This window comes from Acidocella aromatica (genome assembly GCF_014201825.1).
GTDB lineage: Bacteria > Pseudomonadota > Alphaproteobacteria > Acetobacterales > Acetobacteraceae > Acidocella > Acidocella aromatica.
The window spans coordinates 1-56,549 of sequence record NZ_JACHFJ010000005.1 but is presented as its reverse complement, the minus strand read 5'-3'; the positions used below and the strand labels follow the sequence as shown (position 1 = coordinate 56,549).

At 64.5% G+C, this 56,549-nt stretch carries 53 protein-coding genes and 1 tRNA gene; 35 read left to right on the top strand and 19 right to left on the bottom strand.

Features of this window, described 5'->3' with window-relative positions:
- Positions 1-3: 3 nt before the first annotated feature.
- Together HNP71_RS07340 and HNP71_RS07335 are read right to left on the bottom strand one after the other, a co-directional pair.
- Complete coding sequence (locus HNP71_RS07340) at positions 4-972, bottom strand: RluA family pseudouridine synthase (protein ID WP_183266238.1); 969 nt, start codon at positions 970-972, stop codon at positions 4-6.
- Complete coding sequence (locus HNP71_RS07335; RefSeq protein ID WP_183266324.1) at positions 969-2,285, bottom strand: replication-associated recombination protein A; 1,317 nt, start codon at positions 2,283-2,285, stop codon at positions 969-971. Before HNP71_RS07335 ends, HNP71_RS07340 begins: the two co-directional genes overlap by 4 nt.
- A gap of 227 nt (positions 2,286-2,512) precedes the next feature.
- Between HNP71_RS07335 and HNP71_RS07330 the strand changes: the two genes are divergently transcribed.
- Together HNP71_RS07330 and HNP71_RS07325 are read left to right on the top strand one after the other, a co-directional pair.
- Positions 2,513-3,319, top strand: a complete 807-nt coding sequence (locus HNP71_RS07330; protein ID WP_183266237.1) for a phosphotransferase — start codon at positions 2,513-2,515, stop codon at positions 3,317-3,319.
- A gap of 32 nt (positions 3,320-3,351) precedes the next feature.
- Positions 3,352-3,597, top strand: coding sequence for a hypothetical protein (locus HNP71_RS07325; protein ID WP_183266236.1), 246 nt, complete (start codon positions 3,352-3,354; stop codon positions 3,595-3,597).
- A gap of 29 nt (positions 3,598-3,626) precedes the next feature.
- Here the strand turns inward: HNP71_RS07325 and HNP71_RS07320 are convergent, their stop codons facing one another.
- Complete coding sequence (locus HNP71_RS07320) at positions 3,627-4,496, bottom strand: transglutaminase N-terminal domain-containing protein (RefSeq protein ID WP_183266235.1); 870 nt, start codon at positions 4,494-4,496, stop codon at positions 3,627-3,629.
- Complete coding sequence (locus HNP71_RS07315; protein WP_246344117.1) at positions 4,493-6,703, bottom strand: circularly permuted type 2 ATP-grasp protein; 2,211 nt, start codon at positions 6,701-6,703, stop codon at positions 4,493-4,495. Before HNP71_RS07315 ends, HNP71_RS07320 begins: the two co-directional genes overlap by 4 nt.
- Positions 6,704-7,020: 317 nt before the next feature.
- Between HNP71_RS07315 and HNP71_RS07310 the strand changes: the two genes are divergently transcribed.
- The 5 genes from HNP71_RS07310 (at position 7,021) to HNP71_RS07290 (ending at position 12,885) form a co-directional block, all read left to right on the top strand.
- Positions 7,021-8,496 carry a circularly permuted type 2 ATP-grasp protein gene (locus HNP71_RS07310; RefSeq protein WP_183266234.1) on the top strand — a complete coding sequence of 492 codons (1,476 nt, stop codon included), beginning with the start codon at positions 7,021-7,023 and terminating at the stop codon, positions 8,494-8,496.
- Positions 8,493-9,509, top strand: coding sequence for an alpha-E domain-containing protein (locus tag HNP71_RS07305; RefSeq protein WP_183266233.1), 1,017 nt, complete (start codon positions 8,493-8,495; stop codon positions 9,507-9,509). The genes HNP71_RS07310 and HNP71_RS07305 overlap by 4 nt, the downstream gene beginning before the upstream one ends.
- Positions 9,506-11,071, top strand: a complete 1,566-nt coding sequence (locus HNP71_RS07300) for a glycosyltransferase family 39 protein (protein ID WP_183266232.1) — start codon at positions 9,506-9,508, stop codon at positions 11,069-11,071. Before HNP71_RS07305 ends, HNP71_RS07300 begins: the two co-directional genes overlap by 4 nt.
- 21 nt (positions 11,072-11,092) lie before the next feature.
- Positions 11,093-12,562, top strand: coding sequence for a GH1 family beta-glucosidase (locus HNP71_RS07295; RefSeq protein ID WP_183266231.1), 1,470 nt, complete (start codon positions 11,093-11,095; stop codon positions 12,560-12,562).
- 119 nt (positions 12,563-12,681) lie between these two features.
- Positions 12,682-12,885 carry a hypothetical protein gene (locus tag HNP71_RS07290; RefSeq protein WP_183266230.1) on the top strand — a complete coding sequence of 68 codons (204 nt, stop codon included), beginning with the start codon at positions 12,682-12,684 and terminating at the stop codon, positions 12,883-12,885.
- Positions 12,886-12,952: 67 nt separating this feature from the next.
- On the opposite strand, the gene HNP71_RS07285 is transcribed toward HNP71_RS07290, so the two are convergent.
- The gene (locus HNP71_RS07285; RefSeq protein WP_183266229.1) at positions 12,953-14,950 is read right to left on the bottom strand and encodes a hypothetical protein; all 1,998 of its coding nucleotides are present in this window, start codon (positions 14,948-14,950) and stop codon (positions 12,953-12,955) included.
- 188 nt (positions 14,951-15,138) lie between these two features.
- Between HNP71_RS07285 and HNP71_RS07280 the strand changes: the two genes are divergently transcribed.
- The 13 genes from HNP71_RS07280 to HNP71_RS07220 all read left to right on the top strand — a co-directional run bounded on the left by HNP71_RS07280 (position 15,139) and on the right by HNP71_RS07220 (position 28,154).
- A complete protein-coding gene (locus tag HNP71_RS07280) occupies positions 15,139-15,477 on the top strand; it encodes a P-II family nitrogen regulator (RefSeq protein WP_183266228.1) in 339 nt (112 codons plus the stop codon).
- A gap of 255 nt (positions 15,478-15,732) precedes the next feature.
- Positions 15,733-16,497 carry a ferredoxin--NADP reductase gene (locus HNP71_RS07275; RefSeq protein ID WP_183266322.1) on the top strand — a complete coding sequence of 255 codons (765 nt, stop codon included), beginning with the start codon at positions 15,733-15,735 and terminating at the stop codon, positions 16,495-16,497.
- Between the two features lie 169 nt (positions 16,498-16,666).
- Entirely contained in the window at positions 16,667-17,458 is a 792-nt protein-coding gene (locus tag HNP71_RS07270; protein WP_183266227.1) for a ferredoxin--NADP reductase, read from the top strand.
- Positions 17,459-17,498: 40 nt separating this feature from the next.
- Positions 17,499-18,065 (top strand): cob(I)yrinic acid a,c-diamide adenosyltransferase, encoded by a 567-nt coding sequence (locus tag HNP71_RS07265; protein WP_183266226.1) that lies wholly within the window; start codon positions 17,499-17,501, stop codon positions 18,063-18,065.
- Positions 18,058-19,764 (top strand): bifunctional protein-serine/threonine kinase/phosphatase, encoded by a 1,707-nt coding sequence (locus HNP71_RS07260; protein WP_183266225.1) that lies wholly within the window; start codon positions 18,058-18,060, stop codon positions 19,762-19,764. The genes HNP71_RS07265 and HNP71_RS07260 overlap by 8 nt, the downstream gene beginning before the upstream one ends.
- Positions 19,761-20,618, top strand: coding sequence for a metallophosphoesterase (locus HNP71_RS07255; RefSeq protein ID WP_281376887.1), 858 nt, complete (start codon positions 19,761-19,763; stop codon positions 20,616-20,618). Before HNP71_RS07260 ends, HNP71_RS07255 begins: the two co-directional genes overlap by 4 nt.
- A gap of 55 nt (positions 20,619-20,673) precedes the next feature.
- Positions 20,674-21,924 (top strand): sarcosine oxidase subunit beta family protein, encoded by a 1,251-nt coding sequence (locus HNP71_RS07250; RefSeq protein WP_183266223.1) that lies wholly within the window; start codon positions 20,674-20,676, stop codon positions 21,922-21,924.
- Complete coding sequence (locus HNP71_RS07245) at positions 21,924-22,175, top strand: sarcosine oxidase subunit delta (protein ID WP_183266222.1); 252 nt, start codon at positions 21,924-21,926, stop codon at positions 22,173-22,175. The genes HNP71_RS07250 and HNP71_RS07245 overlap by 1 nt, the downstream gene beginning before the upstream one ends.
- Positions 22,172-24,961, top strand: a complete 2,790-nt coding sequence (locus HNP71_RS07240; RefSeq protein WP_183266221.1) for a 2Fe-2S iron-sulfur cluster-binding protein — start codon at positions 22,172-22,174, stop codon at positions 24,959-24,961. The genes HNP71_RS07245 and HNP71_RS07240 overlap by 4 nt, the downstream gene beginning before the upstream one ends.
- A complete protein-coding gene (locus tag HNP71_RS07235) occupies positions 24,954-25,424 on the top strand; it encodes an aminomethyltransferase family protein (RefSeq protein WP_183266220.1) in 471 nt (156 codons plus the stop codon). The genes HNP71_RS07240 and HNP71_RS07235 overlap by 8 nt, the downstream gene beginning before the upstream one ends.
- 59 nt (positions 25,425-25,483) lie before the next feature.
- Positions 25,484-26,344, top strand: a complete 861-nt coding sequence (purU, locus tag HNP71_RS07230) for a formyltetrahydrofolate deformylase (RefSeq protein WP_183266219.1) — start codon at positions 25,484-25,486, stop codon at positions 26,342-26,344.
- 104 nt (positions 26,345-26,448) lie between these two features.
- Positions 26,449-27,306 carry a bifunctional methylenetetrahydrofolate dehydrogenase/methenyltetrahydrofolate cyclohydrolase FolD gene (gene folD / locus HNP71_RS07225; RefSeq protein WP_221246682.1) on the top strand — a complete coding sequence of 286 codons (858 nt, stop codon included), beginning with the start codon at positions 26,449-26,451 and terminating at the stop codon, positions 27,304-27,306.
- A 113-nt stretch (positions 27,307-27,419) separates the two neighbouring features.
- Entirely contained in the window at positions 27,420-28,154 is a 735-nt protein-coding gene (locus tag HNP71_RS07220; protein ID WP_221246681.1) for a helix-turn-helix domain-containing protein, read from the top strand.
- A gap of 47 nt (positions 28,155-28,201) precedes the next feature.
- Here the strand turns inward: HNP71_RS07220 and mbfA are convergent, their stop codons facing one another.
- A complete protein-coding gene (gene mbfA / locus HNP71_RS07215; protein WP_183266218.1) occupies positions 28,202-29,158 on the bottom strand; it encodes an iron exporter MbfA in 957 nt (318 codons plus the stop codon).
- Positions 29,159-29,389: 231 nt separating this feature from the next.
- Here mbfA and HNP71_RS07210 point away from each other — a divergent pair, with 231 nt between their 5' ends.
- From HNP71_RS07210 to HNP71_RS07200, 3 genes are read left to right on the top strand one after another with little or no spacing between them, the layout of a single operon-like run.
- On the top strand, positions 29,390-29,734 hold the full coding sequence (locus tag HNP71_RS07210; RefSeq protein ID WP_183266217.1) for a hypothetical protein: 345 nt from the start codon (positions 29,390-29,392) through the stop codon (positions 29,732-29,734).
- Positions 29,683-31,119 carry a sulfotransferase gene (locus HNP71_RS07205; protein ID WP_183266216.1) on the top strand — a complete coding sequence of 479 codons (1,437 nt, stop codon included), beginning with the start codon at positions 29,683-29,685 and terminating at the stop codon, positions 31,117-31,119. Before HNP71_RS07210 ends, HNP71_RS07205 begins: the two co-directional genes overlap by 52 nt.
- Complete coding sequence (locus tag HNP71_RS07200; protein WP_183266215.1) at positions 31,116-32,489, top strand: tetratricopeptide repeat-containing glycosyltransferase family protein; 1,374 nt, start codon at positions 31,116-31,118, stop codon at positions 32,487-32,489. The genes HNP71_RS07205 and HNP71_RS07200 overlap by 4 nt, the downstream gene beginning before the upstream one ends.
- A gap of 80 nt (positions 32,490-32,569) precedes the next feature.
- Here HNP71_RS07200 and HNP71_RS07195 read toward each other — a convergent pair whose 3' ends face one another.
- From HNP71_RS07195 to HNP71_RS07185, 3 genes are all read right to left on the bottom strand, one after another.
- Positions 32,570-32,746: a Flp family type IVb pilin gene (locus HNP71_RS07195; protein ID WP_183266214.1), complete on the bottom strand. Its 177-nt coding sequence runs from the start codon at positions 32,744-32,746 to the stop codon at positions 32,570-32,572.
- A 243-nt stretch (positions 32,747-32,989) separates the two neighbouring features.
- A complete protein-coding gene (locus HNP71_RS07190; RefSeq protein WP_183266213.1) occupies positions 32,990-33,154 on the bottom strand; it encodes a Flp family type IVb pilin in 165 nt (54 codons plus the stop codon).
- Positions 33,155-33,467: 313 nt separating this feature from the next.
- Positions 33,468-33,541 (bottom strand) — tRNA-Cys (locus tag HNP71_RS07185).
- A 138-nt stretch (positions 33,542-33,679) separates the two neighbouring features.
- On the opposite strand from HNP71_RS07185, the gene HNP71_RS07180 reads away from it, so the two are divergent.
- The 8 genes from HNP71_RS07180 (at position 33,680) to HNP71_RS07145 (ending at position 41,684) form a co-directional block, all read left to right on the top strand.
- Positions 33,680-34,336, top strand: a complete 657-nt coding sequence (locus tag HNP71_RS07180) for a protein-L-isoaspartate O-methyltransferase family protein (protein ID WP_183266212.1) — start codon at positions 33,680-33,682, stop codon at positions 34,334-34,336.
- Positions 34,337-34,371: 35 nt separating this feature from the next.
- A complete protein-coding gene (locus tag HNP71_RS07175) occupies positions 34,372-35,853 on the top strand; it encodes a TolC family outer membrane protein (RefSeq protein WP_183266211.1) in 1,482 nt (493 codons plus the stop codon).
- A 117-nt stretch (positions 35,854-35,970) separates the two neighbouring features.
- On the top strand, positions 35,971-36,618 hold the full coding sequence (locus tag HNP71_RS07170; RefSeq protein ID WP_183266210.1) for a DUF2497 domain-containing protein: 648 nt from the start codon (positions 35,971-35,973) through the stop codon (positions 36,616-36,618).
- Between the two features lie 93 nt (positions 36,619-36,711).
- Entirely contained in the window at positions 36,712-39,348 is a 2,637-nt protein-coding gene (locus tag HNP71_RS07165; protein WP_183266319.1) for a valine--tRNA ligase, read from the top strand.
- A 7-nt stretch (positions 39,349-39,355) separates the two neighbouring features.
- Complete coding sequence (locus tag HNP71_RS07160) at positions 39,356-40,387, top strand: glycosyltransferase family 4 protein (RefSeq protein ID WP_183266209.1); 1,032 nt, start codon at positions 39,356-39,358, stop codon at positions 40,385-40,387.
- Between the two features lie 49 nt (positions 40,388-40,436).
- Positions 40,437-40,877: a GNAT family N-acetyltransferase gene (locus HNP71_RS07155; protein WP_183266208.1), complete on the top strand. Its 441-nt coding sequence runs from the start codon at positions 40,437-40,439 to the stop codon at positions 40,875-40,877.
- Between the two features lie 32 nt (positions 40,878-40,909).
- The gene (locus HNP71_RS07150) at positions 40,910-41,248 is read left to right on the top strand and encodes a hypothetical protein (protein WP_183266207.1); all 339 of its coding nucleotides are present in this window, start codon (positions 40,910-40,912) and stop codon (positions 41,246-41,248) included.
- Between the two features lie 73 nt (positions 41,249-41,321).
- Positions 41,322-41,684 (top strand): YidB family protein, encoded by a 363-nt coding sequence (locus HNP71_RS07145; RefSeq protein ID WP_183266206.1) that lies wholly within the window; start codon positions 41,322-41,324, stop codon positions 41,682-41,684.
- A 69-nt stretch (positions 41,685-41,753) separates the two neighbouring features.
- On the opposite strand, the gene HNP71_RS07140 is transcribed toward HNP71_RS07145, so the two are convergent.
- The 9 genes from HNP71_RS07140 to HNP71_RS07100 all read right to left on the bottom strand — a co-directional run bounded on the left by HNP71_RS07140 (position 41,754) and on the right by HNP71_RS07100 (position 51,171).
- Positions 41,754-42,116 (bottom strand): hypothetical protein, encoded by a 363-nt coding sequence (locus HNP71_RS07140; protein WP_183266205.1) that lies wholly within the window; start codon positions 42,114-42,116, stop codon positions 41,754-41,756.
- Positions 42,116-42,745, bottom strand: coding sequence for a cytochrome c oxidase subunit 3 (locus HNP71_RS07135; RefSeq protein WP_183266204.1), 630 nt, complete (start codon positions 42,743-42,745; stop codon positions 42,116-42,118). The genes HNP71_RS07140 and HNP71_RS07135 overlap by 1 nt, the downstream gene beginning before the upstream one ends.
- The gene (locus HNP71_RS07130; protein WP_221246685.1) at positions 42,745-44,778 is read right to left on the bottom strand and encodes a cbb3-type cytochrome c oxidase subunit I; all 2,034 of its coding nucleotides are present in this window, start codon (positions 44,776-44,778) and stop codon (positions 42,745-42,747) included. The genes HNP71_RS07135 and HNP71_RS07130 overlap by 1 nt, the downstream gene beginning before the upstream one ends.
- A 48-nt stretch (positions 44,779-44,826) precedes the next feature.
- Positions 44,827-45,705, bottom strand: coding sequence for a cytochrome c oxidase subunit II (locus tag HNP71_RS07125; RefSeq protein WP_221246679.1), 879 nt, complete (start codon positions 45,703-45,705; stop codon positions 44,827-44,829).
- 353 nt (positions 45,706-46,058) lie between these two features.
- Positions 46,059-46,871: a DUF2189 domain-containing protein gene (locus HNP71_RS07120; protein ID WP_183266201.1), complete on the bottom strand. Its 813-nt coding sequence runs from the start codon at positions 46,869-46,871 to the stop codon at positions 46,059-46,061.
- Positions 46,872-47,021: 150 nt separating this feature from the next.
- Positions 47,022-48,284, bottom strand: coding sequence for an MgtC/SapB family protein (locus HNP71_RS07115; protein ID WP_183266200.1), 1,263 nt, complete (start codon positions 48,282-48,284; stop codon positions 47,022-47,024).
- Positions 48,281-49,459, bottom strand: a complete 1,179-nt coding sequence (gene metC, locus HNP71_RS07110) for a cystathionine beta-lyase (protein WP_183266199.1) — start codon at positions 49,457-49,459, stop codon at positions 48,281-48,283. The genes HNP71_RS07115 and metC overlap by 4 nt, the downstream gene beginning before the upstream one ends.
- Positions 49,460-50,296: a 3-mercaptopyruvate sulfurtransferase gene (sseA, locus tag HNP71_RS07105; RefSeq protein ID WP_183266198.1), complete on the bottom strand. Its 837-nt coding sequence runs from the start codon at positions 50,294-50,296 to the stop codon at positions 49,460-49,462.
- Positions 50,293-51,171 carry a helix-turn-helix domain-containing protein gene (locus HNP71_RS07100; RefSeq protein WP_183266197.1) on the bottom strand — a complete coding sequence of 293 codons (879 nt, stop codon included), beginning with the start codon at positions 51,169-51,171 and terminating at the stop codon, positions 50,293-50,295. The genes sseA and HNP71_RS07100 overlap by 4 nt, the downstream gene beginning before the upstream one ends.
- Before the next feature lie 207 nt (positions 51,172-51,378).
- On the opposite strand from HNP71_RS07100, the gene HNP71_RS07095 reads away from it, so the two are divergent.
- Together HNP71_RS07095 and HNP71_RS07090 are read left to right on the top strand one after the other, a co-directional pair.
- The gene (locus tag HNP71_RS07095; RefSeq protein ID WP_183266196.1) at positions 51,379-52,419 is read left to right on the top strand and encodes an AI-2E family transporter; all 1,041 of its coding nucleotides are present in this window, start codon (positions 51,379-51,381) and stop codon (positions 52,417-52,419) included.
- Between the two features lie 45 nt (positions 52,420-52,464).
- On the top strand, positions 52,465-52,866 hold the full coding sequence (locus HNP71_RS07090) for a YraN family protein (RefSeq protein WP_183266195.1): 402 nt from the start codon (positions 52,465-52,467) through the stop codon (positions 52,864-52,866).
- Here HNP71_RS07090 and HNP71_RS07085 read toward each other — a convergent pair.
- A complete protein-coding gene (locus HNP71_RS07085) occupies positions 52,857-54,239 on the bottom strand; it encodes a dipeptidase (RefSeq protein WP_183266194.1) in 1,383 nt (460 codons plus the stop codon). The two genes, HNP71_RS07090 and HNP71_RS07085, sit on opposite strands and share 10 nt — an antisense overlap.
- Before the next feature lie 76 nt (positions 54,240-54,315).
- Between HNP71_RS07085 and cysS the strand changes: the two genes are divergently transcribed.
- Positions 54,316-55,662, top strand: coding sequence for a cysteine--tRNA ligase (cysS, locus tag HNP71_RS07080; protein ID WP_183266318.1), 1,347 nt, complete (start codon positions 54,316-54,318; stop codon positions 55,660-55,662).
- On the top strand, positions 55,662-56,429 hold the full coding sequence (locus tag HNP71_RS07075) for an RNA methyltransferase (protein ID WP_183266193.1): 768 nt from the start codon (positions 55,662-55,664) through the stop codon (positions 56,427-56,429). Before cysS ends, HNP71_RS07075 begins: the two co-directional genes overlap by 1 nt.
- The last annotated feature ends 120 nt before the right edge of the window (positions 56,430-56,549 follow it).

Sequence of the window (56,549 nt, the reverse complement as noted above, 5' to 3'; positions counted from 1 at the left end):
CCCTTACCGCGTGCGCTTCGGCTTTTCCGCCTCCGGCACGGTAAAGCCCAGATAAGCCAGGCCGTCGCGCATATGTTTCGGCAGCGGGGCCTCGACGATGAGGAGCCCGCCCTCGGGGTGCGGAATGGCCAGGCGGCGCGCGTGCAGGTGCAGTTGCTGGGCGAAATGTTCGGAAAAGACGCCGCCATAGACAGCATCGCCCAGAATCGGCGTGCCCAGCGCCAGGCAGTGCGCGCGGAGCTGGTGCATGCGGCCGGTTTGGGGGTTGAGCTGGACGAGGCAGAAGCGTTTGCCCGCGCGGTCCAGCACCCGGTAGTCGGTGACGGCTTTCTGCGCCTCTTTGTCCTTGCGGCTGGCGGGTTCGGCGCGGGAGGTGGTGCCGAGGTCGATGCGCTTCAGCGGCAGGTCAATGCGCCCTTCCAGTTGCTCCGGCACGCCGGCCAGCAGCGCCCAATAGGTTTTCTCGACATCGCGGCTGCGGAACGCGACGGAGAGCTTGTTCGCCACGCGCGCGTTGCGGGCGATGAGCAGGATGCCCGAGGTGTCGCGGTCCAGCCGGTGCACCAGTTTCGGGCGCTCATCGGCATCGCCTTGCAGGGCGTCCAGCATGCCGTCGATATGCACGGCGATGCCGGAGCCGCCCTGCACCGCGATCCCGGCCGGCTTGTTCAGCACGATCACGGAATCATCCTGGTAGAGGATCATGCCCTCCAGCTCCTTCAGCCGGGCCGGGTCCATCTTCACCACGTGGCGGGTGCGGGGCTTGCGCTCGGGCGGGGCGATCTCGGGCACGATCAGCGTGTCGCCGGGGGTCAGGCGCGTATTGGCCTCGGCCTTGGCGCCGTTCAGGCGGATCTTGCCGGTGCGCAGCAGCTTTTGCAGCACGCTCTGGGTCAGGCCTTCAATTTCGCGGCGGAGGAAGCGGTCCAGCCGCATGTCGGCGGTGGCGTCGGTAATGGTAAACTCGGTCATGCCTTCTCTTCGCGCAGTTTCTGCCAATAAGCGAGGCGCTTGACGATTTCCCGCTCGAACCCGCGCTCGACGGGGCGGTAGAAATCGGGGCGGCCCATGCCCTCGGGGAAGTAATTGGCCCCGGAGAAGCCTTCCTCGCTGTCGTGGTCGTATTCGTAGCCCTCGCCATAGCCGAGGTTTTTCATCAGCTTGGTGGGGGCGTTGAGGATGTTCATCGGCGGCATCAGGCTGCCGGTTTCCTTGGCGGCGCGGTTGGCCGCCCCCAGCGCCTTGTAGGCGGCGTTGGATTTGGGTGCGGTGGCCAGATACAGCACCGCCTGGGCGATGCAGATTTCCCCCTCCGGCGAGCCGAGGCGCTCATAGGCCTCCCACGCCGCCAGGGCTTGGGGCAGGGCTTGCGGGTCGGCCAAGCCGATATCCTCCGAGGCGAAGCGGGTGACGCGGCGGGCGATGTAGCGCGGGTCCTCGCCGCCCGCGAACATGCGGGCGAGCCAGTATAAAGCCGCGTCGGCATCCGAGCCGCGCATGGATTTATGCAGGGCGGAGATGAGGTTGTAATGCTCCTCGCGGTCGCGGTCGTAGAGCGCCGCGCGGCGGGAGAGCATGCGCGAGAGCTGTTCCTCGGTCAGCTCGCCATCGGGTGGCAGGGCAAAGAGCTGCTCGGCCATGTTGAGCAAGGCGCGGCCATCGCCATCGGCCATGGCGCGCAACGTGGCGCGGGCGCCCGCATCCAGCGGCAGGGGGCGGTGCATCTCCGCCTCGGCGCGGGACAGGAGCTGTTCCATCGCGTCGTCATCGAGGCGACGAAGGACGAAGACCTGGCAGCGCGAGAGCAGGGCGCCGTTGAGCGCGAAGGACGGATTCTCGGTGGTCGCGCCAACCAGCACAATGGTCCCGGCCTCGACCACGGGAAGAAACGCGTCCTGCTGGGCGCGGTTGAAGCGGTGGATTTCGTCCACGAACAAAAGCGTGACATGTCCGGCGCGCTGGAGCTTTTGCGCGTCCTCGAACACTTTCTTCAAATCCGCGACGCCGGAGAACACCGCCGAGATCTGCCGGAATTGCAGCCCCGCCTGCGCCGCCAGCAGCCGGGCGATGGTGGTTTTGCCCACGCCGGGCTGGCCCCAGAGGATGAGAGACGCCAGCGAATGGCGCTTGAGCATGCCGGTGAGGCTGCCCTCCGCGCCTAGCAGGTGGTCCTGGCCGACGATGTCGCCGAGCGTCTTCGGGCGCAGCTTTTCCGCCAGCGGCTGGGCGGCGCTGGAGGGCGGAAGTGCGGGCTCGGGCGGGCCGAACAGATCATCCTCGGACATCGCGTTCTTGTAGCCGTAAGCCAAGCAAGCCGCCACGGGGGCTTTTTCAGGTTAGGTGCAAATGCATTGCAGTTGCGTTGTAAGGCGCTTTCCGGCAAGGCTTTTTTCTGTAAAAAGAACGTATACACATTCGGGGTGATCTGAAGTGAGCGATGTGATGGCCGACCGTTCCCTGCTGGAAGTGGAAGCCATTCCCTTTTGGTCTGGTCCCATCAAGATCTGGCCGCTTGAGGGGGGGCACCACCAACCGTAACTATGGCGTATTGCAGGCCGATGGCCAGCGCTTTGCCGTGCGCCTGGGGCAGGACAAGCCCGAGCACGGGGTGATGCGCTTCAATGAGCAGGCGGCCGCAAGGGCGGCGGCGCGGGCCGGGATTTCACCGAAGATTTTCTATACCTCGCCGGGCGTGATGGTGATGCGCCTGCTGCCGGGGCGCAGCCTGAAGGCGGATGAGATCCAGAAGCCGGAGAACCTGCTGCGCGTGGCGGCATTGCTGCGCCGCTGCCATACGAGCATGGCGGGCTTCCTGCAGGGGCCGCTGCTGGCCTTTTGGGTGTTCCACATCAACCGCTCCTATATCGGCGCGCTGTACAAGGCCGATTCGCGCATCCGCGAGCGGCTCGAGGGGCTACAGGAGATCAACGAGAAGCTGGAAGCTAGGGTCGGCAAGGTGGATATCGTGTTCTGCCACAACGATCTGCTGGCCGGAAACGTGTTCGACGATGGCGCCCGGCTCTGGCTGCTGGACTGGGATTATGCCGGGTTCAACGCGCCGATGTTCGATCTCGCCAATCTCTGCTCCAACAACAATTTCTACCCGCATGAGGAAGACGCACTGCTGCGCGCCTATTACGGGCGGGAGCTGGAGCGCGGCGAGCGTGATGCGTTCGAGGCGTTCAAATGCGCGTCTCTGCTGCGCGAGGCGTTGTGGAACGCGACCTCGGAGCTGTCCTCGGACCTCGACGTGGATTACGCCCGTGCCACCGATGATTACCTGCACCGGTTGGAGGTCGCGCTCGCCGCGCTGAATTGAAGCTCACCTTCTGCGTGCTTATATGACTAAATATGAGCAGCATGAAAAACGATGAAGGTCCGGTGATCGACATGACGCCGGAAGGCGAGTTTATCGACCCGCCGCCGGCAAAGTCGGGTGTGGGCGTGTTTCTGGTCCGGCTGGCGATTTTTGGGCTTATGGTCGGGGCCGTCGGGCTGATGTTCTGGACCATGCTGCTGGCGCTGCCTCTGCTGCTGCTGGCGGGGGTGGTCGGGTACTTCATGGCGTTCCGCCCCCGCTCGCCGGGAAGGCTCTAGGGGGTTTTCAAAGCCTTGCGGGACGTAAGTTAGGTCAGCACCGGGTCCAGATCGACATTTACCCGCAGGAAGTGCCGCCCGCCGCCCAGGATGATGCCGCGCAGGGGGGAGACGTCGTTGAAATCGCGGCCCCAGGCGAGAGTGACGTGCTCGTCGCGCACTAGCAGGTTGTTGGTGGGGTCGAAATCCACCCAGCCGACATCCGGGCCCATCCAGGCGGAAAGCCAAGCATGGGACTGGTCGGCGCCGCGGCGCTTCTCCTGCCCTGGTGGCGGCGAGGTGCGCAGATACCCCGACACATAGCGCCCTGGCAGCCCCAGCGCGCGCAGGCAGGCGAGCATGAAATGCGCGTAGTCCTGGCACACCCCGGCGCGTGTGGTGAGCACATGGGCAGCCGTGGTGCAGTTGTTCGTCACGCCGGGGCGGTAGGTCATCTCGTTGAAGATGCGCTGGTTAAGTTCCAGCACCGCGCTCAGGATACTGCGGCCGGGCAGGAAGCTGACGGCGGCGTAGTCGGCGATCTCGCCATTAGGTGCGGCAAGCGTACTGGGCAGGCAGAATTCCGCCACCTCGGGGTCGATGATCCCCCGCGCGGCGATGGCCTCCCAGCGCAATGCCTCCTCGCTCGGTGGCGGGACGGGGTGGGAGACCTCCACCGTGGCGCTGAGGGCGACGCAGAATTCCTTGTGCGCCCCGGTGAGTGACACGGTGGTGGTGCGGTTGCCGAAATGGTCGATCTCGTCGCGCCGGTTGTCCGGGGCGGGGGAGATGTTGAGCTGTGATTCGCGCACCATCTGGCCCACGCGCTCGCGCGGCAGCAGATGCAGGAAATGCGTGCCAAGGACCACTGGCTCGGCATAGTCGTAGGTGGTGGAGTGGTGCAGGCGATAGAGGGTCACTGCGCGGCTTCCAGGATCTCTTCCTCTTCCAGAGTATGCGCCTCTGGCAGCAGGGTAAAAAAGCGCCGGTGCACACGGTCGGAGAGCAGGCGCAGCTTGCCCCCGGCCTGGGTCAGCGGGGTGCGCAACCCGATGGCGGTGCCGGCGAGGTTGGTGACATCCTGCTGCAGCAGGCGGGCGGTATCGGCGTCGTCCTCGGCGCCCAGGCGCTCCAGGCAGACGCGCAGCGCCGCACATTGGTAGCTCAGCGAGCGAGGGTTGGAGACATCGGCCAGCAGCATGGAGAGTACCGGGCCGGGGGCCAGGATGCCCGCGTGGCGCAGGTCGTAGCTCAGCACGGAATCCGCCAGCTCGATACCCAGCCCCATGCCCGGCTCCAGGCGTTCGGGCGGAGCGTCGAGCAATATGGCGAGGCTTCCGGCAAGGGTCTCGCCGCGCTCCAGCCTGCGGCCCATTTCCAGGAACAGCCAGCCGCCATCGCGCGACATGTTCTCCGCCGCGATGCCCGCGAAGGTGGCGGCGAAGCTCAACATGGTGGGCAGCGCGGTTTCCTCGTTGGGCAGGGCCTCGGCGGCTTGGTGCAGGGCGAAGCGCACCGTCGCCAGCATGGAGGGCGAGAGCCGCTCGGAGGCCGCGTTCACCAGCCGTCCCACCTCCTGCAGCAGCCCGGCGACGGGGCGGCGGCGCGCCAGCGTCTGGCGCAGCAGGCGGCCGGAGACGGCGCTGCCCGCGATGTCGGCCGGCAGCAACCCGGCCTGAGCCAGGCAGCGCGACAGCAGGGTGCGCTCGGCGATGTCGCGCGGTAGCGTGGTGCCGGATTCCAAACGCGGCAGGGCCAGCATGAGCAGGCGGCAGGCGGCTTCCAGCCGTTCCACAGAGCGGCCGAGCCAGAACAGATTGTCGGCCAGGCGCGAGGGCAGATGCGCCGCGGGCAGGAACTTCACATGCTCGGGCGGCTCGGCCGGTGGGGGGCCGGCGGTGTAGAGGTCCTCCTCCTCGTCCAGCACCCAGATATCCTTGAGCCCCAGCGGAGGTGCGCTGCTGCCCGCCGAAACCAGGGGCAGGCCAAGCCCGCCGGGCAGGATCTGCCAGTTCGTGCCGTCATTCCAGGCGAACAGGCGGAAGCTGAGGGGCACCGAGGCATAGCCCTTGCCAGTGATGAAGGGCGCCTTGGAGGGGGTGGCGACATCGTCCTCCGTGGCCCGATGCAGTAGCGGTTCTTCCCCCAGCAAAGGCTGGCAGAGCTGATCGATATACGGGAGCAGGGGAGCGGCTTCCAGCAGCCCGGCGCCGGGGGCGTTGAGCATGGTCAGCACCCCGGCGCGCACGGCGCCGAAGGAGCCGGGAATGCCAAGCCCAGGGCGGCCGCCTTGCTCCAGCGGGTCGAGGTCGATGCCAGAGATGCCGCGGATCAGTGTGGCGACATGCAGCAGCCCGCTCAGCGTCTTCATGTGCAGGGCGCCGTTGCGGGCGGCGAGGTCGCCGGGCTCGATCAGCAGCAGGCCCAGCGCGCGGGCGAGCAGGGTTTCGTCCACGCTGTCCTGATTGGCGGGGCCGTTCGCCCCGGCGGAAAGCACGGCGACCAGCGCGCCCTCGGCTTCGCGGTGCAGATGGTCCACCAGCATCTCGCGTGCCGGGCGCAGCGAGCGCAGCCCGCCCGCGCGGAACAGTTCCGGCACGGTGCTGGAGGCGAGGCGGCGCAGGCTGAGCGCGTGGCCCAGCCCGGGGATGATGCCGGTATGGTCGCGCAGCAGGCGGAACTGGCCGTCCGGAGCGCGGATTACATCCGCCGCGTACAGCGCGAGCCGGGGGGCGGCGAGCGGCGCCGTGGTGTGCATGCCGCGCAGAAAATGCTTGTCGCCCAGCACCAGGGCCGGGGGCAGCAGGCCTTCGCGCATCAGCGTCTGTGGGCCGTACATATCCTCCAGCGCCGCGTTGAGCATACGCGCGCGCTGGCGCAAGGCCGCGGCTAGGTTGTCGAACTCGGTGGAGGTGAGCAAGGCGGGCAGGGGGTCGTAGACGAATTTCTGCGTGCTGCCGAACGGTGTGGCCAGGCTGATCTGCCGGTTCAGGGCCGCGGTGCGGCGCTCCAATTCCTCGGGCCCGATCTCGCGCACAGCGGACATGACTGGCCCCCACGGGCGGCGAATCCGGCCCAGGTGGTCGATCATCTCATCACGGGCGGAGGTCTCCGGCGGTGTCTGCATCCTTGCTGGCTTAACAGACTGTCACGCCAGTGCCTACCGGGAAAAAGTCTTGCGCGCGGGGCAGGGGCGGAGTGGTCCGGGATTTGCATGGGCTATGACATGAAGTTGAAGAGAGGGACTTGCGGGGAAACCCGTTTTGGAGGCAGCTTGAAACCATCAAGTGACGGATAGGCGTCAAAACATGGTTAATGCGCGATGAAATTCTCAGCGGGGCACGTCAGTCTGGCGCGGATTTCAGCATTTTATGATCATGGAATGACATACCGCGCGGCACTCCCTCTTCCCGACAATCTGTTCTGTTACTTGGAGGCGCTGGTTTGAACGAGGATTTCCGTAAGCTCTGGCCCGATTACGATCCTGGCCGTTACTTCTGCGAGCTGACCACCACGCGCTCCGATGCCGGCCCCGTGCCGCGCTGGCTGGCCGAGCGGCTGGAGGGAATAGGGCTGGACGCCCTGCGCGCCCGCGCCTCGGCGGCGGAGACGGATCTGATCGATCTTGGCGTCACCTTCACCGTGTATTCCGACGCCACGGCCATCGACCGCATCCTGCCCTTCGACTGCATCCCCCGCGTGCTCACCGCCAGCGAGTGGGATTTGCTGGAGCGCGCCTGCAAGCAGCGCGTGGCGGCGCTGAACGCGTTCCTGGGGGATATCTACGGCAAGGGGCAGGTGGTGAAGGACGGGGTGATCCCGGCTGACCTCGTCTACGGCAATTCCAACTATCGGCCGGAGATGCAGGATTTCCCAGTTCGCTATGGCACTTACGCGCATATTTGCGGCATCGACATCATCCGCGACGAGCATGGCGATTTCCGCGTGCTGGAGGATAATGCGCGCACGCCATCGGGCGTTTCCTACGTGGTGGAGAACCGACATCTGATGCTGCGTACCTTCCCGGACCTGATGGCCGGGATCAAGCTGCGTCCGGTGGACGATTACGGTCGGCGCCTGCGCGCGGCGATGGCCGAGGTGGCCCCCGCCTGCACCGACGATCCGCAGGTCGTGCTGCTCAGCCCCGGCATCTACAACTCCGCCTATTTCGAGCATGTGTTCCTAGCGCGCGAGATGGGCGTGCCGCTGGTGGTGGGCGCGGACCTCACGGTTGAAAACGACCGCGTTTATATGCGCACCACGGCAGGGAAGAAGCGGGTGCATACCATCTATCGCCGCCTGAACGACGACTTCCTCGACCCGCTGGTGTTCCGCCCGGATTCCATGCTCGGCGTGCCGGGGCTGATCGGCGCCTGGAAGGCGGGCAATGTGACCATCGCCAACGCGGTGGGCACTGGCGTGGCGGACGATAAGGCGGTCTATGCCTATATGCCGCGCATTATTAAGTATTATCTCGGCGAGGAGCCGCTGATCCAGAATGTGGACACCCATATCTGCCGCGAGGCGGAGGGGCTGAAATACACGTTGGATAACCTCGACAAGCTGGTGACCAAGCCGGTGGGTGAGTCCGGCGGCTATGGCATCACCATTGGCCCGCGCGCGAGCAAGGAGGAGCTGGAAGCCTCCCGCGCCGCCATTCTCGCCAACCCGGAGAACTGGATCAGCCAGCCGGTGATCGGCCTCTCCGTGGCGCCGACCTTGGCGGAAGAGGGCATCGGTCCGCGCCACCTCGACCTGCGGCCCTTCATCATCACCGGCAAGGAGAGCTGGGTGCTGCCGGGCGGGCTCTCCCGCGTGGCGATGAAGCGCGGAAGTCTGATCGTCAATTCCTCCCAGGGCGGCGGGTCCAAGGATACCTGGGTGCTGGCTGAATCTTTCGCCAAAGGAGATGCGGCATGAGCCATATGCGCGATCCCGGATTGTTGGCGCGTGACGCCGAGGGGCTGTTCTGGATGGCCCGCTACTTCGAGCGGGTGGAGAATCTGGCGCGGCTGATCGACGTGACGCAGAGCTTCGAGAGCCCCGGCGAGGAGACCGCCGCCTGGTGGGGGCTGATCCGCATCAATGCCGATGAGAAGAACTTCCTGGAGCGCGGCTTCTCGGTGGATGCCACGCATGTGAAGCGCTTTTACCTGCTGGACCGGGGCAACAAGACCTCCATCCCCGCCTCGGTGGAGGATGCGCGCACCAACGCGCGCACCCTGCGCCCGCTGATGAGCACCGAGATGTGGCGGCAGATCAATGTGTTCCAGCGCTTCGTCTCGTGCATCACCCCCGAGGATCTGGAGGGCGACGCGCTCTCACGCGTATGCACCAAGCTGAAGGACGGCGTGCAGGCCCATACCGGCATCACCCAGGGTACAATGTACCGCGACCAGGGCTGGTATTTCTACGAGCTGGGCCGGTTCATCGAACGCGCCGACCAGACCACGCGCATGCTCGACATTAAATACACCGCGCTGCTGCCCCAGGGGGCGGAGGAGAAGCGCGTGGCCGAGCTGACGCAGTGGAACGCCGTGCTGCGCGCCGCCGCTGGGTATCATGCGTTCAAGCGCCTCGCCCGCGCGGCGTTCTCGCCCGAGGATGTGGTGCATTTCCTGCTGCGCGACCCGTCCTCGCCGCGTTCGGTGCTGCTTTGCGTGCGGCGGACGGAATCGCATCTCGACGATCTCCGCCGCCTCTATGGGCTGAACGCGGCGGGCGAGGCGATCGAGATGGCGGAGCTGCTGCGCGAATTGCTGGTCGGAAAACCGCTCAGCCATATTCTCGCCACCGGGTTGCATGACTATCTAGACTTGGTTCAGATTCATTTGCAGAAACTTGCGGCGGCGATCGGCCGGGCTTTCTTCCGGGACTGGCGACCGGGCATCGAGACGCCGCAGGAGGCCGCAGCGGTTCAGGAAACGGCTTGACTAAACTAGACGACTTCAGACAGCGCCTCTTACGCCTGTTGCACGCCCCGGACCCGCTGTGGCCCGGGGCGGTGTTCTTGCTGGCGCTGCTGCCAAGGCTCGTCGGGCTGGGGGCACGGCCGTTCTGGCTGGATGAGGTCTTCACCCTGCAGCGCGTCTCGCTGAACACGCCGGATCTGGTGCGGGACTCCTTCTATAACCACCACATGCCCAGCTTCTTCCTGATGCTGCGGCCCTTCCTGGCGCTCGGGCACCCGGAATTCTGGCTGCGTGTGCCCTCGGCGGTGTTCGGCGCGGTGGCGGTCACGCTGGTGTTCGTTATCGCCCGGCGCATCGGCGGGGTGGTGGCGGGGGCGCTTGGCGCTCTGGTGCTGGGGCTCTCGCCCATCGCTTTGGCTTTCAGCCAGGAGGCGCGCTCCTACACGCTGGAGATGTCGCTGATCCTGGTGGCGCTGTATGGCATCACCCGGCTGGCGCAGGATTTGTCCGCCGCCTGCGGGCGGATGCTGGCGCCGCAGGCGCGCGCGGGTTGGCTTGCCTATATCTTTGGCACCGGAGCGGCGCTGGACGTGCTGGGCGATGGTCTGCCCTGGTTGCTCGCGGCCAATCTCATCGCCGTGGCGCTGGCTGTGCAGGCGCCGTCGCGCCGGGCTTTCCTGCTCAACATGCTGCGGGCGGACCTTGCCATCCTGCTGCTTTGCGCGCCGTTCTACCTGATGCTGGAACTGCACCAGGAGAAAAGCTTCGCGCAGACCCTGGCCTGGATTCCGCCGCTCGATTTCACCCGTCTCTGGTACAGCTTCGGTTCCGTCTATTTCATGCGGGTGGCGGATTCGGTGACGTTTCACCTGATGGCGCTGCCCTCGCCGCTGCTGATCTGGGTGATCGATACCACGCTGGCCATGGCGGTGGCCGTGGCGGGGTGGCGGCTGCGCCGCAAGCCCGCCGTGTTGGCCGTGCTGGGCATCTCGCTGCTGTTCCTGCCGCTGCTGCTGACCGCCATTTCGCTCTGGCAGCCCATTCTGCTGCCGCGCTACATGCTGTGGAGCAGCGCGCCCTTCGCCATCTTGGCTGGGATCGGCGCCAGCGCGTTGCTGGAGATGTGGCCGCCCCGGACGCGCGGCTTGGCCGTGGTTGTGGCCGTGGGGCTGCTGGGGATCAACGCTGTTTCTTATTACCGAGCCGAGACCAAGCCGCGCTGGGATCTGGCGGCGCAGATGCTGGCCCAGGAGATGGCGCCGGGCGACGTGCTGTATCTGCACGATTTCTACGCTAGCAAGGAGCTGAAGATCTATCTGCCACCCGGCAAGCGGGCGGAGGTGATGGAGGATGCCGATGGCGATCTGGCCCATGCCGCTCTGGCGATGAGCCAGGGCAAGCGCGTATGGGCCGTTTATGGCTTGGCGGGGCAGGGCAGCGAGAAGACCGAGAAACAGGGCTACCAGGAGAGCCAAACCGTGCTGGGGCAGCCCACCCAGGTGCAGAACGCGGGGGGGCGAATCGTCATCGTGCTGTACGACCCCGCGGCCGGACAGGGCTGCGCGCCCGGCGGCTGCCACTAAGCTCTTGAGGTAGGTTTCCGTATGGCGAGTCTGCGTTCCGTTCTGTCTCTTTCACGCCGTGGGCTATTCAGCCTGCCCGCCTTCGCGGCCATGCCCGCCTTGGCCGACACAGCAGCCGTACAGCACCCGGACCCGCCGCCGCCCGACCCGGCAAGCTTCCATTTCCCGCCCGGCTTCGCCTTTGGCGTGTCCAGCTCTGCCTACCAGATCGAGGGTGCGGTGCATGCCGATGGGCGCGGGACGTCCATCTGGGACGAGTTCTGCCACAACCCGTGCCGCACAACCGACGGCAAGACCGCCGATATCGCCGACGACCATTACCACCGCATGCCCGAGGATGTGGAACTGATCGGCGATACGGGGCTGCGCCATTACCGCTTTTCCATTGGCTGGCCGCGTTTGTTCCCCGATGGCGGTTCCAAGCCGAACCCCAAGGGCTTCGCCTTCTACGACCGGCTGCTGGACAAGCTGCTGAGCAAGGGCATCACGCCCTGGATGACGCTGTATCACTGGGATTTGCCCCAGGCCCTGCAGGACAAGGGCGGCTGGACCAATCGCGACACCGCCTATCGCCTGGCGGATTTCGCCGCCGCCACCGCCCACGCCCTGGGCGACCGCGTGCCCAACTGGCTGGTGATGAACGAGACCGCCGTGCATGCCTATATCGGCCACGGGCTGGGCTACCACGCGCCCGCGCTCACCGGCGTGAATAACTGGTTCTGCGCGCTGCATCACCTGAATCTTGGCCAGGGGCTGGCGATCCAGGCGCTGCGGGCCTCGGGCAGTAAGGGGCGCGTGGGCACCGTGGCCGCTTGCGAGCCGGTGATCCCGTCCAGCCCGTCGCCGCAGGATGTGCTGGCCGCGCAGACGCTGGATGCCGCCTGGAATGGTGGCGTGCTGGAGCCGCTGTTCGAGGGCACTTACCCCGAGCTGATTTCCCCTTACACCGCGCCGTATGAGCGCAGCGGCGATGCCGCGACCATGGCGCAGCCGATCGACATGCTCGGCATAAATTACTACAGCCGCCTGTACATCGAGCATAACCAGGCCCGGCCGCTCAACCTGTTTTTCGGTCCCAACAAGCATCCCTCGCCCTATTATGCGGGAGGCTGGCCCATTGAGCCGGACGGGATGTACGAGATCCTCAAGAGCATCCAGAATCGCTATAAGCCGCGCGAGATGTTCATCTCCGAGAACGGCTATGCCACCGGCACGCCCGATGCCGGCGGCGTGCCGCTCGATGATGTTTCGCGCATCTCCTACATTGCCCAGCACCTGCGCTTTCTGCGCAAGGCCATGGAGGAGGGCGTGAACATGAAGGGCTATTTCGCCTGGTCGCTGCTCGACGGTTTCGAGTGGAATGACGGCATGAAATGGCATTTCGGCCTGGTGGCAGTGGACCCGGCCACGCTCAAGCGCATCCCCAAGCGCTCCTACCACTGGTACGGCGCGGTTGCCCGCGCGTATGAGGCATCGGCGATACAGGTCTGAAACTCAGGCCAAGGCTGTTTTTTTGCAGTGCAACGGCTTGGCCATAATTTTGATATAGTTTATTGGTAAAATGTTTCAGCGGTCATGTGGATGTGGCCGCGAAGTAGAGGAAAAACAACATGTTTCGCCAGTTCGTTCTTGCTGCCACCACCGCCGCCCTGATTGCTGGTCCCGCCATGGCGCAGACCGCCGCTGCCCCGGATGCCGCTCCGGCCGCCACCGCTCCCGCCACCGCGGCGAAGCCGGCGACCCACGTGAAGGCCCATAAGGTCTCTCACCACAAGAAGGCTGCCCCGGCTGCCGCCACCACCACCAAGAGCTAAAACTCGAAGGTTTGGTAAACCGGGGGCCGGTGTAACGCCGCCCCCGGTTTTTTATTGCCTGCTTGACTCAGGCGCGGACCAGCCCCGCTGAGGCGAGGCGCGCCGGACGGTAAGCGGGAGCGGGGTTGGCCTCGGCCAGCTTGTCCCAGTTCCGCAGAATCAGGTCGATTTTCAGAAATACGGTGTTCAGGTCGAGGAACTCCCGCGCCAGCCGCGCTTGGGCGGCGAGGTTGCGGTGCGAGGGCTCGCCCGAGATCAGCCGCGCCCCGGCGGAGACGCGCAGTGCGCCCATCTGGCCCTCGCCTTGCGGCTGGGCCAGCGGCACCGGCTGGCCGATATGGCAGATGCGCGCCGCCACCCAGCTTTCCTGCGGTAGCAGCGGCGAGAGATCGGTGTTCAACCACATATAGACCTGCCTTGCCTCAGCGGGGGTTAGGCAGCGCTCCGGCGCGTGCGGGGCGCGCAGGCTGAAGGTGAAGATGCTGGGCAGGCGCTCCCACGCTTCGTCCGACTCCATGCGGCGGATGGCAGGGGCCTCCAGCAGTGTCAGAGAGGGTTGGGCGGCGATGGCGGCGCGCACCGTCTCGCCGAAACCGCGAAGGATTTCCGCGCGGCGGGCGGGGGGCACACGCAGCAGGGCCTTGATCTCGCCCAAAGCCGCGTGCCAGCGCAGGGAGAGCCCATAATTCCCAACCGGGGGCAAGGGGGTGGCGCAACGCGCGTCGGCGGGGAATTCATCGCGCCCGAAATAGGCGGAGAGACCCGCGGGAAGCGTGCCGGTGGCAAGGCGCGCGCCATAGCTGGCGGGAAGGATGGCGGCACCCGCGAAAGGCGGGCCGGTGAAGAATTTGGAGCCGGTGACGAGCACCACGGCGTCCTGCGCCAGATAGGCGCGGAGCGACGCCGGAGAGAGCCGGGTCTGGCAGGCGTCGAGCACGAAGTCGAACTCGTCGCCATAATCCAGGCGGAGCTTGGCGAGGAAGGCGGGCGAGGGGGCGAGCAGCCCGGTCTTGGAGAGGTCCAGTCCGTGCAGGATGACGCGCTTGCCCTCAGCGATGCCGGCGGCGAGCACGGCTTCGATCTCGGCTTCCACCACCGCTTCTTCGCGCACGGCACCGGAGGCCTCGCGCAGCATGATATTGGCCAATGTGGTGTCGGGGCGGAAACCGTCGATGGGCGCCTCGAAGGTGACGTCGTGGCCGCGCGCGGTATCCACGGCGAAGTGCAGCCCGCGCGCCGCCATGGGCACGCCGCGCCCGGTTTCCTCAGGTGCGATGAGGATGTTGAGGATGGGTTTGTCGCTGCCCGCGAGATGAGTGAGCGCCAGGGCCAGCAGCTCGGTATCGGTGCCCGAGGCGGCGAGGATGATGCGCTCCTCCGCCCCCAGCCCAAAGGCGCTGGCGATGCCGCGCCGCACCGTCTCGATGGATTGGCGGATGGCCTTCTCGGGCGCCGTGCCGCGCAGCAGTGCGGTGGTAACGCGCAGGCGGGCCTTATCCGCCGCGATATAGCCACGTTCGGAGGAGGAGGACGCCGTGGAGGAGGCGAAGGTGATGGCCCAGGGGCGCGGGCGGTGGCTGCAGCCATAGCCGTTGAGCGCGGTTTTCGGGTCGCGGGCGAGGCGGATATCGCCCCCCGTTTCCATCAGCGCCTCGGCGGTGCCGAGATGCGGCCAGTTGCGGTGCAACAGGTCGGACTCGGCGGCGGAAAGGCCGAAATGCCGCGCGAGTTGGGCCGGGCCGGGCGAAACCTCGGCTGCCATGGGGGCAACCCAGCCGGGCAGGGCGGCGCGGTCCTCGGAGGACAGGCTGCCGGCCTCGGCGGTGATGAACTGCGCCGCGGCACGGGCCGCGGCGGCGCGGGCCAGTGCGGCGGGCACGCCCTTGCGGGTGAGTGTCTCGGCCTCCAGTGTCAGGCGCAGATGCAGCCCCAGCAGCGCGGGGCGGGCGCGGGCGTCGTCGTCCAATTCGGCTTTCAGGCCGTGGAAGGCGGCGAATTCTGGGGCGAGACGGACGGCGTCGGCATGGAGCTGGCACTCGATGTCGCGCAGGGTCGCAGAGGTCATTGCATCTCCGGCGGTAAACTTGGAATTGTTTACCCCAGATTACCGAAGCACGCCAAGTTTCTTCCCCAGGCGATGCCCCGCCGCCTTGCGCGGCGGCGGAAAAAATTGATTGCTTAAATTAAATTCAGGTGCCTAACTGCGGCGCAAGCCGGGGAGAGCGCCCTCATTAGAGAAGGGTGACGACGTAGATGAAAAAGATTGAAGCCATTATCAAGCCGTTCAAGCTGGACGAGGTAAAGGACGCGCTGCACAGCGTGGGGCTGCAGGGCATCACCGTGATCGAGGCCAAGGGTTTTGGCCGGCAGAAGGGCCATACCGAAACGTATCGCGGCGCGGAATACGTGGTCGATTTTCAGCCAAAATTGCTGGTCGAGGTGGTGTGCGCCGACGATCTGGTGGAGAATGCCGTCGAGGCGATCATGCATGCCGCCCGGACCGACCGCGTGGGCGATGGCAAGATTTTCGTGACCGAGGTGGATGAGGTGATCCGCATCCGTACCAGCGAGCGGGGCGAGGCGGCGATCTAACCGTCTGAGTGCTTTTATGCCTCTTCGGCGGGCCCTTATGTGGTCCGCGTAGAGGTTTTTTGTTTTTTAGGCCCCTGCAATGCCAAAAAAGAGGTTAACATTTTCTCTGGCTCGTATATGCACGCGCGCGGATGCGGTATGGGACAGCCCGACGGCATTGTAATAGGGCTGGGTTAGCCTGTATGTCCCCTCGGCCGGAAGCGGCCCGATGGGCGGACCCGGCGACGTAAGGAGCGGAGTAGGAAATTGGCGACGATGTATACCGAGACGGTGCAAACCGTCCGGCACTGGACTGACCGGCTGTTCAGCTTCACGGCCACGCGTAATCCCGGTTTCAGGTTCATCAGCGGGCAGTTCACGATGATCGGCCTCACGGTCAACGGCAAGCCCCTGCTGCGCGCCTATTCGATTTGCAGCGCGCATCACGAGGATCACCTGGAGTTCTTCTCCATCAAGGTGCCGGATGGTCCGTTGACCTCGCATCTGCAGAAGATCCAGCCGGGTGACCAGCTGATCGTCGGCGCCAAGCCCACCGGCACGCTGATCCAGCAGAACCTCAAGCCGGGCAAGACGCTGTATCTGCTCTCCACCGGCACCGGCCTCGCGCCGTTCGTCAGCATCGTGAAGGATCCGGAGACCTATGAGCTGTACGATCATATCGTGCTGGCCCATGGCTGCCGCGAGATCGCGGAGCTGGGTTATGGCGAGCAGATCGTGAACAACCTGCTGAACGACGAGTTCTTCGGCGAGATCGCACGCGAGAAGCTGCTGTACTACCCGACCGTGACGCGCGAGCCGTTCCGCAATAATGGGCGCCTGACCGCACTGTTCGAGCAGGGCAAGCTGGAGGCCGATCTCGGTCTGGCTCCGCTGAACAAGGAGACCGACCGCGTGATGCTCTGCGGCAGCCCGCAGATGCTGGATGATTTGCAGAACCTGCTCATCAGCCGCGGCTTTACCGAGGGTAGCCACCACACCCGCGGCGAGTTCGTCATCGAGAAGGCGTTCGTCGAGAAATAATCCGGCGGACCATCCGCAGGGACTGAAGACGGGCCGGCGCATCATGCGTCCGGCCCGTTCGCTTTTTGGTGCAATGATATGGATCATTGATGAACCCGTGGTTGCGCCGCAGTAACCTTGCCACGCGCCGGCCCAAGAACGAGCCGCCCGCAGCCCTGCGGAGACGACCATGGCAACGAACCTCTACACCGAAACCGTAACCTCCATCAGCAACTGGACGGATACGCTGTTCAGCTTCACCACCACGCGCAATCCTGGTTTCCGCTTTCTGTGCGGGCAGTTCACGCCGTTGGGCATTGTGGTGGACGGGCAGCCCTTGGCCCAGGGCGAGCAGCCGGTACTCAAGCGCAGCGCCATGTGCAGCGCGGTGCATGAGGAGCATCTGGAATTTTTCCTGGCCAAGGCTGGGGACGACGAACTGACCGCCCGGCTGCACGATATGAAGGAAGGCGACCAGGTATTGGTGGGCGGTAAGCCAACTGGCGCGTTGACCCTGAACAACCTGCAACCGGGGGCGAAGCAGCTTTACTTGTTTGCCACCACCAGCGGCGTGGCGCCGTTGCTTAGCGTGATCAAGGACATTGATACCTACGAGTTCTACGATTACGTCGTGTTCGTGCATTGCGCGCGCAAGGTGGAGGAGCTGGCCTTCACCGAAGCCAGCATCACCAACCTGCTCAAGGATGAGTATTTCGGCGAGCTGGTGCTGAAGAAGCTGTTCTTCTACCCCACCGTCACGCGCGAGCCGTTCCATACCACCGGGCGCATCACCACGTTGCTGGAGGCGGGGAAGCTGGAGATGGATCTCGGCATGCCGCCGCTGGATATCGCCACGGACCGCGTGATCATCTGCGGCAATGCCGAGATGACGGCGGATGTGCGCGAGCTGATCGAGGCGCGCGGCTTTGCCGAGGGCAGCCACGCGGCGCAGGGGCATTTCCTGGTCGAGGCGCCTCGCTAATCCGGCTTGCGGCGCGCTGTCTGCCGTGGTGCAGTACAGCATGGTCAAACTGGACAAGATTTATACCCGTGGCGGAGACCACGGCGAAACCTCGCTGGGCGATGGTTCGCGCGTGGCGAAATCATCGTTGCGCATCGCTGCCCTGGGCGAGGTGGACGAGGCCAATGCCGTTATCGGCCTTGCCCGGCTGCATGTGGCCGAGGATGAACTGCTGGGCAGGGTGCAGAACGATCTGTTCGATCTTGGCGCGGATCTGTGCGTACCCATCGCTGAAAACGAAGCTCCGGCGCTGCGCATCGTGCAGGCGCAGGTGGATTGGCTGGAGGCGCGCATCGACCAGCTGAACGCCGCGTTGCCGCCGCTCACCTCCTTTATCCTGCCGGGCGGCACGCCGGGTTCGGCGCATCTGCACTTCGCGCGGACCGTGGTGCGCCGGGCGGAGCGCGCGGTTGTGCATTTGCTGGAAGCGCCCGAGGAAAAGGTGAACCGGCTTGCGCTGATCTATCTCAACCGTCTCTCCGATCTGCTCTTCGTGCTCGCCCGCGTGGCCGCGGGCAATGGGGCGGGGGATGTGACCTGGCAGCCGGCGAAGCATCGGCATGGCTGAAACAGCCCCGATAGAAAGCGGCGCATGGCGGGTGGCCATGGCCTTTGCCGCGCAATGCGGGTCGTCCAGCTCGCATAATTTTTTCGCCGTTTATACCGGCGAAAGTTTCGAGAGCCCCGAGCGCGGGGTGATCGGGGTAATGGCCCGCGCCCATGCCGAAACGCAGATCAGCGTGGCCGGCGCGCGCGATGCCGCGCAGCTTGCCGTGCATTCCTTCGCCGAGGGGTATTTCGGCGCGCAGCGCACCCTCTCGGCCCGGCGGGCGGCATCGCAGGCGCTGGTCTCGCTCAACCGCTGGCTAGCCGGGCAGATGCACGGCGATGTCTCGCGCCATCTTGCCCCTGTCTCCCTCTCGGCGCTGCTGCTGGAGCGCCGGCGGATCGGCATGGTGCAGATCGGCGCCTGCCAGCTCTTCCGCCTGCGCGGAAAGGGGCTCTCGCCGCTGATGCGCCCGCATGCCCGGCCCGGCGAGTTTCTGCCCGCCCGCGCCTTGGGGCTGACCGATGATCTCACCGTGGACCATGCCGAGGAGTTCGCCGAGGAGGGGGATGTGTATTTCCTGCTCGGCGGTGTGGAGGGCGTGGCGCCGGAGCTGGTTTATGGCGCGCTGGCCCCGAGGCTGGTCTCGCCCCCCGAGGGTGACGAGGATCTGGCCCAGGCGGTGCTTTCGGCCCTGGCGCCGCTACCGGGGATGGATAAATCCGTGATGGTGATGCGGATTGCCGCCGCCCCCTCGGATAACGGCGACGCGGCGATGGCCGCACTCTCCGACCTGCCACTGCGCCCGCCCCCGCGCGAGGGCGATGTGTGGGATCATTTCATCATCGGGCAGACGCTGTTCCGCGGGCGCTACACCATCCTCAAGGCGGCCTACGATACCATCGGCCAGCGCGAGGTGGCGATGAAGATCCCGCTGCCCTCGATGCTGCAGGACGAGGTGTTCACCGCCGGGTTCATGCGCGAGGCGTGGATCGGCACCGCCGTGCGCGGCAATAACGTGGTGCGGTATCTGGAACTGCCGCCCGAGCGGCGCACCTCGCTGTATCTGGTCATGCCGCTTTACCAGGGCGAGACGCTGGAGAAACGGCTAAACCGCGCCCCGCCGATGGGCCTGCCGGAAGGCATAGGCATTGCGCTGAAACTTTGCGAGGCGGTGCAGGATCTGGCGGCGATCCAGATCATCCACCGCGACCTGAAGCCCGATAACGTGATGCTGCTGGATGAGCGCGGCGAGGTGCGGCTGCTCGACCTTGGCCTTGCCTATCTGCCGGGCATCGATGCCGCCGAGGCGGTGAAGCCGGGCGGGACCATACGCTACATGGCCCCCGAATTGCTGCACAACGCCCCGGCCAGCGCCCGTACCGAGGTGTATGCGCTGGGTGTGACCATCTACCGCATGTTCTCCGGCGGACCGTTCCCGTTCGGCCAGCGCGAGAAGTTGCCTCTGGCGCGCGTGCGCCCGGATTTGCCGCGCTGGCTTGGGCTGGTGTTGCAGCGCACCCTGGCCCCCAGTCCCGAGAACCGTTACGCCGATGCCGGGGAGCTGGCTCAGGCGCTGCAAACCGGGCTGGTGCAGGGCGAGGAGGGGATGCATCAGCCATTCTGGCGGTTGCGGGCCTCGGAGCTGTATGTGTGGCGGCTGCTCACCACGATATTCGCTGCCGGGTTCTTCTATCTGCTATTAACCGGCCATAGATGATCCGCATCCTGTATATGAGTGACCTCCATCTCGAGATGGAGCGCTGGCGCCTGAGTGTGCCGGGCTGGAAGGGCTTTCTCTCGCGCCATAGCGGGGTGCCCAAGCACCCTTCACGCGGGCCGATGCTCACCAACCTGCCACCGGCGGACCTCGTGGTACTTGCGGGGGATATCCATGTCGGGCTGCGCTCTGTCGTTTATGCCGAGCAGGTCTCGGATTTCCTGGGTATTCCCGTCGTGCTCGTGGCGGGCAACCATGAGTTCTACCACCAGCAGATCCAGCTTTTGCAGCCGGCCTTCTTCTCGGCGGCGGAGCGGACAGAGGGGAAGGTGCGGTACCTCGAAAACACCGTCGCCAGCTTCGACCTGCCGGGCGGGCGAGTGCATGTGCTTGGCTGCACGCTGTGGACGGATTTCGCCCTGCGCGGAAACATGGCCGAGGCGATGGAGTTCGCTGGCCGGCACATGAACGATTACCGGCTGATCTACCGCATCGCCACCCGATTCCAGCCCGACAACGCGCTGATGCGCCATGAGCGCTCGCGCGCCTGGCTGCACATCACCATCTCGCGGTTGCGTGAGGAGGACCCGGAGGCGAAAATCGTCGTGGTCACGCATCACGCGCCGGGCGAGGCGTATCTGGGCCGGCGGGATGGTGGCATTGCCCCGGCCTATGCCTCGGACCTGCTGCCCGAGTTCAGCGCCAACCCGCCTGATGCCTGGATTCATGGGCATACGCATTTCCGGCACGATTCCGTGCAGGAGGGAATCCGCGTGGTCTCCGCGCCGCGCGGGTATGTCAGCCATGAGGGGAAAAAGGCGCTGGAGTTCTGTCCGGGCCTATTGGAGGTTTGACAGCAAATAATTCCTGTGCATAACATCGTTTAACCCACAGGAATTATTTTTACCCATGCGTTATTCCGCCGTTTCCGTCATCCGAGAAGCCCTGCGCGGCCACAAGGGCTGGAAGCCAGCTTGGCGCAAGGCCACGCCCGCGCCGTCTTACGATGTGGTGATCATCGGTGGCGGCGGAGGTGGCCTGGCGACGGCCTATTACCTGGCGAAAAACCACAATGTCGGGCGGATCGCGGTGCTGGAGAAAGGGTGGCTCGGCAACGGCAATATCGGGCGCAACACCACCATTATCCGCTCCAATTACGGGCTGCCGGGGAATACCCCGTTCTACGAGCTGTCCATGAAGCTGTGGGAAGGGCTGGAGCAGGACATCAATTACAACGCCATGGTCAGCCAGCGCGGGGTGTTCAACATCTACCACTCCGACCCGCAGCGCGACGCTTATGCGCGGCGCGGCAACACCATGCGGCTGCACGGCGTGGATGCGGAGCTGCTGGACCGCGAGCAGTTGCGCCGCGAGATTCCGTTTCTGGATTACGACAATGCGCGCTTCCCGGTGCAAGGGGCGCTGGTGCAGCGCCGTGGCGGCACGGTGCGGCATGATGCCGTGGCCTGGGGCTATGCCCGCGCGGCCAGCGACCGCGGTGTGGATATCATCGAGAATTGCGAAGTCACCGGTATTATTCAGGAGAATGGCGTGGTGATGGGGGTGGAGACCACGCGTGGGCGCATCGGGGCGAGGAAGCTCGGCATCGCGGTGGCGGGTTCGTCCTCGCTGCTGGCGAATATGGCAGGGTTCCGTTTGCCTATCGAGAGCCATGTGTTGCAGGCGTTTGTGAGCGAGGGGCTGAAGCCGCTGATCGACAACGTGATCACCTTCGGCGCGGGGCATTTTTATATTTCGCAGTCGGATAAAGGCGGTTTGGTGTTTGGCGGCGATATCGACGGCTACAACTCCTACGCCGCGCGCGGCAATCTGCCGACAGTGGAGGATGTGTGCGAGGGCGGTGTGGCGCTGATGCCAATGATCGGGCGCGCGCGGCTGCTGCGCAGCTGGGGCGGCATCATGGACATGACGATGGATGGCTCGCCGATCATCGACTTCTCGCCGGTGAAGAATCTCTTCATCAACGCGGGCTGGTGTTATGGCGGGTTCAAGGCCGTGCCGGCGATGGGCTATTGCTTCGCGCATCTCATCGCCAACGAGGCTCCGCACAAGGTGGCCGCCGCTTACCGGCTGGACCGCTTCGCCGAAGGTAAACTCATCGATGAAAAGGGAGTCGGCGCGCAGCCGAATCTGCACTGATGCGCATCCCATGCCCCCATTGCGGCGCCCGTGGCGTGGAGGAATTCCTCTACACCCAGGATGCCGGTGTGACCCGCCCCAAGGATGGCGGCGCCGAACCCACCAAGGAATGGACCGATTACGTGTATATGCGTGATAATCTTAAAGGCCCGCGCAAGGAGTATTGGTACCACAGCGCCGGCTGCCATGCCTGGCTGGTGGTCACGCGCGATGTCTCCACGCATGAAATCCTGAAGGTGGAGCTGCCATGAGCGGGTTTCGTATCGCCAGCGGCGGGCTGATCGACCGCGCCAAGCCGGTCTCCTTCACCTTCGACGGCAAACATTACCAGGGCTATGCGGGGGACACGCTGGCCTCCGCGCTGCTCGCCAATGGCGTGAAGCTTGTTGGCCGCAGCTTCAAATATCACCGCCCGCGCGGGATTCTCTCGGCAGGGTCCGAGGAGCCGAACGCGCTGGTGGAGCTGCGTACCGGCGCGTATCGCGAGCCGAATACCCGCGCCACCATGGCGGAAATTTTCAACGGGCTTGAGGCGAGCAGCCAGAATCGTGGCTTCTCGCTGAAATACGATCCGCTGGCGGTGAACAACCTGCTCTCGCCGTTCTTCGCCGCCGGGTTCTACTACAAGACTTTCATGTGGCCCGCGAAGCTGTGGGAGAAATTCTACGAGCCGATGATCCGCCGCGCTGCTGGCTTGGGCCGCAACGCGGGCGTGCCGGACCCGGATACCTACGAGAAAACCACAGAGTTTTGCGATGTGCTGGTGATCGGCGGCGGCGCTGATGGCCTGTGCGCGGCGCGCGAGGCGGCGGCGTCTGGCGGGCGCGTGCTGGTTTGCGATGAAAACGCGGCGCTGGAAACGCCGGACTTGCCTGCCAACGTGAAGTTCATGCCTCGCACCACGGTGTTCGCGGTTTACGATGGCGGCACCTATGCGGCGCTGGAGCGTCTGACCGACCATCTGCCGGTCTCCGATGCGCCACGCCAGCGTCTGACCAAGATCGTCGCGGAGCGTTCGATCCTCGCCACCGGCGCGCTGGAGCGGCCGATGGTGTTCGGCCATAACGACAAGCCCGGCTCGATGCTGGCGGGTGCGGTGGCCATCTACATCACCCGCTACGGCGTGGCCCCTGGCCGCAATGCCGTGCTGTTTATCAACAACGATGACGCGGCCAGCCTGATTCCGCTTCTCGTCAGTGCGAAGGTGCAGATTTCCGGCGTGGTGGATTCCCGCCCGAAGAGTTCCGATCTCGTGCATGATCTGGCGCGGGAGGCTGGCGTGCCTGTCTTCGCGGGCGCTGTCATCACCCGCGCGCTGGGTTGCCAGAGCGTGAAGGGCGCGGAAATCCGCCTGAACAATGGCGGCGTGCTGAAGCTTGAGTGCGACCTGATCGCCAGCTCCGGCGGGTTCAACCCGAACGTGGCGCTGACCTCGCATTTCGACGGTAAGCCGGTTTGGGATGACGCAATCTCCGCCTTCATCCCTGGCAATCTGCCGCCGGGCATGGAGGTCATCGGCAAGGCGGCGGGGCAGGGCATCAACCTCAACATCCAGCCCTGCTGGCATGTGGGCGCGTACCCTGGCAAATCCTTTGTCGATTTCCAGAACGACGTGACGGTGAAGGATATCCGGCTCGCGCATCAGGAGGGGTTCTCCTCGGTGGAGCATGTGAAGCGCTACACCACGCTGGGCATGGCCACCGACCAGGGCAAGACCGCCAACGTGAACGCGCTGGCTTTGCTGGCCGAGGCCACCGGCAAGACCGTGCCGGAAACCGGCACCACGCGCTTTCGCCCGCCTTACACCCCGGTGGCGATTGGCGCTCTGGCCGGGCCGCATAAGGGCAAGTTCTTCAAGCCCACGCGCTGCGCGCCGACGCATGAATTCTCCGAGGCGCAAGGAGCTGTGTTCGTGGAAACCGGGATGTGGCTGCGCGCGCAATATTATCCGCGCGCGGGCGAGGACTGGCTGGCGGCGGCACAGCGCGAGGTGAACACCGTGCGCAACCATGTCGGCATCTGTGATGTGACGACGCTGGGCAAGATCGACATCCAGGGGCCGGATGCGGCGAAGTTCCTTGAATGCGTCTACACCAATAGCTGGACCAACCTCGCCGTGGGGCGCGTGCGCTACGGGCTGATGCTGCGCGAGGACGGCATGGTGATGGATGACGGCACCACCGCGCGTCTCGGCAAGCAGCATTTCGTGATGACAACCACCACCGCCAACGCGGCGAAGGTGATGCAGCATCTTGAATTCTGTTCCCAGGTATTGTGGCCGGAGCTGGATGTGACGTTCATCTCGGTGACAGACCAATGGGCGCAGATCGCCGTGGCGGGGCCGGATTCACGCGCCACGCTGGAGAAACTCGTTGATGCGCCCTTCGATATTGGCAACGAGGCGTTCCCCTATATGGGCTGCGCGGAGCTGACCATTTGTGGCGGCACCCCGGCGCGGCTGTTCCGCATCTCCTTCTCTGGCGAACTGGCTTATGAGATCGCCGTCCCTGCGCGCTATGGCAATGCACTGGCGGCGAAGCTGATGGAGGCGGGGGCGGAGTTCGGCATAGCGCCTTACGGGACCGAGGCGCTGGGCATCATGCGCATCGAGAAGGGGCATGCCGCAGGGCCGGAGCTGAACGGCCAGACCACGGCGCATGATCTGGGCCTGCACAAGCTGCTCTCGAAGAAGAAGGACTTCATCGGCCGCGCCCTGGCCGCGCGCCCGGCGCTCACCGATCCCGCCCGCCCGACGCTGGTGGGACTGCGGCCTGTGGATGGCGTGAGCATTATCCGCGCGGGCAGTCATCTGCTGCCTGTCGGGGCCGCCGCTACGGCCGAGAACGACCAGGGACATGTGTCCTCGGCGGCGCGCTCGCCCTCGCTGGGCTCCATCGCACTGGCGCTCCTGGCCAATGGCCCGGCGCGCATCGGCGAGCAGATCCGTGTTTACGATCCCGTGCGCAATGGCGACACGCTGGCCGAAATTGTTAACCCCGTGCATTACGACCCTTCCGGGAGCCGCCTGCATGCTTGATGTTTCACTACCCGCGCTGAGGGCCATGGCACATTTCGCCCCGCTGCCCATCCGCAGCATTGCCAGCCTGGCCAGCCGCCAGCCGGTGGGGCTGGAGTTGCCGAGCGCGGGCAAACGCTTGGGCAATATCCTCTGGAACGGCCCCAATTCCTGGCTGTTCCTGGACACTGAGGCGGCCGAGCTCGCCGCCCGCATTGGGGCGTCAGTCACCGACCAGTCGGACGGGCTGTTCAGCTTCGCCGTCACGGGGCCGTTTGCCGTGGTAATTCTGAAGAAGCTGCTGCCCATCGATATCGAGCGCTTCGCCCCGGATGACGTTGCCATCACCTCGGCCGCGCATATCGGCGTGCGGGTCTGGCGCGAGGGTGATGCTTACATTCTCGCCTGTTTCCGCAGCTTTGCCGGGGCCTTGCATCATGCGCTGGCCGAGGCGGCGGAGGAATTCACTTCGGGGCGAGGTTGAAGGCAGCGCGGCGCGCGCTGTACCTCTTTCTTCAACCGAACCTCAGGAATGCTTCTTCCATGTCCAAAGCCCAATATGTGCTGACACTCTCCTGCCTCAACCGCCCCGGCATCGTGGCCCGTGTGACCACTTATCTGTTCGAGCAGGGCGCGGATATCCGCGAGGCCCAGCAATTCGACGATGCCGAGACCAGCAAGTTCTTTGCCCGCATTGCCTTCGATCTCGGTGGCTCGGCGGGCATTGAGGCGCTGCGCGAGAGCTTTGCGCCCATCGCCGAGGAGTTCAAGATGGGCTGGAAGATCTCCGATCATTCCGCCCCGCGCCGGGTGCTGCTGCTGGTCTCCAAGTTCGACCATTGCCTTGCAGACCTGCTCTACCGCTGGCGCATCGGCGAGCTGGAGATGACGCCCACCGCCATCGTCTCCAATCATGGCATCGAGAACTACGCCGGGCTGGATTTCGGTGGGCTGCCCTTCCACCATCTGCCCATCACCAAGGATACCAAGATGGAGCAGGAGGCGCAGATCTGGGCGCTGGTGAAGGAGACTAAGTCCGAGCTGGTGGTGCTGGCGCGCTATATGCAGGTGCTCTCCGACGCGCTGGCCCAGAAGCTCTCGGGCCGCTGCATCAATATCCATCACTCCTTCCTGCCCGGCTTCAAGGGGGCGAAGCCCTACCATCAAGCGCATGGTCGGGGCGTGAAGCTGATCGGCGCCACGGCGCATTACGTGACGTCGGACCTCGATGAGGGCCCGATCATCGAGCAGGACGTGGAGCGCATTACCCATGCCGACACGCCGGATGATCTGGTCCGCAAGGGGCGTGACATCGAGCGCCGGGTGTTGGCCCGCGCCGTGCGCTACCATCTGGAAGACCGGGTGATCCCGAACGGGAAGAAAACCGTGGTGTTCGCGAGCTAAAGCCAGCTTGTGGCTATCTCGGGCGCCGGGTTCTAAAATGGCGCCACCTATTTCGTATCAACCACCTCCGCCATGGGCGGAGGCAGGCGCAGGGATGTAAGATTTTGACCCAGATTATCGACGGCAAGGCCTTTGCCACCAAACTTCGTGCCGAAATCGCGGCGGAAGTCGCGACGCTCTCCTACAAGCCCGGCCTGGCCGTGGTGCTGGTGGGCGAAGATCCGGCCTCCAAGGTGTATGTAGCCAACAAGGCGAAGCAGACCGTGGAAGTCGGCATGAACTCCTTCGAGCACCGCCTGCCGGCGGACACCACGCAGGAGCAGTTGCTGGCCCTGGTGAGCCAGCTCAATGCCGATCCGGCGGTGCATGGCATTCTGGTGCAGTTGCCGCTGCCGAAGCATCTGGATACCGAATCGGTGATCGCCACCATTTCCCCCGAGAAGGACGTGGACGGGCTGACCGTGGTGAATGCCGGGCGTCTTGCCTCGGGCGCCGAGGGGCTGATCCCCTGCACCCCGCTGGGCTGCCTGCTGCTGCTACAAGATAACATCTCCGACATGACCGGGCTGCATGCCGTGGTGATCGGGCGCTCCAACCTCGTGGGCAAGCCGGTGGCGCAGCTGCTGCTCCAGCAGAATTGCACCGTGACCATGGCGCATTCCAAGACCCGCGACCTGCCGGGGCTGTGTCGCACGGCGGATATTCTGGTGGCCGCCGTCGGCCGCCCGGAGATGGTGAAGGGCGACTGGGTCAAGCCGGGTGCGGTGGTCATCGATGTCGGCATCAACCGCGTGCCGGCGAGCGAGGGCAAGACCAAGCTGGTGGGCGATGTGGCTTATGCTGAGGCAGCCCCCATTGCGGGCAAGATTACCCCGGTTCCGGGCGGTGTTGGTCCCATGACCATCGCCTGCCTGCTGCGCAACACGCTGACCGCCGCCAAGAGGCTGGAAGCCGCGCGCTAACGGAAAGAAACGGTGCCGGCGTCATGAGCCGGTCATCGTTGCGCCGTTGATTTGTAAACAAGGCTGGCCTTTTCTACCTCCGCGTCATAATAATTTGCGACGGAGGTAGATTTATGGCGGTGCGTGCGCAGAGGAAGCCGGTGCAGGAAAAGGCTCGAGTTATCAAGGCTCCATTGCCGGAAGCGCTGGCTGAGGCCGGGTTGCCCGAGCAGATTGCCGAGCCGTTCACTACCGGCAGCAGCGCCGCGGCGGTGTCCGACCTTACGCTGGAGCAGGCCATTGGCGTGCAGGTGCGCCAGCTGCGCCGGCGTGTTGGCATTACGGTTTCCGAACTGGCCGCCGCCGCCGGGCTTTCGGGCGGCATGCTCTCGAAGATTGAGAACGGACAGATCTCGCCCTCGCTGGCCTCGTTGCAGGCGCTGGCCACCGCGTTGAATGTGCCGATCACCACCTTCTTCTCCACCTTCGAGGAAAAGCGCGACTGTTCCTTCGTGAAGGCAGGGACCGGCGTGGTCATCGAGCGGCGCGGGTCCAAGGCGGGGCATCAGTATTCGCTGCTCGGCCACGCTCTGGGCGGCGATGTTGTGGTGGAGCCGTATCTTATCACCCTGTCCAAGGATGCGGTGCCGTATCCGGCGTTCCAGCATGAGGGGACGGAGTTCATCTACATGATCGCCGGGGAGGTGCTGTACCGCCACGGCGAGCAATCCTACCACCTCACGCCCGGCGATGCGCTGCTGTTCGATTCAGCGGCGCCGCACGGGCCGGAGAAGCTGCTGGTCAAGCCGATGACCTATCTCTCGATCATCACCTACGCGCGCGAGCCCGCGGGCAAGCACGAAAACTAACAGAAGCTTTTGGTGCCCTTTTTTAAAAACACCAAAAGCTTCTAAAACTAACCAGCGCCGATCAGTACGCCTGTGGCGAACACTAGCACGCCGCCCAGCGCCACTTGTAGCGTGGCGCGGATGGGCGAGGTGTCCATATAACGCCAGCGGATCCAGGAGATGGCCGCCAGCTCCACGGCCACAACGCAGAACGCGACGATAAGCGCCAGATGGAAATTGGGGATGAGGAAGGGCAGGGTATGCCCAAGCCCGCCCAGCGTGGTCATCAGCCCTGTCACCAGCCCGCGCATGTAAGGCGTGCCGCGCCCGGTCAGCGAACCGTCGTCCGAGAGCGCCTCCGCAAAGCCCATGGAAATACCGGCACCCAGTGCCGCCGCCGCGCCCACCAGGAAGGCGGAGAACGGGTTATGGGTGGAGAAGGCCGCCGCGAAGATCGGAGCCAGTGTGGAGACGGAGCCGTCCATCAGCCCGACCAGACCGGGCTGGATGAATTGCAGCACGAACATGCGCTTGGCGTGCTCGTCCTCTTCCTCTCGCACCGCATCGGGTAGGTTCTTTGCCGAGATCGCCTCGGCCTTCTGCTCGTGTTCGGCCTCGGCGTCCGCCAGATCGCCCAGCAATTTGCGGATGGAAACATCCGTCGCGCGGGAGGCGGCGAAACGGTAGAAACGCTGGGTCTCCACCTCCATGCTTTCGGCGAGGTCACGGATCTCGTTGATGCTCGGGCTGGGCAACTGCCACACGGGCTTGCGGCTGAGGAAGCCTCGCACGTCCTGGCGGCGAATCAGCGGAATATGCTCGCCGAATTTCTCGCGGTAGAGTTCAAGCAACTCGCGGCGATGCTCGCTCTCCTGCGCGGCCATCTCGGCGAATGTTTGGGCCGAGGCAGGATAGTTCTCGCGAAGACGCTCCGCGATGTCGAGATAGATGCGACCGTCTTCTTCCTCGGCGCCGATGGCAAGGGCCAGGACTTCGCGCTCGCTCAGCTGCGAAAAATCACGCATGGATCTCTCCTTTATCTCGCCGTCATCTGGCGGGCGCCGATCAAAACGTCAAGAGAATCATCGCGTTATGAGAATAAGTCGCAAAAACTTGAAGGCTCCACGCGTTGCCTGGGCGGCAAAAGACTGTAAGCATGTCGAGGCGCAACGAACGGGTATGAGGCGGTGACGGAACAAAAAGCGAGTGGCTTGTGCCCGTGCGGAAGCGGTTTGCGGGCGGTACGCTGTTGTTCCTTGCCGCCAGGGGGGCTGGCCGAGGCGGAGAGCCTGGCACTGCTCGACTCGCAGGCCAATGACGCGATCCGCCTGTTCAACGAGAAGAAATACGGTGAGGCCGAGGCGCTGAGCCTGAAGGTGCTCGACCTGGCGCCGAACCATCGGCTGGCTCTGCGTGTGCTGTTCGAGATCCGCAAGGCGCAGCAACGCCACAGCGCGGCGGAGGCGCTGGGAGCAAGGCTGGCGGCGCTGCCCGGCCCGGCCCGGCCCAGGCCCGCGCCACGGCGAATACGCAGTACGCGCAATATCTGGTGGGGCAGGGGCGGCATGCGGACGCGCTGGCCCCGGCCGCCGAGGCGCTGAAAGCGGGGCCAAAGGATGCCTCGGCCCAGCACATGATGGGCGTGGTGCTCACCGAGACCGGGAATGCCGCCGCGGGTGAATATCACTATCGCCGTGCTATCAAGCTGCTGGGGCGGGAGGATGAGCTGGCGCTCTCCAACCTCGCCTGGAATTTGCGCCAGCAGGGGCGGCTGGACGAAGCCGCCGAGCTGTACGGCAAGGTGATCGGTCCACAATCGGACAACCGGCGCGGGATTGGCGGCTATGCGCAGGTGGAGTTCGAGCGCGGCAACCGGGAGAAGGCCATCGCATTGCTGGACGGCGCGCTGGCCCGCTGGCCTGATGACCGCACGCTACGCCTGCTGCGGGTGATGGCGGATCTGGCCATGAACCAGCCGCAGGCAGCGCTCGACAGGCTGGGACCGCCGGAAGCCCTGGTGCCGCTGGAGATGCTCTCCATGGGGCAGGCCATGGCCCAGCTAGGCCGCCGCCAGGAGGCCGTGACCGCCTTTGCCACGGCACGTCACATCCAGCGCGAGCGCAATGGACTTGCCTATAAGCCTGCGCCGCTGGAAGCCCGCGCGGCCGCGTACAAGGCGTATTTCACCGCCGACCGCGTGCAGCCTTTGCCGCGTGCAGGTGCGGGGGCGTTCACACCTGTGTTCCTGCTTGGCTTTCCGCGCTCGGGCAGCGGGCTGCTGGAACAATTGCTGGCGCATGTAGCAGGCTTCGCGGCGGGCGATGAGGCCGCACCTGTGGCCGGTCTGGCGGACGAGGTAGCGCGGCTGGCTGGCGGCGGCGCCCCTTACCCTGAAGCATTGGATGATTTTCTCGTGGCGAATGGCGTCGAGTCTCCCGAGCGGCTGCGCACGCTCTACGAGAGCCGTCGCGCCCGGCTCGGCTTGCTGCGCCCTGGTGTACGTTTTGTCACCGACCGTGCGGCCAGTAATTTCTGGCATCTCGGGCTGATCAAGCTGCTCTACCCGGAGGCGCCAATCATCCATGTTCTGCGCCACCCTTACGACCTGATGCTCTCAAATTTTGGCCAGGACCGGAAGCTGGAAGGCAACGCCCAGGCGAGCGTACCGGCGCTGGCGCGGTATTTCTCGCTGCAGGCCAGGATGATCGGCCATTACCGCGGACAACTAACGCTGCGTTACCTGCCGGTGCGCTACGAGGCGCTGGTGCGCAACCCGCAGGCCGTGCTGCGCGCGGTGCTGGATTTCATCGGTGTGGAGGAAGCGCCGCCCGGCGAGGCCGAGCTGCGCGAGTCGGTGCATGAGCGCGCGGCCTTCCGGCACAAGGCTTATCTCGCCGAGATGCCGCATCTGTTCGACGACGTGCGCGAGGAGCTGACCCCCTGGATTTCGGCGATGGGCTATGAGAATGGGGAGGCAGAGCCATGAGCGGCGCGCAGGAAACCGGCAAGCAGGTCATTCCGCTCTCCGAGGCGCTGGAGAAACTCGCCCGGCTGGAGCAGGAGAACAAGCTCGCCGAGGCCGACGATCTCGCCAACCGGATGCTCGCGGCGATGCCGGAGCATCCGCATATCCTGCATCTGGCGGGTATCGTGGCCTATCGCAATGGGCGGACGGCGCAGGCGATCGAGCGCATGGAAAAGGCCGAGGCCATCGCCCCGGATGTGGCGTTGTACCCACGAAATATGTGCGAGGTGTATCGCGGTGCCGGGCGGCTGGACGATGCCCTGCGCGCGGGCAAGCGGGCGGTGGAGTTGGCCTCGAACGATTCGCGGGCTTACTTTAATCTGGCGCTGATCCATTACGAGCGGCTGGAGCTGGACGAGGCCGTGCGCATGTCCGACAAGGCGATCGAACTCGACGCCGATTATCCCGAAGCGCATTTCGAGCGTGCCGAGGCGCTGCTGCTGGCGGGAAGAATGAAGGAGGGCTGGGAGAGCTATGAATGGCGCTTCAAGCTCAAGCAGGCCGAGGGCATGCTGCCCAAGACTGACAAGCCGCAATGGGATGGCAAGCCCCTGCCGCCGGGCAAGTTGCTGATCATCGGCGACCAGGGCTTTGGCGATTGTATCCAGTTCGGGCGGCTGATCCCCTGGGCCGCGCTGCTCTGCCCGCAGCCGGTGCTGGCCTGCTCGGGTGAACTCACCCCGATTCTCCGGCAGCTTCCCAGCATTGGCAAGATCGTCACGCGCTGGGAGGATACAGGTGATTTTGAGGCGTATATCCCACTCTCCGGCCTGCCGCGTCTGGCCGGAATTGGCACGGATAACGTGCCGCCCTCAGGTTATCTGAACCCCGCACCGGCATTGGTGCGCGAATGGGCGGAGAAGCTCGACCGGCTGGCGCCGAAAGGTAAAAAACGCATCGCCCTGGTATGGGCTGGGCGGCCAACACACAAGAACGACAAGAAACGTACACTTAAACTAACACAATTCGCTCCGCTCTTCGCGCGCGAGGATATCTGCATCGTCACCGTGCAGAAGGGCGATCAGATTGCCCAGGTTGGCGGCTATTACGGCCCCGCGCCGCTGGTGAATCTCGGCCCGGAGATTGGCGACTTCCTCGATACCATGGCGATTCTGCAAAGCGTGGACCGGCTGGTGACGATCGACACCTCGGTGGCGCATGTGGCCGGGGCGAGCAATGTGCCTGCCTCGCTGGTGCTGCCCTATGCGCCGGATTGGCGCTGGCTGCTCAACCGCGCGGACAGCCCCTGGTATCCCTCGATCAAGATCTTCCGCCAGCAGCGCCCCTATGATTGGAGTGGGGTGATCGAGCGCGTCGCCGCGGCGCTGTAGCGCGGCGTTTCGGGAAAACAAAAAACCGCCACCATGCCTGGTGACGGTTTTTCAGCCGTGTTCTCAACGTTGGCGGAGGCTTAGAGCTCGCTGGCGACGCTGTTGAAGGTGGAAGAAACGTTGGCTCCGAGGCTGGTGACGGCGGCGATGATGACCACGGCGATCAGGGCGGCGATCAGCGCGTACTCGATGGCGGTGACGGCGCGGCGGTCGGCGGTCAGTTTCTGCAGGGAAGCGCGAAGCATCGTCGTCAGCATTGTGGGGCTCCTGTTGATGAACGTTGTGTATGTTTTGGTAACGCCTGTGTCCTATCCTTTGTTAGTTTAGTCAATGAATTGTTCACGTTTCCGTTACCAAAAATACCAACAAAAATTTGACAACACTAAGCTTAAACAAAAAAAAGCCGCCACCATGTTGGGTGACGGCCTTTAGTCGCGTTCTCAACGTTAGTGGCGGGTTATCCACCCGCTACCGGACTTGAGGCGAACAGCGCGGAGGGCTTAGAGCTCGCTGGCGACGCTGTTGAAGGTGGTGGAAACGTTCTTGCCGAGGGTGGTGACGGCGGCGATGATGACCACGGCGATCAGGGCGGCGATCAGCGCGTACTCGATGGCGGTGACGGCACGGCGGTCAACGTTGAACTTCTGCAGGGAAGCGCGAATCATGGTGGTCAGCATTGTGAGGTCTCCTGTTGATGAACGCTGCGTAAACTTGCGTGGAGCTTGTGTCATACCCTTTGTTAGTTAAGTCAATAAACTAGTTGGCACAGGGCGGTGGGGGAGGGGGTTAAAAAACTGGCTGGATAAATTGATAGTCTGTTGTTTTTACTTAAGTTGTTTGTTCCGGATGGCGCGCGTTTGCGTCGCAAGCCCAATATAAAATTTTGGTGATAGTACAAAGTCGTCCGCAGCCCCAGGTTAGCGGCTGCTTAATCTTCCTGTAATTGGCCCAAGAAAGCCATGTTTGCATGGGAAAAAGTGGAGGTCCGGGCGGGAATCGAACCCACATTCGCGGATTTGCAGTCCGCTGCATCACCACTCTGCCACCGGACCATCGGTGTGTGGTGGGCGCCCTTATCTACGGGGTGAGGGCGTTGGTCAAGCACCGAGATGCTCGATTGCGGTTGGTGCAGTTGAGTTGTGGCCCAACGGGCCGCTATAAAGGCCATGAATAGCGTATGGAAGGCTAGCATGGCGGACCAGATTTCCCAGAACATTGCCCGCGACCACATGGTGGATTCCCAGATCCGCCCCAACCATGTCCACGATACCCGCGTGATCAGCGCCATGCGCGCTCTGCCGCGTGAGGCGTTCGCCCCGGCGGGCAGCTTCGCCTATGCCGATGCCGATATTCCGCTGGGCCAGGGCCGTTACCTCGTTAATCCGATGGTCACGGCCCGGCTGGCGCAGCTCGTGCTGCAGTCGAATCCGGCGCATGCGCTGGTCGTGGGCGCTGGTTCCGGCTACCTGGCGGCGGTTCTCGGTGCCGCGGGCGTTGCCGTGGTGGCGTTGGAGGAAGAGACCAGGCTGGATACCGGCGCGCTGGCGCAGTTCGGTACTAATGTCGAGGCCGTGACCGGGCCGCTGGCTGCTGGCTGGCCGGCGGGCGGGCCGTATGATGCCATCGTGATCGAGGGCGCGGTGCCCGAGATTTCCAAGGCGTTTGCCGCGCAGTTGGTGCCGGGCGGGCGTGTCATCGCCGTCATCGCCGAGGCGGAAGGGCCGGGGGCGGTTGGTCGCGTCGTGGTTGCCGAGGCATCCGGTACCGGGTTCGCCGAGGTCGAGCAGTTCGACGTCACCCCTCGGCTGCTGCCGCAGTTCCGCCGCGCACCAGCCTTCGCCTTTTGAGGATGAACGGCTGTAGCATTTTACCCAGGAGGGCGATGCTGCTTGCCGGCGTGGCTCTGGCCGGCGGGCTGATGCCGTCCGCCGGCCCGGCCTTCGCCGGTTCGCCCGCCACCCTCACCGAGGCGTTGGTGGAGGCGTACAACAACAACGCAACCCTGCAGGCGCAGCGCGCGTCTTTGCGCCAGGCCGACGAACAGGTGCCCAGCGCCCTCTCCGGCTGGCGCCCGACAGTGCAGATCTCGTCTGCCGTCGGGCACGGTTTCGGCACGGAGAAAATTAACCCTTACAACTCGTATGGGTCGAATGCATACACGGTCTCCGAGAATCGCAATACGCTAGAGAGCCAAGTCACGCTGGACCAGCCGATCTATAAGGGCGGTAAGACCATCGCCTCGCTGCGCGAAGCCAAGAACCAGGTGTTCGCCGCGCGGGCACAGCTTCTTGCCACCGAGCAGACGGTGTTCCTCAACGTCATCAACGCCTATGTCGCGGTCGTTACCGATCAGCAGCTGCTGGATCTGCAGAAGAGCAACGAGCAGGTGATGCAACAGCAGTTGCATGATACCCAGGCGCAGTTCAGCGTAGGGGAGATCACCATGACCTCCGTCGCGCAGGCCGAGGCCTCGCTGGCCCAGGCCAAGGAGCAGGTCGATGTGGCGCAGGGCAATCTGCAGGTGGCCCGGGAGAATTTCCGCCAGCTGGTGGGTGATTATCCGGCGGACAACCCGGCTCCGCCGCAGCCGGTGCTGCTGCCGGTGAAGTCCAAGGGCGAGGCGGGGCAGGCGGCGATCAGCAATAACCCCAACGTCATCGCCTCAGAGTTTACGGATGCCGCGAACAAGGATGCGGTGGATGTGGCCTTCTCGGCGCTGATGCCGCAGATCGACGTACAGGCTACGGCTTTTAACCAGCAAGGCTCGTCGGGTATTGGTGTTGTGCAGAATGGCGGTTCCGTCAGCGCGCAGCTTACGGTGCCGCTGTATCAGGGAGGCTCGGAATACGCGGCCATCCGCACGGCCCGGGCCAAGGAGCAGCAGAGCTTCGCCGCGATTCTGGATGCCCAGCGTAACGCCTACCAGCAGGCCGGGCAGGCCTGGGACGCGCTGTCCTCCACCCGCGCGGCCATTGTTTCAACTAACGCCGCGATCAGGGCCGATGCCATCGCCCTCGACGGTACCGAGCGCGAGGAACTTGTTGGCACGCGAACGACGCTGGATGTGCTGAATGCCCAGCAATTGGTCTTGAACGCACAGGTGCAACAGGTTCAAAATATCGCTACATTGGTGAACAATTCCTATACCATGGTGGCGGCCATTGGCCGCCTCACGGTGCGGGACCTGAATTTGCCGGTGCAGGAATACGACGACCTGAAGTACTACGACGCGGTGAAATACGCTGGTTTCGGGACGGGCGAGGCGGCGGACAAGGCAGCGGGGCTGACGCCAAGCGGAGCCCTGCTGACGGCGAGCCCCATCCCGGCGATTACGGACGGGCGGGCCAGCGGCGCCGCGCCTTAAGGGGGGCAATATCGGTTTGTGCGGGGCGGGGGTTCCGGACAAGCCGATAGAATTGCTCTCGAAACATAAATCAGGGTGGTTCCGCTTGCTGTGGAATCCCTCTAGAAGGATGAGACGATGAGCGAAGCTAACGGCATCTCGAATAATCCCGGCCCCGCCAGCTCGGCGGAGCCCTCTATGGAGGAAATCCTGGCCTCGATCCGCCGGATTCTCACCGAGGAGGAAAATGAACGCGCCGCCATGCCGCGCGACGATTCGGATGACGACGTGCTGGTGCTCGATACCCCCATGACCACCTCTGGCGCCGATATTGCGAGCGCCACCTCCGCGCCGCCCGCGATGCGGATGGAGGGAGATGAACCGTCTGTTACCCATTTCACCTCCGAGCCGACTCTGGACAGCGGAAGCGTTCCCGGCCAAGCTGAAGGTGAGCAATATCTCCCGGCCACCCTGGTGGACGCTGCGACCCCAGCCTACTCTCAAGTTCAGCCTGCGAAGGAAAATAATATGGACGATCAGGTACAGTCTCCCGAAGGACTGGTGAGTGAATCCGCTGCCCAGGAAATCGCCAGCAAGGTTGGCTCGCTGGTTCGCAGCGTTAGCGCCGAGCGCGCCGTGGGCATTGGCCGCCCCGGCGTGACCATCGAGGATCTGGTGCGCGAGGAGATCAAACCGGTGCTGAAGTCCTGGCTGGACTCCCACTTGCCGAGCTTGGTCGAGCGCGTGGTCCGCGCCGAAATTGGCCGCGTTATCGACCGCATGTAATCCGCCTCTGGTGCCGCGCGGCTCATACCGGGCGGCCCGATAACCGTTTATGCGCGCGCTGCCCGGGCGGCGCCGGAGTTTGCTTTGACGACACTGGAAAAAACCTTCGAGCCGGCCTCGGTTGAGGCACGGCTCTATCGTAGTTGGGAAGACTCTGGCGCGTTCGCCGCCAACCCGGAATCCGCGGCCAAGCCGTACACCATCATGATCCCGCCGCCGAACGTGACGGGCAGCCTGCATGTGGGCCACGCGCTCACCATGACATTGCAGGACATCTTCGTGCGCTTCCGCCGCATGCAGAGGCGCGATGTGCTGTGGCAGCCTGGCACCGACCATGCCGGCATCGCCACGCAGATGGTCGTGGAGCGGCTGCTCGATAAGGAAGGCGTTTCCCGCAAGCAGCTCGGGCGCGAGACCTTCCTCTCGCGCGTGTGGCAGTGGAAGGCGGAATCCGGTGGCACCATCACCAGCCAGCTCCGCCGCCTCGGCGCTTCGCCGGACTGGGCGCGTGAGCGCTTCACCATGGATGACGGCCTCTCCGACGCAGTGCGCGAAGTGTTCTGCACGTTGTTCGAGCAGGGGCTGATCTATCAGGACAAGCGCCTGGTAAACTGGGACACGGTTCTGGGCACCGCGATCTCGGACCTCGAAGTCGAGGCGCGCGAGACCAAGGGCAATATGTGGCACATCCGCTACCCGGTTGAGGGGGGCGAGCAAATCGTCGTCGCGACCACCCGGCCCGAGACGATGCTCGCCGATACCGCTGTCGCCGTGCATCCCGAGAATGAGAAATTCAAGCACCTGATCGGACTGCATGTAGTGCTGCCGCTCACCGGCCGGCGCATCCCCATCATCGCCGACACCTATGCCGACCCGGAAAAGGGCACGGGTGCCGTGAAGATCACCCCGGCGCATGACTTCAACGATTTCGAAGTCGGCAAGCGCCACGGCCTGCCGATGCCCTCGATGCTCGACAAGCAGGGCAAGATCACTTTGGCCGAGCTGGGCGAGATGCCCGAATTCGTGCGCGGGCTGGAGGGCAAGGACCGCTTCGTCGCCCGCAAGGAGATCGTGGCCGAGCTGGAGGCGCTGGAATTGCTGGTGGAGGTGAAGCCGCACCCGCATACCGTCCCGCATGGCGACCGTTCGGGTTCGGTGATCGAGCCGCTGCTGACCACGCAATGGTATTGCAATGCCCATGTGCTGGCCCAGCCCGCCATTAAGGCGGTGGAGAACGGCGACATCAAATTTGTGCCGCAGCAATGGGAGAACACCTTCTTCGCCTGGATGCGCGACATCCAGCCCTGGTGCATCTCGCGCCAGCTTTGGTGGGGGCACCGCATCCCCGCCTGGTACGCGCCGGACGGCAAGGTGTTCGTGGCCCGCAGCCAGGAAGAGGCGCAGGCGCAGGCGGGCGAGGGCGTGGCGCTGACCCAGGATGAGGACGTGCTGGATACGTGGTTCTCCTCGGCGCTCTGGCCCTTCTCCACGCTCGGCTGGCCGCAGCAGACGCCGGAACTGGCCAAATACTACCCCACCGACGTGCTGGTGACGGGCTTCGACATCATCTTCTTCTGGGTCGCCCGGATGATCATGATGGGCATGCACTTCATGGGCGATGTCCCCTTCCGCACCGTGTACATCCACGGCTTGGTGCGCGACGAGAAGGGGCAGAAAATGTCCAAGTCCAAGGGCAATGTCCTGGACCCGCTGACGCTGATCGACGCTTACGGCGCGGATGCGCTGCGCTATTCGGTGGCCGCCGCCGCCGGACAGGGGCGCGATGTGAAGCTCGGGCAGAAGATCGTCGAGACCAACCGCGCCTTCATCACCAAGATCTGGAACGCCGCGCGCTTCCTGGAGATGAACGGGGTGAAGCCGAACCCGGACTTCAAGCCGGAGAGCGCCAAGCTGCCGCTCTGCCGCTGGATCCTGGGTGCCGCCAACGAGGCGATTGCCACCGCCACCACGGCGCTGGACGCCTTCCGCCCCAACGACTACGCCGCCGCCTGCTACCGCTTCGCCTGGGGCGATGTGTGCGACTGGTTCATCGAGTTCGCCAAGCCGGGCTTTGCCTCGGATGACGCGGCGGAAATCCGCGACACGGCGGCCCATGTTCTGGGCATTCTGCTGCGGCTGATGCACCCGCTCATTCCCTTCGTGACCGAGGAGCTGTGGGATTACTTCGGCTATGGAGTTGAATGTTCGCTCATCACCGCGTCCTGGCCCGAGCCCGTGGCGGTGAGCAATCTCGAGGACGCCGCCGCCGAGGTGGATTGGGTGATCGGGCTGATCTCCGAGGTTCGCACCGTGCGTTCCGAGATGAACGTGCCGCCCTCGCAGAAATCCCCGGTGCTGTTGCAGGACGCCGCTCCCGCCACGCTGGCCCGCGCGCAAGCTTGGTTCGAGGCGATCTCCCGCATGGCCCGCGCCTCCGAGATCGGGCCGCTCACTGGCCCCGCCCCGAAGAACGCGGCCCAGGCCGTGCTGGGCGAGGCGACGATCATCCTGCCGCTGGAAGGGCTGATCGACCTCGATGCCGAGCGCAAGCGCCTCGCCGCCGCGCTGGCCAAGGCGCAAGCCGAGCTGGCCAAGGTGGAGGCGAAGCTTGGCAATGCCGATTTCGTCTCCCGCGCGCCGGAAGCGGTGCTCGAGGAACACCGGGAGCGCCAGGAGAGCTTCGCCAGCGAGGTGAAACGGCTGGACACCGCGCTGGCCCGGATCTCGTAACCCACTCATGCGCCTGCTGCTTGTGAACCATGAGTTCACCATCACGGGCGCGAGCATGGTGCTGTTCCGCCTAGCCACGTATTTCCGCGAGGCTGGGCACGAGGTCCATATCTTCCCGGTCAACCCGGAGGATGGGCCGATGAAAACGCGCTACGAGGCGGCAGGGATTCCCGTGCTCGCCTCGGTAGTGCCGCGTGAATACGATCTGGCCTTGTGCAATGGTATCTGCGCCGCCGGGCAGGTGCAGCAGATCGCCCCGAATGTGCCGGTGATTTGGCTGGTGCATGAGGCCGAGGTGGCGCTGAACCTGCTGTTGCAGCATCACCAGATGATCCCGGCCTTTGCCGCCGCCAGCGCCATTGTGTACCAGTCGCCGTATCAGGCCGAGGTGCTGCGCTCCTTCACCTATCAGCTCGATCCACGGAAGTTCCACATCATCCCCAACGGGGTGGAGGTCTCGGAGGAACTGCCCCTGGCGCGGGTGCCGCCGAAGCGGCGGGCGTTTAGGGTGGTGCAGGTGGCCTCGGTGGAGCCGCGCAAGCGCCCAGGTGACCTGATCCGTGCCGTGGCGCGCAGCGGGCTGGATGCGGAATGTATTTTCTGCGGCAGGTTCTATGGGCTGGATGACGAAGCGCTCGCCCTGGCGGAGGCGGCGCCTGAGCAGTTCCGCTTTACTGGCGAAGTCGAGCCGGTGGAAGCTCTGGCCTGGGTGCTCTCGGCGGATGTGTTCTGCCTTGCCTCAGGCAGCGAGACGCAAGGGCTGGCGGCGTATGAGGCGGCGCTACTTGGCCGCCCGCTATTGCTCACCGATCTGCCTTGCTACCGCGACATCTTCACCCACGGGCGCAACTGCCTGGTGTTCCCGGCTGGCCGGGCGGACATGCTGGCACTCACTTTGGCGATGTATGCAAGCAGCCCGGAACTGCGCGCCGAAATGGGCGAGGCGGCTCAACGTACCGCGCGGCGCTTCACTAATGCGGCTTTCTACGCCCGGTTCGACGCGTTGCTGACCGAGGTTGCCGCCCTGCCGCGCGGGTGAACCAGCCTTGGCGCCGCGGCCTAGACGTTATTTTTACAGTAGGTGTCTGATGCACGTCCGTGAAATCCACCCCGAAGACCGCGCGCAATGGGAGCTTTTGTGGCAAGGCTATCTCGATTTTTATAACGTGCCGGATCTGGCACCGGAGATTACCGAAAAGACCTGGAGCCGCTTCCTTGACCCCGCCGAGCCGGTGCATGCGCTGGTGGCCGAAGCCGACGGCGTGCTGTTGGGGCTGGTACACTACATTTTCCACCGCAACACTTGGTGCCTGGAAGATGTCTGCTACCTCGAAGACCTGTTCACCGCGCCGCCCGCGCGGGGCAGGGGCGTGGGGCGCGTGCTGATCGAGGCCGTGTACGCCAAGGCGCAGGAGAAGAAAGTTTCTCGTGTGTACTGGCTCACTCACGAGACCAACAAGACGGCCCAGGCGCTCTACGACAAGGTGGCGGCACGCTCGGGCTTCATCCAATACCGCAAGAATTTCTAGGCGCGGCCACGGCGGCAGGTTAGCTTGAGGATATGAACAATTTTTCAATTTTGCTCCTCCTTGCCCTTGCCGCTACGCTGGAAGCCGGTGGCGATGCGATCGCCCGTACCGCGCTTCATTCCCAGGCCGTGCCGCTTGTCCGCCTTGGGCTGTTTGGCGCCGCCGCACTGGTGCTGTTCATCTATGGCGTGACGGTGAACCTGCCGCCCTGGGATTTCGGGCGCCTGCTGGGTGTGTATGTCTCACTGTTCTTCGTCGTGGCGCAGCTTATCAATTTCTTCGCCTTTGACATGAAGCCGAGCCTGCCCATTCTGGCCGGTGGCGCGCTGATCCTGGCTGGCGGGATGCTGATGACCTTTTGGCGAGAATGAAATTATTTTGAATCCGGCAGATGTCGGGCGCTTGCGTGTTAGGGTGCTGGCTCCAAACAATGGAGTTCCAGACATGGGCCTTTTCGACAGCATTTCCAACCTCATCCACAGCGCCCTCGGCGCCGAGGCAGGGCAACTCGCCGTGCCACTGCTGCAGAGCCTGGATGCACAGGGTCTTGGCGGCTTGGACGGGCTGAAGGCGCAGTTCGAACAGAGCGGGTTGGGGGCACATGTGGCTGCCTGGAGCAGCGGGCAGAGCATGCCTATCGACGCTGATACGGTGCAGCAAGTGCTGGGCCTCCCGGCGGTGCAGGCGGTGGCGGCGAAGCTGGGAATCGACCCGCAGCAGGCGAGCCAGCTGATTGCCCAGCATCTGCCGGCGATCACCCAGCACCTTGCCCAGAACGCCCCGCAGAGCGATAGCGCCAGCTCTTGAAGCGCAAGCAATAAAAAAACGCGGCCCCCTGTAGGGCCGCGTTTCCGAGTCCGCCGAGGCGAGACCTGATTACATGGACATGGAGTTCATGATCGCCGGGTCCGGCATGGTGCGGTTATACAGCGAGGCGAACGCCCACACCGAGATACCGATCATCACCAGGAACAGCGGCACGGTGAGGATCAGGGAGATGCTCTTCCAGATCTGGGCGCGGGAGGCGTCCAGCCCGAAGAACAGCGCCGCCTGGGTGACCAAGCTGAACAGCAGCGCGCCGCCCAGGATCTCCAGCAGCTGCACCACCGGGTGCTGGCCCTGGGACTGGACATAGGCGAAGTACATCGCCCCGGCGGACAGAACGGTGCCGGCGACATAGCGCAGGACCGAGCCCTGACGGACCTCGGGATGCGCGAGCGGGTCGTTATGAGCGGCCATTAATGGGCACCTCCGAACAGATACACGTAGATGTAAACCACAACCCAGACCGAGGCCTGGAACTGCCAGAACATGCGCAGGTTCAGCAGCCGGGCCACGACGTTCTCGGTGAAGCCGAACACGCCGACCTGCACCAGCATCACCAGCATCCAGAGGATACCAAAGCCCATATGCAGGGCGTGGGTGAGGATGAGAGTGAAGAAGCAGGAGAGATAGCCACTGCGGGCGAAGCCGTCGCCCGCGGCGCTCAGCGCCGCGAGATCGCCGAGCCCGATGCCGAGGAAAACGACAGCCAGCAAGATGGCGCCGATCATGCCCAAGCTCACCCCCAGTTTGCTGCCACGCTTAAGCGCGACAGTGGCGAGGCTGTAGGACAGCACGCTGCCCAGCACGATGAAGGTTTGCAGCATACCCTTGCTGGCGCTGAGGAAGTCCTTCCCCAGCGGCCCGCCATTGGCATTCAGCGGATTGTTCAGCACCGCGTAGCAGGCGAACACCGCAGCGATGATCAGCGCGTCGCCGAGCAGATACAGCCAGAAGCCGTAGGTGCGTGCGGAGATGGTGTCATGCGCGTCGGCGCCCGGATTCCACAGCACCGTGTCGGCGCCGGCTTTGGTGAAGCTAGCCATTAATGTGCCTCCGCATGCCCGCCAACCGGCAGGACCTTGGATTGTTCAGCGATCACGCTGACGGTGCTGAGATTGCGCTCAGCCGCAGCGATGGTCTCGGCGGGGAGAACGTAGCCCTCGTTCTTGTCGAAGGAGCGGATGATCACGAGCAGGATGATCGCGAGCAGGGACGCCCCAGCCAGCCACCAGATGCGCCATACCAGCGCGAAGGTGCAGGCAAAGCCCAGCATGCCGATGATGAACGGAAGGCCCGTGCTGCTCGGCATGTGGATGGGCACGTAGGTGCTCGGCTGCGCCTTCTCCAGGCCGTTCGCCTTACGCCAGGACAGCTCGTCCAGAGCATGCACCTGCGGGGTGACGGCGAAGTTGTAGAACGGCACCGGGGTCTGCGTCAGCCATTCGAGCGAGCGGCCAGTGCCCCAGGCGTCCTGCTCGGCCGGCTCACGCTTGGCCAGCGAGACGACGATCATGGCCAGGAAGAAGAACACCGACAGGAAGTACACGGCGATGCCGACGACTTCGAGCAGCATCAGCGGACGCAGCGAGGTGTCCCACAGATAGTCCAGACGGCGGGTTTCGCCATCCAGGCCGGCCATGAACATCGGCACGAACACCAGCACGCTGCCGGCGACGAAGGTCCAGAAGAACCACTGGCCCAGCGTCTCGTTCAGCTTGAAGCCGAACACCTTCGGCCACCAGTAGGTGACAGCCGCGAAGACGCCGCCGCCGATGACCAGCACCATGCAGTGGAAGTGCGCGACCACGAACACGGAGTCATGCACCGTGTAGTCCACCACGGAGGCGGAGAGCATCATGCCCGTGATACCGCCGACCAGCAGCAGGAGGATGCAGGTGATGGCCCACAGCATCGGGGTGGCGAGGGTGATGCGGCCACGGAACATGGTGAAGACCCAGTTGAAGGCCTTAACGCCCGTGGGAATACCCACGATCATGGTGGCGGCGGAGAAGAAGCCGATCAGGTTCGGCCCCATGCCCATGGTGAAGAAGTGGTGAGCCCACACAACCCAGCCCACGCCCGCGATGCCCATGGAGGCGGCGATCATGGTCGGGTAGCCGAACAGCGACTTGGCGGAGAAGGTCGAGACGATCTCCGAGATCAGGCCGAAGGCCGGCAGCACCAGGAAGTAAACCTCCGGGTGACCCCAGGTCCAGAACAGGTTGATGTAGAGCATGTAGTTGCCGCCGAACCCGGCGGAGAAGAAGTGGGTGCCGACATAACGGTCAAGACCCAGCATCGCCAGCGCCGCGGTGAGCACGGGGAAGGCGGTGACGCCGATGATGGCGGTGGCCATGTTCACCCAGGTGAACACGGGCACGCGGAACCAGCCCATGCCGGGGGCGCGCATCTTCACGATGGTGGTGATGATGTTGATGGCGTTGAAGGTGGTGCCCAGACCGGAGATCTGCAGCGCCCACATCCAGTAATCCACACCCACGCCCGGGTTGGAGGGCAGCTCCGCGAAGGGCATCAGGCCGACCCAGGTTGCATTGGAGAACTCGCCGACGAACAGCGAGATCATGCACAGCAGCGCACCGGCGACGGTTAGCCACAGGCTCACCGCGTTCAGGTAGGGGAAGGCCATGTCGCGCGCGCCGATCTGCAGCGGCACGATGATGTTGCCGAGGCCGGTGAGCAGCGGGGTGGCGGCGAAGATCAGCATCAGCGTGCCGTGCGCCGAATAGACCTGGTCGAAATGGTACGGCGGCAGGTAGCCGTGGGCCGCACCCAGATAACCGGGGCTGTCGGGGCCGATGGCGATGGCCTGCTGGGTACGCATCATCACGCCATCGATGAAGCCGCGGAACAGCATCACCAGGCCGAGGATCATGTACATCACGCCGATGCGCTTATGATCGACGGAGCACAGCCACTCGCGCCAGATATAGCCCACCTTGCGGAAGTACAGCACGCTGCCCACCACGACGATACCGGCGGTGGCGGCGATGGCGAAGGTGAAGAGGAGAATGGGGTTGGTGTAGGGAATGGCCTCGAGGGTCAAGCGCCCGAGCAGGGGCGACCAGGGGCCGTCAACAGCGACTTGCACGGTTAAAATCCTTCCTTATTTCGCGGCAGGGGAGGCCGGGGCCTCGCCTTCGGTGGAGGAGACGCTCTTGGTCAGCGAATCGGGGACCGGGTAGGTCTTGCCCATCATCGCGTCCATCACGACCTTGCCGAAAAGGCTGCCAGCGTTGGGTGCGGAGAAGTAGGACGGCACGGCGCCATAATTCACCTGTGGCTGGGCGATCTTCTGGGTGAACACGTCGTAGGTGAGTTGGTTCTGGCTCGCCTGCACGCTCTTCACCCAGGCGTCGTAATCGGCCTGGGCCAGGATGCGGGTTTTGAAGTACATCCAAGAGAAGCCGGCGCCCGAGAAATCGGTGGAGAAGCCGGTGAATTCGGCCGGCTGGTCGATCTCGAAGGCGTCCTTGCTGATCATCGCCGGCATGGCGTCGACCATCGGGGCAACCTGCGGGATATAGAACCCGTTCATCGCCTCGGTGGCTGTCATCGTCAGCTGCACGCGGCGGCCGGCGGGGACGACCAGATCGTCGATGGTGGCGATGTTCTCGTCAGGATAGACGAACACCCACTGCCAGTCCGTAGCGATGACCTCGACCTTGACCGGCGGCAGAGAGGCGCCAGGGGCGTCGGCCAGCGCGGGCGTCGTCCAGGGGTCGATGCGGTAGATGGCGGAGACGGACATATAGGCCAGCACCACGACCATGCCGAGCGGAATCGCCCAGGCCAGGATCTCGATGACGGCGGAGAAGTGCCAATCCGGCGTATACTTCGCGTTGCGCGAGTGATGATAGCGCAGCGGGAAGATGATTGTCATCAGCACCGTCGGCACGATGATGAGCAACATGATGCCGGTGATCCACATCGTGTAGTGGTATTCCAGCCCGCCCATCAAGCCGACGGGATGGAACAGGCGCATATTGTCCGTGGAGCAGCCAGCCAAGGCCAACGGGGCTAACAAGCCGAGTTTTCGCCAGTATCGCAATTATTTATCCTCCCCCAGATCGATCCGCCTGGGATAATGCACTCACCAGAAACTACTTCCCCCGCCTCGGCCACGCAGCACCTATTGATTTGAGAAGCTGCTGCTATGACCCAAGCTGTTGGCGGGCATAAGATGATTTCCGGTGCGGTGCAATACTGCGAGGAGATGGCAGAAACCCGGGCCATGCAGACGCCCTCATGGTATCCGTAATTATATGAAAGTTATATGAAATCACATAAAAACGGCGCTCCAGGGGGTGGAGCGCCGTGTTCTGTTTTAGGTCAGTTTCAGGCCACGAGGCGGCGGTAGATATGCCAGGTGGCATGGCCGAGCACCGGCAACGACACAGCAAGCCCCAGCAGCACCATCGCCGTGCCCGCCGCCATGATGGCGGCCACGATGAAGCCCCAGGCCAGCACCACCACCGGGTTGCGGACAAAGGCCCGTGCGGAGACGGTAATCGCCTGCCAGGTTGTGACATCCTGGTCCAGCGCCAGGGGGAAGGAGACAAGCCCGAGGCACAACGTGACCAGGGCGAACACGGCGCCGGTGAGGTAGCCGAGAACGATCATCTCCCAGCCCGCCACGGTGGTGAACACGCGGACGAAGAACTCAATCCCCCGCGCCGGACCGCTTTGGCCCATCGTATGAGCGTAAACGACGCCCGCGACTGCCAGCCAGGCGAGGAACAGCACGATGCTGAGCAGGCCAAGGGCCTGGATGGTGTTCAGGCGGGAGGAGGCGAACGGTTCGGCGGCGGCCTCGGCCAAGGCAAAGCCGCTTCGCTCGCGCTCGCGCGAGAGGGCGGCGAACCAAAGCGTGACCATCGGCCCCAGCAGCGCCAAGCCCGCGCAAACCGGGAACAGGAACGGCAGCAGGCTGGGTGCCGCCACCACAGCACCAAGTATGATCGCCGCGACGGGAGAGAGTACCGCCAGCACCATCACCTCAGTCCGGCAGGCGCGCCAGTCCTCCACCCCAAGGCGCAACGCCTCCCACAAGTCTTTGAAATGGAGTTGCCTGATCTCGAATTCACGCCGCGGAACGGCGCCGCTCGTCGAAAGGAGGGTGGAATGGCCGGCGCTTGGTATAGCACTCATATTTCTTCCCCTTTTTGCTTCGGTGCACGTTCTTGGCCTGTGCAGGGCTGCCGTGGTTGCACGGATATGTTTTTGTGTAGGAACTATAATGCGCTTGGCGCACCGTTTCCAGCAGCAAATCAGCGAGGGGAGATGAAAAATTATGCTTCTTTAGGTTAAGGCCCAGCCTAGGCTGATTGCCGCAGTCGTGGTCAGCCAGATGGCGGCGGGCAGCATCTGGCGGCTGCGCGAGAGGCCCATGGCATAGCCGGTCTTGAGCAGGTTGTTGCTGGCGCTGGCGATGAGCACGGCGCTCACCACGGCCTGCTCGCCCACCTGGAACTTGCCGTCGAGCAGCGAGAAGATGAATGGGTCGATATCAGAGAAGCCGACCGCGAAGCTCAGCACATGCAGGCCGGCGGCGCCGTAGCGCTGGGTAACGAAATTGGTGGCGGCGGCGAAGACCAGGAACAGCAACGCGAAGAGGAAGGCGACGGGGAGGTCCAGCGGGTTGGCACTGACGGCGGCATGGGCGGCGGTGGCGGTGCCCTTGGCATGCCAAGCCAACAGCCCGGCCACCGCCAGCGAGGCCAGGAGCAGCGAGCCGAAGGGCAGGGGCAGGGCCAGGGCGGCATTGGCATGGCCGAGCAGCATGATGATGACCAGCAGCCGCGCATACATCATGGCCGTGGCGATAACGACCGCCGCCGGGGCGAAGGAGGTGGCACCCGGTTCACTGCGTGCGGCGCGCGCCAGCACCACCGTGGCGGCGGTGGAAGAATACAGCCCGCCCAGAACGCCGGTAAGCAGCGTGCCCGCGCGAGGGAACACGTAGCGATGCGCCAGATAGCCAAGATAGGAGATGCCGGAGATGACCAGCACGGCCATCCACACCTTGGTGTAGGTGATGCCCGCGAGATAGGGGATGCTGGCATCCGGCAGCAGCGGGTAGATCAGCCCGGCCAGGATGAAGAATTTGGCGAAGGTCACGCCTTCTTCCGCCGGGAAGGCATCGGAAAGGCGGCGGATTTCCGCCTGTTCGCCGAGCGAGAGCAGGATGAGGATGACCAGCGCCGCCAGCAGGACGATGGGCGCCACCAGCACCACGGGGCCAAGGGAATAGGCGATGACGCCGATCACCGTGGGCAGCAGCGAGGAATCGCCGCCCTTGAGGCGCTTGCGGTAATCCATCAGCAGCAGCAGGTTCAGCCCGCCGAGCCCGATGCAGAAGGGCACGACAGGGGCGATGATCCACAGGCTGAAGCCGAGTGCCGCCAGCAGGGTGATGGTGCGGGTGGTGCCAAAGCCCAGCGCCTCGGGCTGCAGATTCCCGGCATCGCGCCGCCGGTAGGCGTGCAACTCCAGCCCGATAATGAAGGCAAGTCCAATCGTGCCCAGAAAAGCCGAGAGTTCAGGTGGGATAAGGGCGTTCATGCGGCGCGCAACGCGGCCAGCCCCTGCTCCAGGTCTTCGATCAGGTCATCCACGTTCTCCAGCCCGATATGGAAGCGGGCCATCGGGCCCTCGAACACGCCGGTGCCCTCGGAGCGGCGGATGGTGCCGGTAGTCGGCAGCACGAGGCTCTCATACCCGCCCCAGCTCGCGCCGATGCCGAAGAGCTGCAGGCTGTCGATGAAGCGCATCACGGCTTCGGGGCTGAACTGAGGCTGGAAGGCGATGCCGAACAGCCCGCAGGAGCCGGTAAAGTCGCGGAGGAAAAACTCGTGGCCGGGGCAGGAGGGCAGGGCCGGATGCAGCACCCGCGCGACCTCGGGCCGCTCAGCTAGCCAGTTGGCAACCTTCAGCCCCGCCGCTTCCTGGGCTTTCAGGCGCACATGCAGCGTGCGCAGGCCGCGCAGGGCCAGCCAGCAATCATCCGGGCTGGCGTAATTGCCCAGCTCCAGCGCGCCCAGGCGCAGCCAGCGCCAATCCTCCTCGCTGTTCACCACCACGGCGCCGAGGATGATGTCCGAATGGCCGCCGGGATATTTGGTGAGCGCCTGGATGGAAACGTCCACCCCCTTGGTGAAGGGCTGGAAATGGTGGATGCCCCAGGTGTTGTCGAGAAACACTTTCGCGCCGCGCGCATGGGCGATTTCGGCCAGGGTGGGAATGTCCTGCACCTCGAAGGTATGGCTGCCCGGGCTTTCGGTAAATAGCACGCGCGTATTGGGGCGGAACAGCGCCTCCAGCGCCGTGGGCGTGATCGACGGGTCGTAATAGCTGGTCTCGACGCCGTAGCGGCGCAACATGCCGTCGCAGAAGGTGCGGGTCGGGCCGTAAACCGAGTCGGGCACCAGCAGATGGTCCCCGGCTTTCAGATAAGCCAGCAGCGGCACGGTAATGGCGGACAGCCCCGAGCCAGTGACCTGGGCGTGGGAGCCGCCTTCCACCTCGGCGATGGCCGCTTCCAGGGCGAAATGCGTCTCGTTGCCGCAGAGGCCGTAGATATCGACGGGTTCGAAAATACGCTTGCCGATGGCGAGCTTGGTCTCCATGTCCGGGTAGAGCACGGTGGAGCCGCGCGCCAGCTTCGGGTTGACGAAGCCGTAGTCCTTGGTCGGCCTGCGCCCCGCGTGTACCAGGGCCGTCTCGATTTTCTTAGCCATTCATACCTCGACCGGGGTGTCGTCCCGCGACCCCCATTCGGCCCAAGAGCCATCATAAATCGCCGCCTCGGGCAAGCCCGCCAGCCTCAACCCCAGCGCCAGCACGCATGCGGTCACGCCCGAGCCGCAGGAGGCGATGAGCTTGTTCTCATCGGTGATGCCGAGGTCGGTGAATTTCTTCCGCAGCTTGGTGGGGGATAAGAATTTACCCTCGTGCAGCAACTCGCTGAAGGGCAGGGAAATGGAGTCCGGGATGTGCCCGCTGCGCATCCCCGCGCGCGGCTCCGGCACCGTGCCCGCGAAGCGCGCCGCGGCGCGGGCGTCCAGCACCAGCTCGGTTTTGGTCAACAGGTTGCGCTTCAGGTCGTCCAGCGCACGGACCATTCCGGTACGGTACTGGGGGGTGAAATGGCCCGGCGCGGGCGTGTCCGGCTCGCCATGCTCCAGCCCGTCGCCCGTGGTCTGCCAGGCAGGGAGCCCGCCATCCAGCACCTGCACGTTATCGTGCCCGAAGACGCGGAACATCCACCACAAACGCGGGGCGGAAAAGATGCCGCGCTGGTCGTACACCACCACATGGCTCGACGAGCTGACGCCCAGCGCCGCCACGGCGGTGGCGAAGTCCTCGGGCAAAGGCAGCATGTGCGGCAGGCCGGAGGCGTGGTCGGCCACGGCGTCGATATCGAAGAACTGCGCGCCGGGGATGCGCATGGCGGTGAAGATCGACCGCGCGTCCTTGTCCTCATTGGGCAGGTAATAGGTGGCGTCCAGCACCACCACGCCGGGGCGGCCCAGCAGTTTCTTCAGGGCCGCCGGGGTGATGAGCGGCGAAGTCACCCGCGCGCCGCCGCGACCAGGGCGCGCACGCGCTCGGCCGCCGCAGCGCCCTTCACCGCCTCGCGCCAGGCGATTTCGGAGACGCGCTGGTGCGCGGCCACGGCGTCCTCGGCGTTGGTGATCATGGCCACGCCGGATTGCAGGCTGGGCGGGGCGTCGCAGGGGAAGGGGTTGATGGCGAGCGTCGCGCGGTCGCGCGAGCGGAGCAGGGTGAAGGGGCCGTTCGGCTCACCTTGGGCCATCAGGCCGAGCTGCAGGCCGATGGGCTCGCTCTCCATCAGGTTCGCCACGGTCTCGATCTCGCGGATCGCCATCTCGCGGGCGGCGGCGCGCAGGCGGTCGCTGGCGGGAACCAGGGGGCAGATGCCCTCTGCCAGGAATTTCTGGATCGAGGCGGCGGTGAGGATGGCGATGATCGAGGGCTTGCGCGCCGCGTACATGCGCTTGCGCGAGATCATTACGCTCATCAGCTGCTCGGCGGCGGCGCGGGCGGCCAGACGGTCAGCCCCCTGGGCGTCGGCATGTTCCTCCAGCATCTGGGCGAGGAGGGAGTCGTAGCTGTCCGAGGTGATGAGATAGCAGAGCGGGCCGTGCACCTGGAGGATCTGGTCGGAGGATTCCTCGATCTGGCGCAGGCGCTCGGCATAGCCGACAGGCTTGCCGTAATACTCCACGCCGATGCCCAGCAGGGTAAGCGGGGAGATCTTCAGCAACTCGGCCAGGCGGTTCACCGTGTCGAGCTTGATGACCTCGCCTTTCTCGTAGCGGTATAGCGCGGCGCGGGAGACGCCGAGCCGGGCGGAGATTTCCTCAGCCTTCAGGCCGGATTCCATCCGATAGGCGCGCAACTGCTGGCCAATTTCGTTAAACCGCATCGTGACTATAATCCTAAGAACCGGTGTAGTTTGTGGACTAATGGCTGTCCATATTTCGGGACAATATCTCATAAAACAAGCTTTTTTGCAAACGAAAACGCCGTATGGCGGAGTTGCTAAAAAATCTTGAAGCAGGATTGCTTGTTGAGAATGGGCGCCATGCAGCCGGGGCTTGCGGGAGAGGGGGGGCTCAGGCATCACCGGAGCATGAGACTTGACCGGACCATCCTGCTTACCTTGGCGATCACTCTCGGCATAGGTTGTCTGCTCATCCTGCTGCCGTTTCTGCCCGCCATGGTGTGGGCGGGGATCCTTGTTTACTGTCTCTGGCCTTTTTACGCGTGGTTCTGCCGCTATGTGCGGCCCAGCGTCGCGGCCTTCGTGATTACGTTGGTGGTGGCGGGTATCGTGCTGGTGCCGCTGGTGCATCTGGCGTTGCTGGCCGCACGCGAGGCGCGGGAGAGCGAGCGTTGGATGCAGGCGGTGCTCCAGAACGGCTTGCCGCCGGCACCGGCCTTCTTCCAGCATATTCCCCTGGTCGGCGGGCTGCTGACGGATTTCTGGAACAATTCGGCGGATGATCTGGGCGGGGCGGCGAGCACGTTGCAGCCGGTGTTGGGCGTGCTGGCGCATTCGGGCTTCAAGCTGCTGGTGCAGGCGACACACGGGCTGGTCGGCACGGTGGTGGCACTCTTCTTCGCCTATCTGTTCTTCCTTTCGGGCGAGGCGGTGGTGGCGCGCATCCGCCTGCTGCTGGTGCGGTTGATCAGCGAGACCAGGACCAACGACCTGCTACAGCTGGTTGCTTCTACAGTGCGTGGTGTGGTGTTCGGCATTGTCGGTACGGCGGCATTCCAGGGTGTGCTGTATGCCATCGGGTTCGAGGTGGCGCGCGTGCATCAGGCACTGCTGCTGGGAGTGCTGGCGGGGCTGATCTCCATTGTGCCCGCAGGTGCTGTGGTGGTGTATGTGCCGGTCAGCCTGTATCTGCTGGCGATCGGGCACCCGGTGGTGGCGCTGCTGCTGGCGGCGTATTGCTTCATCGTGGTCGGCGGTGCGGACTCTGTCCTGCGCCCGTGGCTGATCGCCCGTGGGGCGTCGCTCTCCTATGCCGTTACGCTGATCGGCGTGCTCGGCGGGGCGATTACCTTTGGCGCGCTGGGGATCTTTCTGGGGCCGGTGCTGCTCGCGCTGGGGCTGGCTCTGGCGGAAGAATTCGCCGGAGAGCCGCGTGGGGCGTGGCGGTAACGGAAGTTAGGAAAAAATTAACTTAATTGGGCGTAAACAGGGAACATGAGAGCAGCTCCTTTGGCCCCGAATCTATCGCCGCTTAACACGCTCGCCCGCCGCCGGGCGGCGCAAGCGCTGGGGCAAAGCGCGGAAGAGCTGGTGGCGGAGAAGCTGGCGACTTCAGGCTATACCATCCTGGCGCAGCGGCTGCGGACCAAGGCAGGGGAGATCGACCTCATCGCCGCCAATGCCCGGCGTCTGCTCTTTGTCGAGGTAAAGGCGCGGCCAAGTCTTGCCGAGGCGGCCTATGCGGTCTCCGTCCGGCAGCAGGCGCGGCTGCTGGAAGCGGCCAGCGTGGTGCTGGCCGTGCATCCCGAATGGGCGCGTGAGGAAACGCGGTTCGATGTCGCGCTGGTCGCCGGTGAGGCCGTGCGGGTGATTAAGGACGCAATCCGCTACGGTTGAGCGGCAAAAGCGGTAAGCATGCGGGCATGCGCCCTTGTGCCGCGATGAAAACAGGCCATCTCGAATTTCTCATTGGGCGAGTGGATGCAGTCGTCATCCAGCCCGAAGCCGACGAGCAGCGTATCCAGCCCCAGATGCGTCTTGAAGGCCTCCACCACCGGGATGGACGCGCCGGAGCCGATCAGCGCGGCTGGTTTGTTGAACTCGGCGGCCAGCGCGGCGGTGGCCGCGCGCAGGAAGGGGGCGTCGGGGCTCAGGGAGAAGCCGGGGGCGGCGCCGCCCCGTTTGAACTCTACCCGCGCATCCTTGGGCAAGCGCTCGGTGACGAAGCGTTCGAAGTGCTTCAGCACTTTCTCCGGGTCCTGCCCGGCGACGAGGCGGAAGGTGAGCTTGGCCGTGGCGTGGGCGGGGATCACCGTCTTGCTTCCTTCGCCCTGATAGCCGCCATAGATGCCGTTCAGCTCCGCCGTCGGCCGAGCCCAGAGTTGGGCGAGGGGGAGCTGGTCCGCCTCGCCAGCGGGGGTGGAGAGGCCGACATCACCGAGGAAGGCGCGGGCATCGAAGCCGAGCCCCGCCCAGTTCTCCGCCTGGGCCGGGGAGACGGGGGTGATGCCATCATAAAAACCGGGGATCTGGATGCGGCCCGTATCGTCCTTGAGTTCGCCCAGGATGCTTACCAGCGCCTGGATCGGGTTCAGCGCGATGCCGCCGAACAAGCCGGAATGCAGGTCGCGCTTCGGCCCGTGCAGTCGCACCTCAATGGCCGCCAGTCCGCGCAGCGAGGTGGTAATGGCGGGGGTGGCGAAGTCCCACATATTGGTGTCGGCCACATAGACGAAATCGGCGGCCAGGGTTTCGCGCTCATTGCTCAGCAACTCGGCGAGAGACGGGCTGCCATTTTCCTCCTCGCCCTCCAGCAGCACGGTCAGGCGTACGGGCAGCTTGCCGTTTACCGCCAGATGCGCGCGCACGGCCTCCATGAAGCTGACGACCTGGCCTTTGTCGTCCACGGCGCCACGGGCGACGATGCGCTTGCCGCGCGGGCCATCGACTAACTGCGGGTCGAACGGATCGGAGTTCCACAGTTCCAGCGGGTCGGCGGGTTGCACGTCGTAATGGCCGTAGAACAGTACATGCGGGGCGTTAGGCCCGGCCTCATGGTGGGTGGCGATGACCCCCGGCAGGCCAGATGTCTCCGACAGCCGGGCACTGAAGCCCATGCCAGCCAGTGCGTCCCGCGCCCACTCGGCGGCTTTACGGCAATCCCCCGCATGCGATGGCTGGGCGCTGATGCTGGGGATGCGCAGGAAGGCGAACAGCCGCTCCAGCGAGGTTTCAAGCTGGGCGTCCACGGTGTCGAGAATCTTTTGCATGGCTCTATCTGGCCGCGTGGGGCGGGAAAAATCAATGCGGCTTGATTTGGAGCCAAAACCCGCCGAAACAGCGCGCATGACACAGCTGACGCTCTACAATACCCGGACCCGCGCCAAAGAGGTTTTCACGCCCATCGACCCCGCCAATGTGCGGGCCTATCTCTGCGGGCCCACCGTGTATGACCGCGCGCATATCGGCAACGCCCGTAACGTGGTGATGTTCGATATCCTGATCCGCCTGCTGCGCCGGCTGTATCCCAAGGTCACGTATGTGCGGAACATCACGGACATCGACGACAAGATCAACAACCGCGCCAAGGAGCGGGGGCTGCCGATCGAGCAGGTCACCGAGGGCCCGATCCGCTGGTATCACGAGGATATGGGCGCGCTCTACGCCCTGCCGCCGGATATCGAGCCGCGCGCGACTGAGCATCTGCCGGAGATCATCGCGATCATCGAGCGGCTGATCGCCAATGGCCATGCCTATGTGGCCGAGGGGCATGTGCTGTTCTCCGTCGCCTCCGACCCCGATTACGGCAAATTCTCTGGCCGCACGCCGGATGAGCTGATCGCGGGGGCGCGGGTGGATGTCGCGCCCTATAAGCGCGATGCGGGGGATTTCGTGCTGTGGAAGCCCTCCACGCCGGATCTGCCGGGTTGGGACAGCCCCTGGGGCCGTGGGCGGCCGGGCTGGCATATCGAGTGCTCGGCGATGAGCTGGAAGCATCTGGGCACGGATTTCGACATCCATGGCGGCGGCGACGACCTAATCTTCCCGCACCATGAGAACGAGATCGCGCAGTCCTGCTGCGCCTTCCCCGGCTCGCATTTCGCCAAGACCTGGGTGCATAACCGCATGCTGCTGGTGAACGGCGAGAAGATGAGCAAGTCGCTCGGCAATTTCAAAGTGCTGAACGACGTGCTGCAAACCGCGCCGGGTGAGGCAGTGCGCCTGTTGCTGATGCGCTCGCATTATCGCTCGACGCTGGATTTTTCCGATGCCGGGCTGGTCGAGGCGCGCAAGGAGCTGGATCGTTTCTACCGCGCGCTGGAGGCGCATCCGGGGGTGAAGGCGGCTTCGGAAGTGCCTGAGTGCGTGCTGGAGCCGTTGCTGGATGATTTGAATACGCCGGGCGCGCTCTCTGGCGTGCATGGTTTGGCCGATGCGGCGCTGGCTGGCGATGCCTCCGCCGCCGCCGCGATGTTGGCCGCCGGGCACGTGCTGGGGCTGCTGAACGTGTCGCCTGCCGAGTGGTTCGCGGGCGATATCCCGGCTGAGGTGCAGGATTTGGCCGCGCAGCGCGTGGAGGCCCGCAAGCGTAAGGATTTCGCGGAATCCGACCGTCTGCGCGATGCCATTGCGGCGTTAGGCTATGCCGTGGAGGACGGACCGGGCGGCACTTACAAGCTGAGGAAATCCTGATGACCGGGCGTAGCGGTGGCGCGGAACTGGAGCCGATCGAGCCTTCGCCGGTGGTGATTCTGGTGCGTCCGCAGATGGCCGAGAATATCGGCGCTGTGGCGCGGGCCATGGGGAATGGCGGGCTGTTTCATCTGCGCATCGTCGCCCCGCGCGACGGCTGGCCCCTGCCGCGCGCCTGGATCACCGGGTCCGGCGCGCATCGGATTTTGGATAACGCGCAGGTGTTTGAGACCGTGGCGGAGGCCGTTGCGGATTTGAACCGGGTGTTCGCCACCTGTCCGCGTCCGCGCCACATCATCAAGCCGGTGCTCACCGCGCGGGGTGGGGCTGCGGAAGTTGTGGCCGCTGGTCAGCGTGGTTTGAAAACTGGCGTGCTGTTCGGGCCGGAGCGGACGGGGCTGGATAATGACGACATTGCCAATGCGGACAGCCTGATCCGTTACGATCTCAACCCGGATTTCATGTCGCTCAACCTCGCCCAGGCGGTGATGGTGTTTGGCTATGAGTGGTGGCTGGCACGCTCGCCGGAATTGCCGCCGCGTGAGTTGCAGGTGAACGAGACCGCGCCCGCCACCAAGGGCGAGTTGGATAACTTCATGGCGCATCTGGTGCGTGCCTGCGATGAATCGGGGTTCCTGCGCAATGAGCAGAAGCGCCCCGGCATGGTGCGGAATTTGCGCCACTTCTTCACGCGCGGCGAGGTAACGCGCCAGGAGCTGAACACCCTGCACGGGATCATCACCGAATTCAGCCGGCGGCGTGGATAATTTTTAAAAATTTTTGCGGGTGTGTGGGGCTTTTTTTAAAGGCTCTAGACCATTAATTTGATGAGTTCGGCGAGGATCGTATCAGGATCCTTGCCCCATCTCCACTCGCATTCTTTGAGG

Coding starts and splice junctions, on each gene's coding strand:
- HNP71_RS07085 (WP_183266194.1), bottom strand. CDS start 54,239: ATGCAAAAGATTCTCGACACCGTGGACGCCCAGCTTGAAACCTCGCTG.
- HNP71_RS07255 (WP_281376887.1), top strand. CDS start 19,761: ATGATCCGCATCCTGTATATGAGTGACCTCCATCTCGAGATGGAGCGC.
- HNP71_RS07075 (WP_183266193.1), top strand. CDS start 55,662: ATGACCGGGCGTAGCGGTGGCGCGGAACTGGAGCCGATCGAGCCTTCG.
- HNP71_RS07125 (WP_221246679.1), bottom strand. CDS start 45,705: ATGCGCCTGTTCCATCCCGTCGGCTTGATGGGCGGGCTGGAATACCAC.
- HNP71_RS07220 (WP_221246681.1), top strand. CDS start 27,420: ATGGCGGTGCGTGCGCAGAGGAAGCCGGTGCAGGAAAAGGCTCGAGTT.
- HNP71_RS07290 (WP_183266230.1), top strand. CDS start 12,682: ATGTTTCGCCAGTTCGTTCTTGCTGCCACCACCGCCGCCCTGATTGCT.
- metC (WP_183266199.1), bottom strand. CDS start 49,459: ATGGCTAAGAAAATCGAGACGGCCCTGGTACACGCGGGGCGCAGGCCG.
- purU (WP_183266219.1), top strand. CDS start 25,484: ATGTCCAAAGCCCAATATGTGCTGACACTCTCCTGCCTCAACCGCCCC.
- HNP71_RS07340 (WP_183266238.1), bottom strand. CDS start 972: ATGACCGAGTTTACCATTACCGACGCCACCGCCGACATGCGGCTGGAC.
- HNP71_RS07325 (WP_183266236.1), top strand. CDS start 3,352: ATGAGCAGCATGAAAAACGATGAAGGTCCGGTGATCGACATGACGCCG.
- HNP71_RS07295 (WP_183266231.1), top strand. CDS start 11,093: ATGGCGAGTCTGCGTTCCGTTCTGTCTCTTTCACGCCGTGGGCTATTC.
- HNP71_RS07135 (WP_183266204.1), bottom strand. CDS start 42,745: ATGGCTAGCTTCACCAAAGCCGGCGCCGACACGGTGCTGTGGAATCCG.
- HNP71_RS07245 (WP_183266222.1), top strand. CDS start 21,924: ATGCGCATCCCATGCCCCCATTGCGGCGCCCGTGGCGTGGAGGAATTC.
- HNP71_RS07090 (WP_183266195.1), top strand. CDS start 52,465: ATGAGAGCAGCTCCTTTGGCCCCGAATCTATCGCCGCTTAACACGCTC.
- mbfA (WP_183266218.1), bottom strand. CDS start 29,158: ATGCGTGATTTTTCGCAGCTGAGCGAGCGCGAAGTCCTGGCCCTTGCC.
- HNP71_RS07335 (WP_183266324.1), bottom strand. CDS start 2,285: ATGTCCGAGGATGATCTGTTCGGCCCGCCCGAGCCCGCACTTCCGCCC.
- HNP71_RS07140 (WP_183266205.1), bottom strand. CDS start 42,116: ATGGCCGCTCATAACGACCCGCTCGCGCATCCCGAGGTCCGTCAGGGC.
- HNP71_RS07235 (WP_183266220.1), top strand. CDS start 24,954: ATGCTTGATGTTTCACTACCCGCGCTGAGGGCCATGGCACATTTCGCC.
- HNP71_RS07285 (WP_183266229.1), bottom strand. CDS start 14,950: ATGACCTCTGCGACCCTGCGCGACATCGAGTGCCAGCTCCATGCCGAC.
- HNP71_RS07180 (WP_183266212.1), top strand. CDS start 33,680: ATGGCGGACCAGATTTCCCAGAACATTGCCCGCGACCACATGGTGGAT.
- HNP71_RS07275 (WP_183266322.1), top strand. CDS start 15,733: ATGTATACCGAGACGGTGCAAACCGTCCGGCACTGGACTGACCGGCTG.
- HNP71_RS07250 (WP_183266223.1), top strand. CDS start 20,674: ATGCGTTATTCCGCCGTTTCCGTCATCCGAGAAGCCCTGCGCGGCCAC.
- HNP71_RS07260 (WP_183266225.1), top strand. CDS start 18,058: ATGGCTGAAACAGCCCCGATAGAAAGCGGCGCATGGCGGGTGGCCATG.
- HNP71_RS07315 (WP_246344117.1), bottom strand. CDS start 6,703: ATGCAGACACCGCCGGAGACCTCCGCCCGTGATGAGATGATCGACCAC.
- HNP71_RS07200 (WP_183266215.1), top strand. CDS start 31,116: ATGAGCGGCGCGCAGGAAACCGGCAAGCAGGTCATTCCGCTCTCCGAG.
- HNP71_RS07170 (WP_183266210.1), top strand. CDS start 35,971: ATGAGCGAAGCTAACGGCATCTCGAATAATCCCGGCCCCGCCAGCTCG.
- HNP71_RS07150 (WP_183266207.1), top strand. CDS start 40,910: ATGAACAATTTTTCAATTTTGCTCCTCCTTGCCCTTGCCGCTACGCTG.
- HNP71_RS07100 (WP_183266197.1), bottom strand. CDS start 51,171: ATGCGGTTTAACGAAATTGGCCAGCAGTTGCGCGCCTATCGGATGGAA.
- HNP71_RS07280 (WP_183266228.1), top strand. CDS start 15,139: ATGAAAAAGATTGAAGCCATTATCAAGCCGTTCAAGCTGGACGAGGTA.
- HNP71_RS07265 (WP_183266226.1), top strand. CDS start 17,499: ATGGTCAAACTGGACAAGATTTATACCCGTGGCGGAGACCACGGCGAA.
- HNP71_RS07190 (WP_183266213.1), bottom strand. CDS start 33,154: ATGATTCGCGCTTCCCTGCAGAAGTTCAACGTTGACCGCCGTGCCGTC.
- HNP71_RS07155 (WP_183266208.1), top strand. CDS start 40,437: ATGCACGTCCGTGAAATCCACCCCGAAGACCGCGCGCAATGGGAGCTT.
- HNP71_RS07195 (WP_183266214.1), bottom strand. CDS start 32,746: ATGCTGACGACGATGCTTCGCGCTTCCCTGCAGAAACTGACCGCCGAC.
- HNP71_RS07095 (WP_183266196.1), top strand. CDS start 51,379: ATGAGACTTGACCGGACCATCCTGCTTACCTTGGCGATCACTCTCGGC.
- HNP71_RS07175 (WP_183266211.1), top strand. CDS start 34,372: ATGCTGCTTGCCGGCGTGGCTCTGGCCGGCGGGCTGATGCCGTCCGCC.
- HNP71_RS07145 (WP_183266206.1), top strand. CDS start 41,322: ATGGGCCTTTTCGACAGCATTTCCAACCTCATCCACAGCGCCCTCGGC.
- HNP71_RS07115 (WP_183266200.1), bottom strand. CDS start 48,284: ATGAACGCCCTTATCCCACCTGAACTCTCGGCTTTTCTGGGCACGATT.
- HNP71_RS07305 (WP_183266233.1), top strand. CDS start 8,493: ATGAGCCATATGCGCGATCCCGGATTGTTGGCGCGTGACGCCGAGGGG.
- HNP71_RS07120 (WP_183266201.1), bottom strand. CDS start 46,871: ATGAGTGCTATACCAAGCGCCGGCCATTCCACCCTCCTTTCGACGAGC.
- HNP71_RS07240 (WP_183266221.1), top strand. CDS start 22,172: ATGAGCGGGTTTCGTATCGCCAGCGGCGGGCTGATCGACCGCGCCAAG.
- HNP71_RS07270 (WP_183266227.1), top strand. CDS start 16,667: ATGGCAACGAACCTCTACACCGAAACCGTAACCTCCATCAGCAACTGG.
- HNP71_RS07160 (WP_183266209.1), top strand. CDS start 39,356: ATGCGCCTGCTGCTTGTGAACCATGAGTTCACCATCACGGGCGCGAGC.
- cysS (WP_183266318.1), top strand. CDS start 54,316: ATGACACAGCTGACGCTCTACAATACCCGGACCCGCGCCAAAGAGGTT.